We start from the raw sequence: 54,971 nt of genomic DNA, 5'->3' as shown, positions 1-54,971 counted from the left end.
AGAAGTCGGGAGCGAGGAACGGGTTGGCCAACTGCCGGGACACCACCGACTGCGGGACGACCCGGCGCTCGGGCACGGGCGCGACGGCGGGCACCTCGGGCTCCGGGGTCTCCTCGACGACCGGCTCCACGCCGCCGGCCCGCAGCATGTCCCGGGCCAGGGCCCGGGCGCCGTCGGAGACGACGGCGTCGTCGGCCAGCAGCGCGAGCAGGGCGGAGTCGCGGACGGCGGTGGTGGCGAGGATGGTCGCGATGCCGTCGAGCCGCTTGAGCTGCTCGGTGCGGCGGGCGTCGCCGATCGTGTCGTCGGCCCGGACCCGGGCCCGCTCCTCGCGCAGCATGAGCGCGATGGCCTGGAACTTGGTGCGCACGTCGGCGGTCACGCGGTGCCGCTGGGCGGCCGCCTCGACCTCGCGGACGGCGCGCGCCAGCACCGACACGACGTCGGCGGGCTGGCGGTCGCGCCGCTGGTTGCGCGGGGCCGCGCGGCGCGCGCCGCTGGGGCGCTGCCCGGGTCGGGCCACGTACTCCTCCTTCGAACTGCCCGGCGGCGGCTGCGGCGGCATGCCGCGACCGTCCTCCGGACGGGACGGACGACGTCCCGGAACGGCTCCCCGGGGACCGGCGGGTCCCGGAGGGACCCGGCGCGGTGCCGGTGCGGCGGGCCCACGGACGATGCCCGGATCGGGAGAGCCGTACGCACCATCATGGCGCACGACACGGACGACACGACCCCCCGTGCCACCCGGCAGGAGGGGTCGTGTCGTCCGAGCGCCTCTCGGCGGTGCCTCAGCGGGCGCGCTGCCGCAGGTCGTAGAGCTTGCGCCACTCGTGCTTGGAGCGAATCTGCGTGTCCACGTCGGGCGACAGCGCGCGCAGGGCGCCGACCGTGGCGTCCTCCCGGGCGATGTGCTCGAACGGGTCGAGACCGAAGAACCGGGTGGTGTTCTGCCAGAGGATCTGGTGCATCTCGTCGTCGGGGACGCCGGCGCCCGCCATCTCGGCGTGCACGAACTCCGGGGCGTTGGGCCAGATGGCGTCGGAGTGGGGGTAGTCGCACTCCCAGGCGATGATGTCCACCCCGATGTCGTGCCGGACCTTGAGTGCGGTCGGGTCCGTGACGTAGCAGGCCAGCGAGTGCTCCTTGAAGATCTCGCTGGGGAGCTTGCCGCCGAAGTCGTGGCCCAGCCAGCGTTGGTTGGTGTAGTGCCGGTCGCAGCGGTCCAGGTAGAACGGGATCCAGCCGATGCCGGCCTCGGACCAGGCGATCTTCAGGTCCGGGTACTTCGTCATCGCGCCCCCCCACAGCAGGTCCTGCGCGGCGAACGTGGAGACCTGGGTGGCCAGGATGATGAAGTTGTCCAGCGGCGCCCCGGGTGCCCCGTTGATCGCGCCGAACCCCTGACCGATGTGCAGGCAGACGACGACCTCCAGCTCGGAGACCTTCTCGAAGAACGGGCCCCAGTACTCCAGGTCGTGGTAGCTGGGCAGGCCCTGGATGTGCGGCAGCTCGGGCATGGTGACGGCCCTGACGCCCTTGGCGGCCACGCGCTCCACCTCGGCGACCAGCGCCACCGGGTCCCAGACCGGCATGATCGCGCACGGGATCATCCGGCCGGGGTACGCGGCACACCACTCGTCGACGTGCCAGTCGTTGTAGGCCTTGAGCATGATCAGAGCGAGGTCCTTGTCCTTCGCCTCCTGGAAGTAGCGCGCGCTGAACCCGGCGAACGACGGGAAGCACATCGAGGCGAGGATGCCGTTGCGGTTCATGTCCTCGATGCGCGCGTGGACGTCGTAGGCGCCGGGCCGCATCTCGGCGAAGGTCGCGGGGTTGAGGCCCCACTCCTCGTTCGGCCAGCCGACCACGGCGTTGAGCCCGATCGTGCCCATCGAGTTGCCCTGGAACCACCACTTCTCGTAGCCGTTCTCGTCCACGATCGACTTCGGCGCCTGGTCCTTCCAGCGCTCCGGCACGTGGTTGGCGAACATGTCGGGCGGCTCGACCACGTGGTCGTCGATGCTGATCATGATCATGTCCTCGACGTCCATGACCCGTCCTCTCCCGCGATGTAGTCAACTGACGACTTGGACGGTAGAACCGGTCGCGCGGACAAGTCAACAGATGACTACATCGAGCGGCGGCGGACTACGCTGACCGCTCCGGCAGGACGACGACGGGCGGAGGTCCGGTGACCGAGGACGACCAGGCGGGGCCGGCGGACGGGCCGCGCCGCCGCGACGCGGCCGCGACCCGGGAGGCGCTGCTGTCCGCGGCGCGGTCCCTCATCGCCCGGAACGGCGTCGCCGCGGTCAGCACCCGGGACGTCGCGGCGGCGGCGGGCGCCAACCAGGCGCTGGTCTACCGCTACTTCGGCTCCAAGGAGGCCCTGCTCGTCGAGGCGCTGGCGCAGACCGAGCCGGACAGCACCATCGCCGACACCCCGCTGCCCGACCTGCCGCACACTCTGCTGCGCCGCGCCCTGGACCCCGACGCCCCCGCCGAGACCCGGGCGAGCAGCATGGCCACGCTCGTCGCCGGTGCCGGCCAGGAGCTGGTCCGCACCATCGCCCGCGACCGCATCCACGCCGGCTTCACCACCCAGCTGGCCGGTCGGCTGGGCGGGGCGGACGCCGAGCTGCGTGCCGAGCTGGTGGCCGCCCTCCTGGCCGGCGTCGCCTCCCTGCGCGACCAGATCGGCACCCGTGCCATCGCCGGCGCCGATCTGGACCTGCTGGCCGGCTACGTGGACCGCATGGTGGCCCCGCTGCTGGTTGACTCGACCCATGGTCGAGCCAGTACCTGAGCCGGAGCCGTTGATCGATCCGACCGAGCCGGTGCCCGACGACCCCGGCGAGCTCCTCCCCGACGCGCCGGAGCCGCTCCCGCCGCCGCCGATCGAGGCGACGCCGGAGGACCCCGGTGGCGACCCGGGCGGGGTGCCCGAGCCCGCCTGACCGGCCGGTCGCTCAGCCGCGGCGGACCGAGGTCACGTCGCGCACCCCGTCGACGGGGTGGCCGGCGTCGCACGTGAGGGTCAGGTGCACCCGGGCGCCGCAGTCGCGGTGGTCGATCTCGAGCGGTGCATCGCCGTCGGCGAGGTACCGGTCACCCCACTCCATGAGGGAGACCAGGGTCGGGAAGAGGTCGATCCCCTTGCGGGTCAGCCGGTACTCGTGGCGCTGCCGCTCGCCCTCGGCCTGGTACGGCACCCGCCGGAGGATGCCCTGGTCGACGAGGCCGGCCAACCGGTCGGTCAGCACCGCCTTGGGGGCGCCGAGGATCCGCTGGAAGTCGGCGAACCGGCGCACTCCGAGGAAGGCCTCGCGCAGCACCAGCAGCGTCCACTTCTCCCCGACGACGGCCAGCGTCCCGGCGACGGAGCACCGGGACCGGTCCAGCAGCAGTTCGCTCACGACGAGAGCATAGACACCCTGAGTTCGCTTGACGAACCTCCTCCAGAGGAGCAGAGTTCAGGTCACGAACTCAGGAGGCTCCGATGCACCTGCCCGTGGCGACCCGCCCCATCCGGGACGACGACCTCCTGCGCCTGGTCCGGCTCTGGCCACGCCTGTCACCGGAGACCCGCTACCGCCGCTTCCACGCCCCGGTGCAGACGTTGCCGCCGGCCGCGGTCCGCCGGCTCGTGCACGTCGACCACGACACCCGGGAGGCCGTCGTCGCCCTCGTCGCCGACGAGGTGGTCGGCGTCGCCCGGTACGACCGCTCCCCCACCGACCGCGGCTCCGCCGAGCTGGCCGTCGTGGTGGAGGACGACTGGCAGGGACTCGGCCTCGGCCGCCAGCTGATGCGCGAGGTCGTCGCCCTCGCCGCCGTCCGCGGTGTGCGCCGGCTGACGGCCGACGTCCAGGAGGACAACGTCCCGGCGCTGCGGCTGGTCGCCCGGCTCCTGCCCACCGCGTCCGTCGAGTGCGAGGACGGCATCTGCGCCGTCGACGGCTCGATCGGCACCCCCCGACCGGCCCTCGTGACCGGCTGACCCCTCGAGAGGACCCACCATGTCCAGATTCCGTACCGCGTTCGCCCGCGCCCGCGCCGACCGCGCCCACCTGCGCGCCGAGCGCGCCGTCCAGCAGGCGCTCACCGGCGCCCCCACCGTCGAGACGGCCCACGAGCTGGCCGCCATCTCCGCCCGGCGCTGAGCCCCGGCCGGCCGGCGGACCGGGTCAGCGGCTCCGGTACAGCCGGGTGGTGATGGGGAGGAACACCGCGGCCAGCGCCGCGGCCACCACCAGCGAGACGACGATCGCCACGCCGTCCGGCTCGCCGTCCATCAGCGACCGCGACGCCGTGGCCAGGACCGAGATCGGGTTCACGTCGACGAACGCCTCGAGCGGTCCCGGCAGCGTCGCGGGGTCGACGAAGACGTTGGAGAGGAAGGTGAGCGGGAAGATCGCCATGAAGCCGGCGTTCATGACCGCGTTGGGCGAGCGCATCAGCAGGCCGAGGACCGAGAAGACCCACGACAGGCCGAACGAGAAGACGACGACCAGCGCCAGCGCGGCGATCGCGCCGACCGCGCCGCCGTCGGGCCGGAAGCCCAGCGCGACGCCGACGACGATGATCACCGTGCCGGCGACCACGTAGCGGACGCTGTCGCCGAGGAGCGACCCGAGCAGGGGCGCCGGCCGCCAGATGGGCAGCGAGCGGAACCGGTCGACGACGCCCTTGGTGAGGTCGGTGTTCAGCGAGACGCCGGAGTAGACGGTCGTGAACAGCACCGACATCACGAGCATGCCGGGGAGCGTGTAGTCCAGGTAGGCGCTGGTCGAGCCCGCGATGGCACCGCCGAAGAGGTAGGTGAACATCAGCAGGAACATCACCGGGGTGACCGTGGCGTCGAGCAGCTGCTCGGGCACGTGCTTGACCTTGAGCATGCCCCGCCAGCCGAAGGTCAGCGCCGCCGAGAGCGGGCCCGGCCGCTGCGGCCGCGGGGTCGAGGAGATGGCCCGCCGGACGGCGGCGGTGTCGGTGCCCGGGGCGCTGGTCGTCGCGGTCATGCCACGTCCTCCTGGAGGGTCTCGTCGTCGGCGGTACGGCCGGTCAGGGCGAGGAAGACCTCGTCGAGGCTCGGCTGGTCGAGGGTGAAGTGCGCCAGCGGGATGCCGGCCCGGGCCAGCTCGGCGACGCCGACCGCCGCCCGCTCGGCGTCGGCCGGGACCGACAGCGCCGCCGGATCCGGGTCCAGGACCACCGCTCCGACGGCGCGCTCCAGGAGCTCGGCCGCCTCCGCCCGGCGCGCGCCGTCGAGCAGCCGGATCCGGAGTGCGCCGGTGCCGACGGAGGCCTTGAGGTGCCCGAGGGTCCCCTCCGCGATGACCCGGCCCCGGTCGATGACGGCGATGCCGTCGGCGAGCTGGTCGGCCTCCTCGAGGTACTGCGTGCAGAGCAGGATCGTCGTCCCCTCCGCGACCAGCGCCCGGGCGATCTCCCAGACCTGGTTGCGCGAGCGCGGGTCGAGCCCGGTGGTCGGCTCGTCGAGGAACATCAGCCGCGGCGTGACGACGATGCTGGCGGCGATGTCCAGCCGCCGGCGCATGCCGCCCGAGTAGTGCTTGACCAGCCGGCCGGCGGCCTCGGCGATGTCGAACGCCTCGAGCAGCTCGTCGGCGCGGGTGCGGGCCGCGGCCCGCGAGTAGCCGAGCAGCCGGCCGAGCAGCACGAGGTTCTCCCGGCCGGTGAGCTCCTCGTCGACCGAGGCCAGCTGACCGGTGAGGCTGACCAGCTCCCGGACCGTGTCGGCCTCGGCGACGACGTCGTGGCCCAGGACGCTGGCGCTCCCCGAGTCCGGGGCGATCAGCGTCGCCAGCATGCGGATCGTCGTGGTCTTGCCTGCGCCGTTCGGCCCGAGCACGCCGTAGATGGCCCCCGCGGGCACGGCGAGGTCCACCCCGTCGACGGCGCGGGTGGCGCCGTAGGACTTGCGGAGGCCGCTCGCCTCGATCGCGAGCGTCGTGCCTGTGGCCATCGGGACCTCGCCTGGACTCGTCGGAGCACGTCTGGGAGTGAGGACCGAATCTGCGCCCCGGACTCACCGGGTGGCGAGTCGTTTTCTCCTCGACGGCGAGGATCGGGCCTCGAGCCGACTCGAGGTCAAGCCCCCTGCAGCCAGGCGAGGAGCACGGGTCCCGAGGCGCTCCGGGCATGGATCGGGCGGTCCCGGCGTTGCCCTGTGCAACTGTTACCGGCGCACGCGCGGCGAGCGCTCCCTGCCGGTCCGCCCATGATCCCCGAGGACGTCCCCCTGTCTGCGAGTTCCCCCCAGTCCCCCACCGCCCGCCGCCGGGAGCGCTCCGCCGCCGACCGGCCCCTGTCCCCGCACCGCGCCGCGGCCCGCGAGGAGCGGCTGGCCCAGCAGACCTGGGTCGAGGGCGCCGCGCCGACGCTGCCGGTGCGCGAGGTGCGGCCGGAGCACGTCGTCTTCCACCTGGGGCCGACCAACTCCGGCAAGACCTACGAGTCGCTGCAGGCCCTGGCCGCCGCCGGCTCCGGCGTCTACGCCGCACCGCTGCGCCAGCTGGCCCACGAGGCCTACGAGAAGCTGTCCGCCGTCCTGCCGGCCGGCACCGTCGGGCTGTCCACCGGCGAGGAGGAGATCGAGCCGTTCGCGCCGATCGTCTGCTGCACCGTGGAGAAGGCCCCCATGCGCGGTCGGCTGCTGGTGCTCGACGAGTCGCACTGGATCGCCGACCCCGAGCGGGGCCACCACTGGGCCCGCCTGGTGCTCACCGGCGAGTACCAGGAGATGCACCTGATCTCCGCCGCCGAGGCCTACCTGCTGCTCAAGCCGCTGGTCGACGACGCCGAACAGGTCACCGTCGTCAACCACAAGCGGCTGTCCCGGCTCGACGTGCTGCGCGCCCCGGTGAAGCCCGCGACCGTGCGGCCGCAGACCCTGGTCGTCGCCTTCTCCCGCAAGAACGTCTACGCCGTCGCCGCCGAGCTCGACCAGCACCGCCCCGGCAAGGTCGGCGTCCTCTACGGCGCGCTGCCCCCGATGACCCGCCGCGAGGTCATCGAGCGCTTCACCACCGGCGAGTTCGAGGTCCTGGTGACCACCGACGTCATCGGCCACGGCATCAACGTCCCGGCCACGACGGTGCTGTTCGCCGAGACGACGAAGTTCGACGGCGAGCAGGTGCGCCCGCTGCGCAGCTGGGAGACCGCCCAGATCGCCGGCCGCGCCGGCCGCTACGGCCTGACCGGGCACGGCTCGGTCGGGGTGCTGACCGGCGTCCAGGGGCTGCGGCCGAGCGTGGGCCTGCTGGAGACCGGTGCCGCCGTCGCCCGCGGCGACGCGATGAGCGACCTCCCCAAGCGGGCACCGCGGCTGCGTCCGGAGCTCGAGGACCTCGGCGCGTCCGAGGCCGTCGACCTGCCCGAGGCGCTGACCCGCTGGATGGCGTGGGCCCGCGCCGCGACCCGCGACGAGGCCATGACCGCCGACGACGTCACCAGCCTGGTGCTGCGGGTGCACGCCCTGCTGCCCCTGCTGCGCGGGCCGCTCGGCGCGGTCGGCGACCTGCAGACCGTGTGGCGGCTGGTCAACCTGGCCATCGACTACAACCCGCCCCGGCGCACCCGCTGGCTGGTGCTGGCCAAGGCGGCGCTGCAGCACGCCGCCGGGCAGCGGGTGGACCCGGAGACGATCCTCCCCGACGTGCCGCGCGGCGGCTCCGTCGAGGACTACGAGCAGGCCGCCGCGGCCGCCCGTGACGCGCAGACCCTGCTCCGGCAGTTCCCCGGCGTCGCCGGCCTGGACAGCGACGACGCCGCCTGGGTCGAGGAGGAGTGCGCCGAGATGATCAGCGAGCTGCTCCCCGACGCCATCGCGCTGGGCCGGTCCGGGAAGTGCGCCGCCTGCGGCACCGCGATCGCCCCCTGGTTCACCACCTGCCGCCCGTGCAGCGCCCCCGCCGGGCGCGGCGGCGGAGCGCGGGACCGCCGTCCCGCCGGCAGCGGCCGCCGGGTCGCCGGCCGTGCCGCGGGACGGGCCCTGGGAGGCCGGCAGGGCGGTCCGCGCGGCCGCTCCCGCCGCGGCTGACCCGCCCCTGTAGCGCCTGTCACAGGCCCCCTGTGGGGCACACCACAGAAGTTTGCACCCAGTGCACCCGGTGGCGGCCGCCACAGGACCGGCGCGCAGACTCGGGGCCGTTCCACTCGTCCGACCCCGGAGTCCCGCTCGTGAGACTGACCCGCTCCTCCCTCGTCCTGGCCGTCGTCGGCGTGCTGTTGATCGTCGCCGCCGCGGTGGTCCGGTTCGTCGTCGTCCCGACCGTCACCAAGCTGCCGGAGGACCTCGACGTCACGCTCCGGTTCGAGGGCACCTACAACGGCATCAACCCGGCCGCACTCTCCGGCGGCGACGTCGCACTGCTCGCGCAGGACGTGCCCATCGAGGCGACCCGGCGCGTCCAGGCCGAGTCGTCCGACGGCGACACCGAGATCGTGTCCCGCACCGACACCCGCACGGTCGGCGACGGCGAGGCCTCGGTGACCGAGGTGCGCTTCAACGTCGACCGCGAGACCGCCGAGGCGCAGCCGGCTCCCGACGGCGCCGAGGACGTCACCTCGGCCGAGGGGCTGGTGTTCACCCTCCCCGTCGACCCCTCCACCGAGGAGGGCACGTACGAGTACTGGGACCAGTACACGCTGCAGTCCGCCCCCGTGACCTTCGAGGGCGAGGAGACCTTCGGCGGCCGCGACGTGTACCGCTACGAGTCCGTGGCCGACGGCGAGCTCGCCGACCCGGCGGCCCTGGGCCTGCCCGCCGCGCTGCCCAAGGCGCTCGCCGGGCTCGCGCCCGGCCTCGCCGAGTCGGTGGACCCGGAGCTGACGGCGAACCTGGACGCGGTGCTCGCGACCCTGCCCGACGAGGTGCCGATCGACTGGACGTCGCGGACGACGACCTACGTCGACGCCGACCGGGAACTCGGCGCCACCATCGCCGGCGGCAGCACCCAGGTGATCACCGGGACCCTGGACTTCGGCGGCTACCCCGTCGTCGTCGAGTTCGCGACGATCGACATCTACTCCACCGACGACTCGATCGACGAGCGCGGCAGCGAGGTGGGCGACCAGTCCGGCCTGCTGAACCTGGTCGGCACGGTCCTGCCGATCGTCGCCCTGGTCCTCGGCCTGCTCCTCCTCGCGCTGGCCGCGGTCCTCGCCGTCCGGGCGGCCCGCCGCACCGGCGGGCGCCCCGCCCACCAGGCCTGACCCCGCCGCCGGCCCCGGGCACGCCCCGGGGCCGGCGGTCAGGTGGTCGGGCCGTGGCGACGCTCCGAGCGCGCCTGCAGCAGCGCCTCGAGCTCGGGCCGGTCGGCCCGCCCGCCCCGCAGCGCCGCCACCAGGGCGACCACCAGCGCGAGGGCCAGCACGAGCAGCACGACCCCGGCGACGGCCTCCCAGCCGAACAGCGGCGAGACGGTCATCTCGCCGGGCGGCGGGGGCGGGACATCGGCCATGGACCCGATCGTGCCCGCCCCCGGAGCCGCCGCCCATCCCCCGACAGCGGCCGTTCCACGGCGAACCGCATCACGCAGCGCGACCGCCGGCGGCCGCCCGCCCCCGAACGGGTGCGCCCGCCCCGCCCGCCGGGTGGTCCCTCCCCGGACAACCGCCCCCTCCGCCCGGCCCGCCGTAGCGTCGCCGTCTCCGGACGACCGCGGAAGGAGGCGGAGATGACCCTCGAGCTCGAGGCGACCGCCGACGGGCGCCCACGCCCGAACGTCGCCGGCGACCTGGCCGACGTCCTCGACGCCGCGCCGATGTTCAGCCGCGCCGTCGGCGGCTACGACCGCTTCCAGGTCGACACCTACGTCCGCTGGGCCGAGGACGAGCTCGCCACGGCCGACCGCGAGCGCGAGCACCTCATGACCCTGCACCTGCGCACGCAGGCCGAGCTCGACGAAGCCCGGCAGCGGCTCTCGCACTCCGCGGGCGGCGACGAGCTCCTGCAGCTCTCGCACCGGATCGGCACGATGCTCGCCGCCGCGGCGGACCAGGCCGAGGGCATCCGCGCCGAGGCCCGCGCCGACCGTGCCGCCACCGCCGCCGCGGCCCGGCGCGCCCTCGCGCGGGCCGAGCACGTGCTGGCCGACGCCGAGGCGACCGGCCGCCGACTGGTGGACCGGGCCACCGCCGCCGCCACCGGCGTGACGGCCGACGCCGCCCGCGCCCTCGCCGACGCCGACGCGGTCCGGTCGGCGGCGCGCGCCGAGGCGGCGGCCTGCCGCGCGGAGCTGCGGCTGCTGGCCGAGCGCGCGGCCGCCGACGCCGACGCCGTCCGCCGGCGCGCCGGCGAGGACGCGGCCGCCGCGCTGCGCCAGGCGCGCCAGGAGGTGGTCGGGCTGCTCGGGACCGCACGGGACCAGCGCCGGCGGGCCGACGACGCGGCCGCCGCGGTGCGCGACCGGCTGGACCGGGAGGCGGCCGGGCGCCGCGCCGGCCTCCTGGCGGAGATCGCCGGGCTCGAGCAGCGGCGGGCCGCGCTCCGCGCCGAGCTTCCGGCCCCGTCGGTGGCGTCCCCTCCCCCCGGCGGTCCGGCGGCGGCCCTGCGCCGGGTCGCCGAGCGCGTCCGGGGCCGCCGCGCCTCGCTGCACGCCTCCTGACCGACACGCCGACGGGTGCCCAGGTTCCGACAACCGGACGGAGCCGTTTCGTGGGATCTCGGGGATGCGACGCCCGATCTCGTTTCCGTAACGTCACGGACAGCAGCCAGGGCGTACCCCTCCGTCACACACGGAGACCGCGCCACGCACCGTCCCGAGGAGCTTCCCGTGCCTTCCTTCTCCCGTTCCCACCTCAGCCTGATCACCGACGGTGACGGGTACGACGCCGGCTACGGCGCCGACCAGCAGGCCCCCACCGCGTGGACCTTCGCCCCGGCCTACGACGAGTACGCCTTCGAGGCCTACACGCCGCTCGCGGTCGACGAGATGCCCGCCTCCGCGTGGGCCGACGCCGACGCCGGCGAGGAGCCGTGGCGGATGGACGCCCTGTGCGCCGAGACCGACCCCGAGGCGTTCTTCCCGGAGAAGGGCGGTTCGACCCGCGAGGCCAAGCGCGTGTGCACCGGCTGCACCGTCCGCGCCGAGTGCCTGGAGTTCGCCCTCGCCAACGACGAGCGGTTCGGCATCTGGGGCGGCCTGTCCGAGCGCGAGCGCCGACGCCTGCGCCTGCAGCGCCGCGAGCTCACCGCCTGAGCCGTCCCGACCGCGTCAGCGGTCGACGACGTTGCGGAGCTCGCGTCCGGCGAGCAGCGCCGCGACGTTGGCGGCCACCAGCTCGTCGGCACCCACCGGCCGGCCACCGGCCGCGTGCGGCGTGAGGAGCAGGTTCGGCGCGTCCCACAGCGGCGAGTCCGCCGGCAGCGGCTCGGTCGCGGTGACGTCCAGCGCGGCACCGGCGAGCCGGCCCGCCGCCAGGGCCGCGACGAGCGCCGCCTCGTCGACGGTCGAGCCCCGGCCGACGTTGACCACGTGGGCGTGCGCGGGCAGGGCCGCCAGCCGGTCGGCGTCCAGTGCCGACCGCGTCGCCGGGGTCGACGGCAGCACCATCACCAGCACGTCGGTGCGCCGCAGCTCGTCGTCCAGCCGGTCCTCGGCGACGACGACGCAGCCCGCCCGCTGCCCGGCGCTGCGGGCCACCCCGCGCACCGAGGCGCCCAGCGAGCGCAGCACCGGCGCCAGCGTCGAGGCGATCGCCCCGAACCCCCAGATCAGGACCCGCGCCCCGAGCAGCGTGGTCACCGCGCCCTCGGGGTGCAGCGGCTGCAGGCCGCCCAACTCCCGGTCCCACCGGTGCTCGGCCTGCGCCCGCGCCGCGGCCGGCAGCCGGCGCACCAGGGACAGGACGAGCGCGAGGGCGTGCTCGGTCACCGTCGGGCTGTGCAGCCCCGCGCCGGAGGTGATCACCACGCCCGGAGGGAAGCCGGCCGCGAGCACGGCGTCCGGGCCTGCCGCCAGCGACTGCACCCACCGCAGCCGCGGCATCCGGTCGGCCACGGCGGCGAGGGAGGCCACCGGACTCCCCCACACGACCAGCGCCTCGGCGTCGAGGTGCTCGTCGGGTACCGGCGCCGCGGCCGCGTAGGTCACCGCGGTCACGCCCTCGGGCAGCTCCGGGGCCAGGGGCAGCGAGTCGGGCAGCAGCAGCTTCACGGGGTCCCCTCGGGTGGTGTCGTCCGCCGGGGCCGGACGGCGACGAGGGCGACGTCGTCGTCGGAGGAGCCGTCGAGCAGCCGGTCGAGCAGGTCGTCGCACAGGTCCTCGAGATCGAGGTCGGCCCGGTCGGCGAGCGCGGCCCGCAGCCGGTCCAGGCCGTGGTCCAGGTCGCGGTCGCGGCGCTCGACCAGCCCGTCGGTGTAGAGGACGAGGAGACCGCCGGGGGCCAAGGTGGTCTCGTACTGCCGCCGCGGGGCCGTGTCGTCGACCCCCAGGAGCAGGTCGCTGCGCCGGCCGGTCAGCGCGGACACGCCGCCGTCGGCGCCGACCAGCATCGGCGGCGGGTGACCGGCGTTGGACCACCGGACCCGGATGGCGCCCGGCTCCTCCTCGTCCGGCTCGAGCTGGACGACGACCGCGGTCGCCGTGGTCGGCCCCATGCGCAGGGAGGCCATCGCCTCGTCGACGCGCTGCAGCACCTCGGCCGGACCGCCGCCGGTCGTGACGGCGATCGCCCGCAGCATGGCCCGCAGCTGACCCATCGCGGCCGCGGCCTCCGTGTTGTGCCCGAGGACGTCGCCGATCGTCACGATCGTGCTCCCGCCCGGCTGCGGGAACGCGTCGTACCAGTCGCCGCCGACCTGGGCCGCCGCGGTCGCCGGCGTGTAGCGCACCTCGATCTCCAGGTGGGCGTTGTGCTCGGGAGCGGTGAGCAGGGACCGCTGCAGCCCCTCGGCCAGCTGGCGCTGCTGGCGGTAGAGCCGCGCGTTGTCCAACGCGAGCCCGGCGCGGCCCGCGATGTCCTCGGCCGTGGCGAGCTGCTCGGCGGTCAGGCTGCCCCGCTCGGATCCGGTGAAGAGGCTGAGCAGGCCGACCGTCCGGTCGCGCCCGCGCAGCGGCAGGACGGCGAAGGACTCCGGTGCCAGCCGGCGCAGCAGCTCGTGGGACAGGCCGGGGGCCAGCACCTCCAGGATCCGGTCCGTGGCGTCGGCCCCGAGCACCACCGGACGGCCGGTGCCCAGCGCCCGGGCGACGAACGACGCCTCGGTCAGGGCGGGGATGCGCTCGCGGGCGTACTCGGCGACGACCGGCTGCAGCTCGGGGTCGGCGTGGTGCCAGCCGACGTCGCGCAGCCCGCGCCGGGGACCGGACTGCCAGTCCTCCCCCACCAGCGTCACCAGGCACCAGTCGGCCAGTGCGGGGACGACCAGCTGGGCCAGCCGGGCCACCGCCTCCTCCGCGTCCAGGGTGCCGGTCAACCGCGCGGTGACCGAGGCGAGCAGCTCCAGCCGCTGCTGCTGGCGGATCCGCTCCGTGACGTCGAGGAAGTACAGCGACAGCCCGTCGGCCCGCGGGACCGCCCGCACCTCCACCCAGACGTCGAGCGGGTGCGGGTAGTACGCGTCGAAGGCCACGGGCTCGCCGGTGGCCACGGCGCGGCGGAACCGGGTCTCGAACTCCGAGCCGACGGTGGCCGGGAACGCCTCCCAGACGGTGCGGCCGAGCACCTCCGAGCGCTCCCGGCCACCGATCCGCTCGGCGGAGGCGTTGACGTGCGTCATCACCCAGTCGCGGTCCAGCGCGATGAACGCCACGGCCAGCCCCTCGAGGAACTGCGCGGCCCGCTGCATCGGCTCCCGCTGCGCGGTGCTGTCGGAGGCGACGCCGACCAGCCGGGGTCCGCCCCCGTCGTCGAGGACCCGGCCGCGGGCGTTGACCCACCGGTGCGTCCCGTCGGCCAGGACGATCCGGTACTCCGCGTCGTAGTCCCCGGCCGTGTCGAGGGCGGTCCGGACCCGGGCGACCACGTCCCGGACGTCCTCGGGGTGCACGTGGGCGTACACGTCCTCGGGCCGGCCGGTGAACGACGCCCGGTCCATGCCCGAGAGCTCGAGGAGCCGGTCGTCGACGGTCAGCACCCCCGTGCCGAGGTCCAGCTCGAACGTGCCGACCCCGGCGGCGTCGGCGGCGAGGTCCCACCGGGTCCGGTGCGCGTGGGAGTCGGCGGCCACCGCGGAGAGCTTGAGCTCGGAGACGACGGCGTGCGCCAGCTGCTCGAGGACCCGGACGTCGGCGGCCGACCAGTCCCGCGGCGCCACGTCGAAGACGCACAGAGCGCCCAGCGGCCGCCCGGCCGGATCCGTGAGCGGCACCCCGAGGTAGGACCCGACGACGCCGGAGGTCACCGGCGGCAGGCCCGAGACGCGGTCGTCGCTCGATGCCTCGGCGACGACGAGCGGTCCCCCGAGGTCGGCGGTCACCGTGCAGAGGGAGTCCTCGAGCGGTCCCCGGCTGCCGACGGCGTCGCGGGCCACCCCGGCGCCCCCGGCGACGGTCTGCACGTCGGTGAGCAGCGACACCTGGGCCGATCCGGCCCCGAGCAGCCCGGCCGCGAGGTCGGCGAGCCGGTTCAGGGCGTCGGTGCGGCCGGAGCCGGTCCAGGTCCGGTTGCTCCCGGATGCCGGGACGCCCTGTGCCACGACCGCCGATGCTAGTGCGGGTCCACCCGGGAGCTCAGCGCGTCACCGGCCACGCCACACCGGTGGGCGCTTCTCGGCGAAGGCGGTCGAGCCCTCGCGGGCGTCCTCGCTGGTGAAGACGGCGTCCGTGAGCTCCGCCTGCCGGTCCCAGCCCTCGTCCCAGCGCCAGTCGGCGGTCCCCCGGGCCACCGCCTTGGTCGCCGCGACCGCGAGCGGGCCGTTGGCGGCGACCGTCGCGGCGAGCTCCAGCGCCGCGTCCAGCGCCCCGCCGGACGGGGTGACCCGGTTGACCAGGCCCATCTCCGCCGCCCGCCCGGCGGTCACCGGCTGACCGGTCAGCAGCAGCTCCATGGCCAGCGCGTACGGGATGCGCCGCGGGAGCCCGAGGGCGGCACCGCCGATGGCCACCAGCGAGCGGGTGACCTCCGGGACGCCGAGCCGGGCGTCCTCGGCGGCGACGACCAGGTCGCAGGCCAGCACCAGCTCGAAGCCCCCGGCGAGCGCCCAGCCCTCGACCGCCCCGATCAGCGGCTTGCGCGGCGGGGTCCTGGTGATGCCGCACAGGCCGCGGCCCTCGATCGTCGGGCGCTCCCCCCGCAGGAAGGCCTTGAGGTCCATGCCGGCGGAGAAGGTGCCGCCGGCGCCGGTGAGCACGCCGACCCGCAGGTCGTCGGAGGCGTCCAGCTCGTCGGCGGCCGCGGCGACCGCGCGGGCGACCCGCGCATCGAGCGCGTTCTTCGCCCGCGGCCGGTTCAGCGTGATGACCAGCACGCCGTCCCGCCGGTCCACCAGCACCACGTCGTCCTGCGCCGAGTCCTGCGCCACGTCGTCCTGCGCCGAGTCCTGCGCCACGTCGTCCTGCGCCGAGTCCTGCGCCACGTCGTCCTGCGCCGAGTCCTGCGCCACATCATCTGCGCGATCGTCCATCCACCGATCCTGTCAGTCCCCCGCCGGGTCAGCCGACCAGCGGCCGCAGGTTCTCCGTCCAGACGTCCCAGCCGACCCGCACCACGAGGGCGCAGACGACGACGAGGAACGCGATCCGGATGAACCGGCTGCCGCGGGCGGTCGCCGTCCGGGACCCCAGGTAGCCGCCGAGCACGTTGGCCGCCCCCATCAGCAGCCCCAGCCCCCAGAAGACCGACCCGTGCGGCACGAAGACCAGCAGCGCCCCGAGGTTGGTCGCGACGTTCACGATCTTGGCCTTGGCGCTGGCGTTGAGGAAGTCGTAGCCGAGCAGCGAGACCATGGCGAACACGAGGAAGGAGCCGGTGCCGGGCCCGAGGACGCCGTCGTAGAAGCCGATGACGGCGCCGATCCCGACCGCCGTCCCGTGGTGGCGGCGGCCGCTGTGCCGCAGCGCCGTCACCTCGCCGAGGGACGGGCGCAGCAGCGTGAACAGCCCGATGCCGACCAGGGCCACCACGATGACCGGCTTGATCACCTCGGCGGGCAGCAGCGCCGCGACCGAGGCCCCGGCCGCGCTGCTCAGCAGGGCCACGCCGGCCATGGGGAGGGCGGTGCGCAGGTCGGGGCGCACCCGGCGGCCGTAGGTCACCGCGCTGGTCGTGGTGCCGAAGACCGAGGACAGCTTGTTGGTGGCCAGTGCCTGCACCGGGCTGATCCCCGGCACGAGCAGCAGCGCCGGCAGCTGGAGCAGCCCACCCCCGCCGACGACGGCGTCGATCCAGCCCGCGGCGAACGCGGCGATCAGCAGGAGGGCCAGGGTGGCGGCCGTCAGGCCGGCGGGGACGAACGCTGCGCCGAGGGCGTCCGTCATCCCACCTCCTAGCGGTAGTTCACGTGCACGTGGTCGAAGTGGTTGGCGGTCGCGCTGCCCCGGTCGGACATGGTCGACCACGAGCCGCCGGGGGACTGCAGGATCCGCTGCTCGTAGATGAGGTAGTCCACGCCGAGCTCGTCCCAGTGCGCCACGTGGTAGGCGACGATGGCGTTCCCGAGCGACCGGTTCGACATCACCATGTAGTCCAGCGCGTTGCCCGACGGGTGCCCGCCGGGATCCGCGGCGCTGGGGCGGGTCCCGCCCAGGGTGATGGAGCCGGCGCCGGCCACGTTGCTGACCACCGCGTTCGCCGCGGCCTGCACCCGCGCCGAGACCGGCCCGGCGCTGTTGCTGATCCGGGCCACCGCGCTGGCGGCCGTGCCGCCGGCCACGGCGACGCCCCCGCCGCCGCCGCCGGACACCTCCGCCTCCGCGGCTGCCTCCGCCTCCGCCTCGGCGGCGGCCGCGGCGGCCCGGGCAGCGGCCTCCGCCTCGGCCTGCGCAGCGGCGGCAGCGGCGGCCTCGGCCTCGGCGCGCTGCCGGTCGAGCGTGGCCTGATCGGCGTCGGCCTGGGCCTGCTGGGCCGAGGCCTCCGCGGCCTCGCGGCTGCCGCGGCTGGCGGCCAGCTGGGACAGCGGCTGCAGGTCCGGCTCTGCCGGGACCGGGCTGGTCTGCGCGGTGATGCCGAGCGCCTGGGCGACGCTCACCGACGCCGCGACCTCCGCCTCGGCCTGGGCCGCCGGCTCGACGCCGACCCAGACGTTCACGAGGACGGCGCCGGCGGCGGCCACCCCCAGGTAGACGCCGGGGCCCCGGCGCGGCGCCGTCGACCGGCGGGCCGACCGGGACCGGGCGGGCGGGGCCTCGGCGAGCGGCGCGGTCGGCGGTGCGGGGTCGGTGGAGGCAGGACTGGGCAGGGCGGCGGTGCGGTGGTGCATGGAGGGGTGGCTGCTTCTTCCGTCGGCCGCCTACCGAGTTAGCTGACGGGTTCGGGCGGGAAGCAGCCCTACCGGCTCCGGACGGGGTCCGGAACGGGATTCACCCCAGTACTGCGGTGGGTCCCCGGCTCGCTCGCGAGGATCACTCGCGGGCGACTCGGCGGCGTCCGCCGGGCTCCCCGGATGGAGAGGTGAGGACCGGCCGGACGCGGCAACGGTAGACGCGTTATCGAGTCGTGACAATGCGGACGGTTCGTCTCTGGGGACCTCCCCGGCGTGTCCACCGCACCGGCCGACGACGTCCGTGCAGGCGAGCCGGAGGCGCGGACACGCAGCTGTGCTGATCACCACACTCCCGGGCCCCGCACAGACGTTCTGGACGTCTTCCACGCGGAGATTGGCCACATTCTCCCGCACGGAGGCGTGCAGGAGAAGGCCGGAACGGGTGACGGGGGGCCCACTGCCGTCAACCGGCCCCGGCGACATCGGTAAGTTGCCGACCCAAGCGGGCCCCAGCGCGCACGTCGGGTGGCGCGGTGGAGGCATGTCCCGCAGAGGAGAGGGTGAGTCGTGGCATCCGTTGACGCCGTGCTCGACGCAGCAGGGGTGAAGAACAGTCGCGTCCGCGACTTCGTCCGCCAGTGGGCCGAGCACACGGGGGCCGCCCGGGTCGAGGTGGTCAACGCCTCCGACGACGCCCGGCTGATCCAGGAGTCGCTCGAGGCCGGTGAGCTGCTGCCTGCCGGCGAGGGCCGCTACTACTCCCGCAGTCACCCCAAGGACACCGCGCGCTCCGAGGAGCGCACCGTCGTCGCGACGAGCAACCCCGACGACAAGGGCGAGTACAACAACTGGCGCCCGGCGTCGGAGATGCGCCCGATGCTCGAGGAGCGGATGAAGGGCAAGTCCGCGGGCAAGACGATGTACGTCGTCCCCTACGTGATGGCCCCGCCCGGGTCCCCGCTGGAGTCCTACGCGACCGGCGTCGAGCTGACCGACACGCGCACCGTCGTCCTGCACATGAACCGCATGGCCCGCGTCGGCGTCGAGTACGTCAACGACCTCGAGGACCAGGACAGCTTCGTCCGCGGCGTGCACGTCACCGGCGACCTGGACAACCTGGGCCAGGGCACCGCCGAGGACCAGCGCTACTTCGTCACCGTCGCCGACGAGCGGACGATCCTGCACTACGGCTCGTCCTACGGCGGCAACGCGCTGCTGGGCAAGATCGCGCACGGTCTGCGCCAGGCGACGTACGACGGCTGGGCCTCGGGCAAGTTCCTCGCCGAGCAGTTCCTGCTCCTCGGCATCACCGACAAGCAGACCGGCCGCACCTACCACGTCTGCGGTGGCATGCCGAGCGCGTCGGGCAAGACGAACCTGGCCATGATCCTGGCGCCCGACGCCCTCGGTGACCGCTACCAGGTGCACTTCTACGGCGACGACATCGCCTGGCTGTGGGTCGACGACGAGGACGGCCGCGTCTACGCGATCAACCCCGAGTACGGGGCCTTCGGCGTCGCCAAGGACACCAACGAGGTCACCAACCCCACCGCCGTCGAGGCCATCGCCCGGGGCACCGGGACGATCTTCACCAACGTCGCCTACAACGAGCAGACCCAGGACGTCTGGTGGGAGGGCAAGAGCAAGAACCCGCCGGCCGACGTCACCGGGTGGCGCGACTGGAAGGGCGAGCTGATCTCGGAGCGCTCCGAGGAGGAGAAGGACGCCCCCTGGGCGCACCCGAACAGCCGCTTCACCACCACGCTGGCCAACATCCCGAACATCGCCCCGGACTACGAGAACCCGAAGGGCGTGCCGGTCGACGCGATCATCTTCGGCGGGCGCACCCGTGACCGGGAGCCGCTCGTCCGCGCGATCACCGACCTCGCCGAGGGCGTCTACGACGGCCTCACCCTGGGCGCGGAGGCGACCTTCGCCGCCGAGGGCACCGAGGGCGTGCTGCGCTACGACCCGATGTCGATGCGGCCGTTCATGGCCTACCCCGAGGGTGCCTACGCCGCGCACTGGCTCAAGGTCATCGGTGCCGCGAAGGACCAGCCGATCTTCGCCCACGTGAACTGGTTCCAGCGGGGCGAGGACGGCCGCTTCCTGTGGCCGGGCTACCGGGACAACCTCCGTCCGCTGCTGTGGCTGATGCAGCTGCGCAACGGCGAGGTCACCGGACGCCGGACCCCGGTCGGCATCGTGCCGCTCAAGGAGGAGCTCCAGCTCGAGGGCATGGACGACCTCCGCGAGGACGACCTGGAGACGATCCTGTCGATCGACACGCACCGCTGGCAGCAGGAGATGGCGCACCGCGAGCAGCACCTCTCGCTGTTCCGTGACCTGCCGCAGGAGATCTGGGACGCGCACCGCCGCGTCGCCGCAGCGCTGGACGAGCAGGCCTGACCCCGCGCTGAACACCCCCGGGACCCCCGCAGCCGCCCCGGCTGCGGGGGTCCCGTGCGTTCAGCCCGCCTCGGCCCAGGAGCGGACGACGGCGACGTCGAGCGGGAAGTCCACGCCGAACGAGCCGAAGAGCAGCCGTCCCGCCTCGGCCGCGGACCGCCGGACCTCCTCGACCACCGCCGGCGCCAGCGCCTCGGGTGTGTGCACGACGACCTCGTCGTGCAGGAAGAAGACCAGGTGCGGCCGCTGCTCCAGCCGCCCCTCCCCCAGCCGCCAGAGCCGGTTGCGCAGGTCGGCCAGCCAGCACAGCGCCCACTCGGCGCCGGTGCCCTGGACGACGAAGTTGCGGGTGAACCGGCCCCAGGCGCGGCGCTCGCGGTCCCGCTGGTCCCGCGGCCCGGTCTGCTCGGGGGCCTCGCCGAGGTCCGCCTGCGCTGCGCCCACGCGCCGGTCGGCATCGGCGAGCCCCGACCGAGCAGGGTGTGCACCACCTCGCCGCGCTCCCCCGCCCGCGCGGCCTCCTCCACCAGACCGATGGCCCGCGGGTAGCGCCGCGCCAGCCGGGGCAGCATCCGCCCGCTCTCGCCGCGGGTGCCGCCGTACATCGCGCCGAGGATGCCGAGCTTCGCCTCGGCACGCGTGCCCACCGCCCCGCCGGCCACCATGCCCGCGTAGAGGTCCGCGGCCCGGGCCGCCTCGGCCATCGCCGTGTCCCCGCTCATCCCGGCCAGCACCCGCGGTTCCAGCTGGGCGACGTCGGCGACCACGAGCCGCCAGCCGTCGTCGGCGACGGCGGCCGGGCGCACCAGCGTGGGCACCGACAGCGCGCCGCCGCCGGACGACGCCCACCGCCCGGTGACCACGCCCCCGGGCAGGAACGTGGGCCGGAACCGGCCGTCGCGGACCCAGGTCTCCAGCCACGTCCAGCCGTTGGCCGCCAGCAGCCGGGCCAGCCGCTTGTACTCCAGGACGGCGGGGACCGCGGGGTGCTCCAGCCGCTCGAGGGTCCAGGACCGGGTGTCGGCCACCGGCAGCCCGGCGAGCTGCAGGGCACGGAGCAGCTCCGTCGGCGAGTCGGGGTTGAGCTGCGGTGCGGCCAGCCCGGCGCGGATCTCCCCGGCCAGCCGCTCCAGGACGGCGGGGCGGGCGCCGCCGCCCGGCCGGGGGCCCAGCAGGTCCTCCAGCAGCCGCTCGTGGACGTCGGTGCGCCACGGGAGCCCGGCGGCGGTCATCTCGGCCGCGACGAGCGCACCGGAGGACTCCGCGGCCAGGAGGAGTGACAGCCGGGCGCGCTGCGTCGAGGCCTCCAGTGCCGCGCGCTGCCGTGCGTCCTCCGCGGCCGGGTCCAGCGCGTCGGCGGGGTCGTCGAGGGGGAAGAGCGCGGCGTCGGCGTCCCCGGCCGGCGCGAGGGCGTCCCAGCCCGGGGTGTCGTCGCCGGTGAGCAGCGCCTGGTCGGCGAAGGGCGAGCGGCGCAGCAGGGCGTGGCTCAGCCGCAGGTCGGTGCAGCGCTCGACGCGGACCCCGGCCGCGAGCAGCGCCGGGTACCAGCGGGTGGTGTCGTCCCACACCCAGCGGACGCCCTCGGCCTCCTGGTCTCGGACGTACCGGGGGACCTGGTCCCCAGCGAGGCGGACGGTCGCGTCGCCGTCGGACGGGTCCCGCGCCTCGACGATCCCGCCGGCCGAGCGGCGGAGCAGGACGCGGCGCACCCCCGCAGTCTCGCCCAGAGCCGGCGCAGACCCGATCCGGCGAACATCCGCGTCGAACGGCGGGGCCTCCGCGGGTGCCGGGGTAGCGTCGGGGCCGAACCCGAGGGGGCCTCCCATGGCGGAACACCGCGGACTCTGTGCCGACGCCCATCTGGGCTGCCCCTGCCGGGGCGACGCGACCCGGCACGAGGAGCGCGCCCAGGAGATCAGTGAGGCACGAGCGCAGTCGGCCGATGCGGTCGAGTGCCCCGAGTGCGGCGGTCCGACGACGCCGCTGGCGATCGCCTCGTGGGGCAACTGCCGCGCCTGCCGGACGGCGCAGTCGAGGCAGACGCACCCGCTGCGCTGGTGAACCCGACCCCTCGGAGGGACCGGTTCTGCGGCGGGGCGTCGACCAGGCGCGATGGATCCCCTACAGTGGGCGTCGGTCGCTGTCGTACCTCTGCTTCGTTCTCGGACGTCCGCAGTCGTCTCTGTGCCTGACGTTCCTCTCGGTCCTGCCGGTCGGTGCGGCGACCCCGACCCGGTGCTCTGCCAGGTCGGACACCTCCAGCACGGAATGAGAACAGCATGGCTACCGGAACTGTGAAGTGGTTCAACGCGGAGAAGGGCTTCGGCTTCATCGCCCAGGACGGCGGCGGCGCCGACGTCTTCTGCCACTACTCCGCCATCACCGGCACCGGCTACAAGTCCCTCGACGAGGGCCAGCAGGTCGAGTTCGACGTCACGCAGGGCCAGAAGGGCCCGCAGGCCGAGAACGTCCGCGCCGTCTGATCTGACGACGCACGGAAGGGCCACGGCGCACAGCGCCGTGGCCCTTCTGGCGTTCCGGGGGTCCGTCAGCCGCGGAGCAGCGACCGCAGACCGCGGGTCACGCACCGGGTGAGGTGGGTGCCCAGGAGCACCAGGTCACCCCACTCCGCGGGCCGGGGCCCGGCAGGGGCAGCGGCGACGGGGCGCGGGATCTCCTCGGCGGGAGGCGCCGGCGGGGCCGGCGGCACGAACAGGTCCAGCGCCGACCGCCGCTGCGGGGCGCGCAGCGAGTCGAACGACGGGATGGGCGGCGAGGCCGGACCGTCGTCCTCGATGGAGCCGGACTCCCGATCGCTCACCTGTCGGCACTCCCCTCGTCGTCCCCGAGGGACCGTCCAGCGTTCCGTCGACCCTAACCCCGGCCCCGCCGGCCCGCCCCGGGCCCCTAGGCTCACGGCGTGGAGGTCTGGTTCAACCCCTCGTGCTCGAAGTGCCGTACCGCCAGGGCCCAGCTGGATGACGCGGGCGTCGACCACCGGCTGCGCCGCTACCTGGACGAGCCGCCGACCGAGGACGAGCTGCGCGCCGTCCTCGCCGCGCTCGGGCTGCAGCCGTGGGACATCACGCGGATGGCCGAGCCCCGTGCGAAGGAGCTCGGGCTCAAGGACGCGCCACGGGACGCCGACGCCTGGATCCGGGTGCTCGTGGAGAACCCGAAGCTCATCCAGCGCCCGATCGTGCTCGGCGACGACGGCCGGGCCTGGGTGGCCCGCGACGACCGGACGCTCACCGAGGTCCTCGCCGCCGCCCGCGGCTGAGCGGAGTCGCTGAATGACGGTTTCCGTCACCCAGCGACTCCGTTCAGGAGAACCGGGGGTCGGGGGGCAGCCGGGGGTTGAGCAGGTGCGCCACCAACGCCGTCCAGCCGGTCTGGTGGGAGGCGCCCAGGCCCTCGCCGGTGTCGCCGTCGAAGAACTCGCTGAACGTCGGGTGGTCCTGCCACAGCGGTGACCCGGTGGCCTCGATGCGCTTGCCGTCCGCGGGGCGCTGACCGTCGACCGGCCGGAACAGCGCGGTGAGGCTGCCGTCGATGAGGTCGGCGGCCTCCACCAGCGTGCGGCGCTGGCCGGAGCCGGTGGGGATCTCGATGGTGAACGAGTCGCCGTAGAAGCGGCCCAGGGTGCGCAGCTTGTCGGCCAGGAGCACGTTGACCGGGAACCAGACGGGCCCGCGCCAGTTGGAGTTGCCGCCGAACAGCTTGGTCCGCGACTCCCCCGGCTCGTACTCGATGGAGACGTCGCGGCCGCCGACCTGGGCGAACACCTGCCCGGTCGCCTTGGACAGCGACCGGATGCCGAACGGCGACAGGAACTCGTTCGTGTCGAACATCCGGGTGAGGATCCGCTCGAGGCGCTCGCGGTCGACCAGCGACAGGATCATCTTCCGGCCCTCGGGCGCCGAACGGCTCAGCAGCGGGCCCATGAGCTCCGGGCGCCGGCGCTGCAGCCAGCGCAGCTGGTTGGCCACGTCGGGGCACTCGGATTGGATCCACGAGGGCACCTCCGTGGCCCCGAGGATCGGCAGCAGCCCGACCATCGACCGGACCCGCAGCGGCTCGGCGGTGCCGTCGGGGGCGACGAGGACGTCGTAGAAGAAGCCGTCCTCCTCGTTCCACAGCGACTCCTCGTGCGAGCCGAACTCGTTCATCGCCTGGGCGATGGAGAGGAAGTGCTCGAGGAACTTGGTCGCGGTGGAGTCCCACGCCTGGTCGAACCGGGACAGCTCGAGCGCGATCTTGAACATCTGCTGGCAGTAGAACGCCATCCAGCTGGTGGCGTCGGACTGCTCCAGCCGGTAGCCCGGGGGCAGCGGCGCGGAGCGGTCGAACAGCGCGATGTTGTCCATGCCGAGGAAGCCGCCCTCGAACAGGCCCGAGCCGGTGGCGTCCTTGCGGTTGACCCACCACGAGAAGTTCAGCAGCAGCTTGGTGAAGACCCGGATGAGGAACTGCCGGTCCCGGTAGCCGTCGATCCGGTAGACGTGCCAGGCCGCCCAGGCGTGCACCGGCGGGTTGACGTCACCGAAGGCCCACTCGTAGGCCGGGAGCTGGCCGTTGGGGTGCATCGCCCACTCCCGGCACATGAGGACCAGCTGCTCCTTGGCGAAGTCCGGGTCCACGTGCGCGAGCGGGATGCAGTGGAAGGCGGTGTCCCACGCGGCGAACCACGGGTACTCCCACTCGTCGGGCATCGAGATGACGTCGGCCAGCGCGAGGTGCCGCCAGCCGGAGTTGCGCCGGCCGCGCTTGCGCCGGGACTCCGGGGCGGGCGACTCCGAGTCGCCGTCCAGCCACTGGGAGACGTCGAAGCGGTACAGCTGCTTGGTCCACAGCAGGCCGGCGTAGGCCCGGCGGGCGACGTGCCGGTCCTCGTCGGACAGGCCCGGGTGGATCACCGTGCCGTAGAACTCGTCGGCCTCGGCCCGGCGGGTGGCGCAGACGGCGTCGAACTCCTCGCCGAAGACGGCGTCGTCGGGGTCGGCCTGGCGCAGCCGCAGCCGGACGCTGACCGTCTCCCCCGGGGCGACGGCGTCCCACTGGTACCAGAACGCGGCCTTCGTGCCGGTGCCCGCGGGGTTGACCGCCTTGCGGTCGCCGTCGACGACCCGGCGGCCGATGCCGTCCTTGGGGTACCTGCTGCTGTTGCGCGCGGCCCCGAAGAGGGCGACGGCGTTGGTCTCGTTGTCGCAGTGCAGCACCGTCGGCGACCCCTCGGCCGCGAGCACGTAGCGCCCCAGGTAGCCGTGCTCGGCCTCGACGGCCTCCAGCCCGGACACCGTCAGCGTGGGCGCCAGCAGCTGGGTGATCACGCCCTGGCGCTTGTCGCCGCCCCAGGACCACGTGTTGCGGAACCAGACCTGCGGGAGCAGGTGCAGCGGCGCGGCCTCGGGGCCGTGGTTGGTGGCGGAGACGACGATGCAGACGTCCTCCGGCCCGGCCTTGGCGTAGGAGACCTGGACGTCGAAGAAGCGGTCCTCGTCCAGGACGCCGGTGTCGGCGAGCTCGTACTCGCGCTCGAGCCGGCTGCGGCGGGCGTTCTCCTCGCGCAGCTGGGCGTAGGGGTACTCGGCCTGCGGATAGCGGTAGAGCCACTGCATCCAGGAGTGCGTGGGGGTGCCGTCGACGGCCCACCAGTACTCCTTGGCGTCCTCGCCGTGGTTGCCCTCTTCGTTGGTGAGGCCGAACAGCCGCTCCTTGAGGATCGGGTCCTTGCCGTTCCACAGCGCGATCGAGAAGTTCAGGAAACCGAAGCGGTCGCAGATGCCGCCGAGGCCGTCCTCGCCCCACCGGTAGGCGCGGGCGTGGGCGTGGTCGAACGGGAAGGAGGCCCAGGCGTCGCCGTCCTCGGAGTAGTCCTCGCGGACGGTCCCCCACTGGCGGCCGGCCAGGTAGGGGCCCCACGTGCGCCACGGCGCGGACATGCTGCCCGCCTCGGCCAACCGGGCGTGCTCGGCGGTGCGCGGACCGGGATCGTCCGGCGACTGGGCGTCCTGGGGACCCGGCGCGACGTCGCGCGGGTCGGGGACGCCGTGTGCTGCGGCGGTCACGGAGCCACAGTGCCACGGGGACGTTGCCGTTCCGTGACGCGTGGGGTGCCGTCCGTGTCACGTGGGGTCGACGGGACCAGCGTCACTGACGGGACGGCACCGCCCCGGCTGCCGGATCGAAGCGGGCCACCTCGGCCAGCGCCTCCCCCAGGTACTCGACCATCCCGGCGGCCCGCTGCGCCCCGTACTCGGCGGTGGCGTGCGTGGCATCGCCGACGACGCCGGCCGGGCCGAAGTCGTCCGAGGACCAGCCGAAGGAGACCGAGCCGCCGAACCGGACGTGCCGGTAGCCGTCGAGGTGCTCGGGCACCCAGCGGCCGGCCTTCGTCATGTCCACGAGCTCCGGCCGCAGGTGCAGCACCAGCGACGTCTCGTCCATGCCGCCGTGCACGCCCATCCCGAGCTCCCCCGCGGGGCTGGTGCCGCCCTGGTCGGCCGGCGGCCGGGGGTGCAGCACGAACGTGCGCAGCCCGGTCTCCAGCCGGATGTCGCGCGCGGCGACCTGCAGGAGCGCGGAGTTGCCGCCGTGCCCGTTGAGGAAGGCCAGCCGGCGGGCTGGCGTGCGGGCGATGCTGCGACCGAGGTCGTGCAGGACGGCGGTCAGCGTGGCCGCCGACAGCCAGAAGGTGCCCGAGGACCAGGCGTGCTCGTTGGACTTCGTGTAGGCCAGCGGCGGCAGCAGCCACAGGTCGAGTTCCTCGCCGAACCGCTCGACCGCCCGCTCGGCCATGGCCTGGGCGATGAGCAGGTCCGTGCCCACCGGCAGGTGGGGGCCGTGCTGCTCGATCGCGCCGGTCGGGAGGACCAGGACGCTGTCCGGGCCGAGAGCCGCGTCGAGAGCCGGGGCGGAGAGGTCGGTGAGCAGGCGGGCGGGCATGGGCCGCACGCTAGGGACGCCGCGTTGCCGGCGGATGTCGCGCGCGGGACGCCGCGTCACCTCCCCGGAACACCGGGCTGCGAGCCTCCGCCGGTGCTGATCGTGCGGAACGCCGAGGTGGTCTGGACCGGGACCGGCGAGGAGCTGACCGGGGTCGACGTGGTCTGCGGGGACGACGGCCGGATCGCTCCCACCGCGGGTGCCGGCGAGGTGCTCGACGCGGCCGGCTGCGTGGTCACCCCGGGGCTGGTGAACGCCCACCACCACCTGCTGCAGACGGCGTTCCGGACGCTGCCGGGCACCCGTGGCGTCCCCATGGCGCGGTGGCTGCCGACCATGGCCGCCGCCTATACCGCCGTCGGGGTGGACGACGAGCTCGCCGCCGTCGCCGCGTCCGCCGGGCTGGCCGAGGCGCTGCTGTGCGGCGTCACCACCGTGGCCGACCACCACCTGACCTGGCCGCGCGGGAGCGCCGACGCGGACGTGGCGATCGCCCGCGCGACGGCCGGTGCCGCCCGCGAGCTCGGCGCCCGGCTGGTGTTCGTCCGGGGCAGCGCCGGCGACGACCCCGAGCAGGCCGCCGCCTCGGCCGACGCGATCGCCGTCGCCCTCGTGCCGCCCGGCGGGGTGACCGCCGACGGGGTGCTGCAGGTCGCCGTCGGTCCGGCCGGCGTGCACAGCGACGGGCCGGAGACCTTCGCGCTGCTGGCCGAGATGGCCACCCGGCACGGGTTGCGCCGCCGCACCCAGGCCAACGAGCAGGTCGACGTGGACGTCGCCGCGGAGCGCTACGGGCGGCGGCCGGTCGACCTGCTCGAGGAGTGGGGGTGGCTCGCACCGGACGTGACGCTGGCGCACCTGTGCGCGGTGACCTCCGACGAGATCGCGCGGCTGGCCGCCGCCGGCGTGACCGCGACCCACGCACCGGGCTGCGACCTGCCGATGGGCTGGGGCGTGGCGCCGATGGCCGCGCTCGCCGACGCCGGGGTCGCGGTCGGCCTGGGGACCAGCGGCGGCGGCTCGAACGACGCCGGGCACCTGCTGGCCGACGCCCGGCTGGCGATGCAGGTCGCGCCGCTGGCCGGCCGGCCGGTGGCCGCCCGCGAGGTGCTCACCTGGGCGACCGCCGGCTCCGCGGACGGCCTGGGCCGCCCGGACCTCGGCCGGCTGGTCCCGGGGGCGTGGGCCGACCTCGTGTGCTGGGACGTCGACGGCGTCGCCGACGCGGGCGTGGCCGATCCGGTGGCCGGGCTGCTGTGGGCGCGCCCGGGACGGCGTCCGCGGCACGTGGTCGTGGGTGGACGGGTCGTCGTCCGCGACGGGGAGCTGGTCGCCGTCCCCGAGGGCGACGTCGCGGGCCGGCTGCGCACGCTGCTGACGAGCCGGGAACGCCGTCGTCACCGCGCGGCAACGTGAGGCGGTCAGGGTCGGGGGCGTGACCCTGCTCCTCGTGCGCGACGCCGTCCTGCTGACCATGGACCCCGACCGGCCCGATCCGTTCCGCGGCTGGATCACCGTCGGCGACGACGGGCGGATCGCGGCGATCGAGCCGGGCGAGCCACCGGCCGACCTGGTCGCCGACGAGGTGCTCGACGCCGCCGGGAAGCTGATCGGACCGGGCTTCGTGTCGGCGCACAGCCACCTGTTCACCTCGGCGTCCCGGGGGCTGGGCATGGACCAGTCGCTCTACGGCTGGATCCAGGCGATGACCCGGTACACCGACGCGGCCGACGCCGAGGACGTCTACTGGCTGACCCGGCACGGCGCCCAGGACTTCCTGCGCAACGGCATCACCAGCGCCTACGACTTCACCTCCGCCGGGCTGCCCTTCACCGCCGGCAGCGGCGACGACTCAGCCCGCTACGAGGCCGCCCTGCCCGACACCGCGTTCACCCACGCCCAGCTGCGCGGCAAGGCCGACGCCGGGCTGCGGCACGTGCACAGCGTCATGCTCGGCCAGGGCGGGGTCTCCCCCGCCGACGCGCTGGCCCAGCTCGACGAGGTGGTCGACGCCGCCCGGGACGTCGACCCGGCGCTGCACCTGGGCGTGGCGCTGAGCGGCACCGTGCAGTGGGCCGACGACCCCGGCGCCGCCGAGGTCGAGGTGGCGGCGATGCGCCGGCACGGGCTGCTGAACCAGCCGCACTTCCTGGAGACGGCGCAGGACGTGGAGCTCCAGCAGTCGAAGTTCGCCTGGTACGCCGACGCCGGCGCGCTCGGCCCGGACCTGGTGTTCGGCCACTTCATCCAGACCTCCGACGAGATCATCGCCGCCGCCGCGGCCGCGGGCTGCGGGATGAGCTGGCAGCCGATGAGCAACGGCCGGCTCGCGTCCGGCGTCGCGCGGATCCCGGAGATCCGGGCGGCAGGCATGCGGGTCGGGATGGGGCTGGACGACCAGTCCTGCACCGACGTGAGCGACCCGTTCTCCAACATGCGGACGGCGCTGGCGCTGGTGCGGGCGACGTACCGGGACCCGTCGGCGCTACCGGTCCGCGACGTGCTGGAGATGCACACGCGGGGCTCGGCGGAGGTCCTCGGCGTCGACGACCGGGTGGGCACGCTGCGGGTCGGCCGGTTCGCCGACTTCCTCGTCGTCGACCCGCGCGACCCCGACACCGGCCCTGTCTGGGACGCCTACGGCACCTACGTGCTGGCGTGCTCGCTGCGGAACCTGCACCAGGTGTGGGTGGGCGGGCGGCTGGCCGCCGACGGCACCCGGCTGTGCGACCCGGAGGCGACGACGGTGGTGGACCAGGTGCACGACCGCCTCGCCCGCCTGGTCACCCAGGTGGACGGGGACCAGGTGTTCCCGCCGTTCGGCCGCGGGTAGGGCAGCGCTCCGGCCGTCCACGGGGACGGTCCCAGCGAGGAGGCAGCGTGGCCGAGAAGAGCGGCAAGGGCAGCGACGCGGCGAAGAAGGCGAACGCCAAGGCCGAGAAGGAGGGCAAGAAGAACCCCCGGACGAGCTCGGCCGCCCAGAGCGAGCTCGGCAAGAAGGGCGGCAAGAAGAAGAGCAAGAAGTCCTGACCGGGCTCCTCGCGGCCGGTGGCGGAGGAGCTCAGGACCCCGACGGTGTGCGCGCCGGTGCGGCGGGAGGCGCCTGCGGTGCACCGCGGCGCACGACGTCGGGGCCGTGGCGCCGGTGCGGGGCTACCAGCGGGAGTTCTGCTGCCGCTTGGCGATGACGACCAGGACCACGAGGACCAGGACGAGCGGCGCCCAGCCCGGCAGCGAGAAGCCCGAGAGCAGCAGGCTCGCGACGAAGATCAGCAGCTGGAACGCGAGCCAGAAGCCGACGAGCAGGATCACCCAGAACAGCACCGGCCGCTCGTACTGCAGGCGCTTCAGGTAGTCCAGCATCGTGTCTCCTCGGTCGCGCGCGCGACGCCCCGTCGGGTGCCGCGTCCCATTGAACGCCCCACGGACCGGGGGGGCGTTCCCCGCAGCGCCGGTCCCTCGCCAGATCGGGTCAGGACGCGGCTGCGCCGGCAGCCCGCGGAGGGGCTGCCGGCGCAGTCGGTGCGGTCGGGTCAGACGTCGGCGCCGATCGACATGTCGATGAACTGGTTGGTGACGACGTCCTCGGGGGTGAGCCCCTCGGCCGGCGGCGTTCCCTGCTCGGTGAAGATCGGCGTCGTCTGCTCGATCAGGGTCTGCATGCGCTCCATGTCGAAGTCGCCGTGGGTGTCGTTCTCCCCGTTGCCCGAGATCCCGAGCTCGGCCATCGTCTCGGCCGCGTAGTCGGCGACGCCCTCGCTGTACTGCCAGCCGGTGTCGTACTCCTCGACCAGCGAGACGATCAGCTCGTTCGCGCCGGACGGGTCGGCCAGGTAGTCGACGTCGGCCTGCTGCATGAGCGGCACCAGCTCGGTGAGGCAGTCGCTCAGCGGCTCCAACTGGTCGGCGCGCACCGACAGCGACGAGGCGTAGACCTGGAAGCCGGCGTCGTGGATCAGCTGGTACTCGACCGGCTTGCCCCAGGCGTCGACCTCGTTCTCGTAGATGTAGGGCTCGGCGCTGGCGTAGCCCTGCTGGGCGTCGGCGCCCTCCGCGGCCACGAACGCCGCCGGGCTGCCGTCGTAGCTGCCGTCGAGCTGGTCCTCGCGGAGCAGGCCGGCGCCCACGAGGTAGTCCATGTAGGCCGAGCCCTCGAAGTAGCGCACGGTGGCGTCGGTGTCGGCCAGATCGCCGATCTCGTCGACGTCCGGGTAGGTCTCGGGGTCCCACATGATCATCTGCGGGGACTTCTCCAGCTGGGCGAGGACGCCGACCGTCGGCTGGTCGGCCGACACCTGGATCCCCTCGTCGGTGTCGACGTAGCCGAGGGTGATCGAGTCGTCGGAGTACATCTGCGCACTGACCGGCTGGAAGCCGATCGCCGGCCCGCCGGCCCGGACCTCGACCATGACGCCGGTGCTGTCACCGGCGCTGTCGACGAGGGTCGCGCTGACCGTCTTCGCCCCGGCGTCGATGGAGACGTCGTCGCCGAGGAGCTGGTAGACCCCGCCGTGCTCGGCCTCGGGGTTCCAGTCGGTCTGGATGACGACGGTCTCGGGACAGCCGGCCGCGGCCAGGTCGGTGCTGCCGATCTCACCGGTGGGACCGGCGGCGTCGGCCGAGCCGCCGTCGTCGTCCTCGCCGCAGGCGGAGAGGACGAGAGCGAGGCTCGCGGCAGCGGCGAGGCCGATGGAGGTACGGGTCCGGCGCACGGGTCTCCTTGAGGGGTGGGGTGGGACGGCGTCCCCGGGACCGGGGCGCCGTACAGAGGGGGCGGGGAGGGCTTCAGGCCGCGTCGCGGCCGGCGTCGTACCAGCGGCCGACGGCGAGCTTCCCGAGGCAGCCGAAGAGCAGGAAGACGGCGATGCCGAGCCCGGCGGCGACGATGATCGTGGCGAACAGCTCGGGGCCCTGGATCCGGTTGCGGAAGTTGTCGAGCACGATGCCCAGGCCGGCCTCGCCCTGCTTGAAGAAGACGTCCCCGACGATCGCGCCGACCACCGACAGGCCGGCGGAGATGCGGAAGCCGGCGAAGATGGCCGGCATCGCGGCGGGGAACTGCAGCTTCACCAGCCGGGTGAACCGGCTCGCGCCGTGCAGGTCGAACAGCTCGTGCTGGCCGCGCTCGACCGACTGCAGGCCGAAGAGCGTGTTGGACACGATCGGGAACAGCGCGATCAGCACGCAGACGATGACGCGGGCCGGGAACCCGTAGCCGAACCAGAACGCGATCAGCGGGACCAGCGCCAGGATCGGGATGCACTGCAGCGCGACGGCGTAGGGGAACAGCGACCGCTCGGCGACCTTCGCCTGGCTCATGACGATCGCCCAGAGCATCCCGATCACGATGGCGATCGCCAGGCCGGTGAAGGTGACCTGGACGGTGTTGCCGAGCGCGACCCCGATCTTCTCCATCGCGACCGGGTCGCCGAAGCCCTCGGTGATGACGTCCTGCGGCGGCGGCATGAGGAACCGGCGCCGCTCGCTGAGCACCAGGTAGGTGATCGCGTACCAGAGCCCGATCAGGGCGGCGAGGACGGCGAGCGGCGCGGCGACGTTGAGCCACCGGCCGCCGCGCCGCCGACGGCGGACCAGCGGCGCGGTCCCGGCGGCGACCAGTTCCTCCGGCGCGGCTGCCTTCCCGGACGCGTGCGCCTCGGTGCCCTGCTCGGTGGCCGTCACGGTGTTCCCCTCGACTCGGGCCGGGTGGTCGGTGCGGAACGTCGTCATCGGTGCCCCTCCCGCAGCGCGTGCGAGACCTCGCCGGCCAGCGCGGCGAACTCGGGGGTGAATCGCAGGTCGGGCGTGCGGTCGGTCCCGAACGGGACGTCGAACGAGGCCACGATGTGCCCCGGCCGGCCGCTCATCACCAGCACGCGGGTGGACATGTAGACCGCCTCGCTCACCGAGTGCGTGATGAACAGGGCGCCGAACCGCTTGGTCCGGAACATGCTCAGCAGCTCGTCGTTCAGCCGCTCGCGGGTGATCTCGTCGAGCGCGCCGAAGGGCTCGTCGAAGAGGAACAGGTCCGGGTCGAGGGTCAGCGACCGCGCCAGCGAGGCGCGCATCCGCATCCCGCCGGACAGCTCGCGCGGCAGCTTCTTCTCGTGGCCGGTGAGGCCGACGAGGTCGATGGCGTCCCGGGAGGCCTGGTTCAGCGACGGCTTCCCCATGCCGTGCAGCTCACCGAGGAGCTGCACGTTCTTGAGCACGCTGCGCCAGGGCAGCAGCGTCGCGTCCTGGAAGACGTAGCCGATCCGCTGCGCGTCCACCTGCACCTGGCCCGACGTCGCCGGGGACAGGTCCGAGGCGATCCGCAGCAGGGTGCTCTTCCCGCAGCCCGAGGGGCCGACGACGGTCACGAACTCCCCGCGGGAGATGTCGAGGTCGACGCCCTCGAGCGCAACGGTGCCGTCGGGGAAGGTCTTGGCGACGTCGCGGAAGTGCAGGACGCGGGTGTCGGTCGCGGTCGTCGGCCTGCTCGTCACTGGTGCGCTCACGGGCGGCTCCGGAGGTCGGGGACCGGGGGTGTCCGGTCCGGCGAGCGGGTCGACCTCACCTTCCGTGGCGGCTGTTTCGTCGGTGTGTTCCGGCGGTGAACGCCGCTCGCGGAGCATCACGACCTGGACACGAGCCCTGCCGGCAACGACCGCACCACCGCCGTCGTCGCCAGGACGCGCTCGCCGGAGAGCACCACCCGGGCCGTGCCGGCACCGGCGACGGCGGCGTCGAGGCTCTCGGCCGCGATCGCGACGAACTCCGCGGCGGCCCCCTCGGCGACGGCGGGCACCGGCAGGCCCATGCACCGGCGGGCGCCGGCGCTGACGGCCAGCCACGCCTCCCGGGTCGACAGGTGGCCGGCGGCCACCAGCAGCGAGGCGGCCTCGCAGGCGTCGGCGCGGCCCATCGGGTTGAAGGGGTCGCGCAGGTTGTCCCCGCCGCCGCCGACGGTCGCCCCGGCGTCCAGCAGCGCGCGGACGGCGGTCAGCCCGCGCGGCGGGGCCACGGCGACGTCCCGCCCCTGCAGGTAGAGGTTGGTCTGCGGCAGCGCGACGACGCCGATGCCGGCGCGGGCCACCGCGCGGGCGGTCGAGCGGGCCACCTCCAGGGGGTGGACGCCGAGGCTGACGCAGTGCCCCGCGGTCACGCCGCGGTCGAAGCCGGTGGCGGTGACCCGCCGGGCGAGGTCGAGCAGCCCCTGCGCCGTCGGGTCGAGTGTCTCGTCGGTGTGCAGGTCCAGTGGCAGCCCCGCCCGCACGGCCGCGTCGAACGACAGGGACTGGCCGGCGTCCCGGTCGGCCCACAGGTGCGGCGCGCCGCCGACGACGTCGGCCCCCAGGTCGATCGCCTCGGCCAGCAGCCGCGGCGCGGCGTCGGCCTCCGCGGCGCTGAACGGGGCGGAGACCAGGGCGACCACCTGAATGCGGACGAGGTCTGCGAGGGCGTCGCGGACCTGGACCAGCGCGCGCAGGTGGCGGGTGCCGGCGTGCACGCCGACGTCGGCGTGGGTGCGGATGGCCGTCGTCCCGTTGGCCAGGTACTCGTACGCCGCGCGGGTGGCCCGCTCGACCAGGTCCTCGTGCGTGAAGTCGGCGGCGATCGCCCGGATCGCCTCGATCGCCCCGGCCAGGTCACCGGTGCGGTTGGGCACCCGGTGGCTGGTGAGCGCCTTGTCGAGGTGGGCGTGCGGCTCGGCGGGGGCCGGCAGCAGCCAGTGCCCGGTGAGGTCGAGGGTCTCCTCCCCCGGCTCCGCGGCCAACGAGGGGGCGACCGCGGCGACCCGCGCACCCTCGACGCGGACGTCGACCCGGCGGCCGTCCAGGTCGGTGGCGCCGGTCAGCAGCACGGTCACAGGTCCAGCACCAGCCGCGGGCCGGCGGCGCGGGAGACGCACACCATCATCACGGCTCCGTCGGCCTGCTCAGCCGGGGTGAGGACGGAGTCGCGGTGCTCCACCTGGCCCTCCAGGACCGGTGTCTCGCACGTTCCGCAGGTCCCGACCCGGCAGGACGAGAGGACGACGACCCCGGCCTCGGCCACCGCGTCGAGCACGGACCGACCCGGCTCGACGGTCACCGTGGTGCCGGACAGGGCCAGCTCGACCTCGAACGGGTCGGGCCACACCGGGTCACCGAACTCCTTGGCCTCGAACCGCTCCAGGTGCAGCGCGGACGGCGGCCAGCCCGACATGGCGTCGGTGACCGCGTCGATCAGCCGGCCCGGGCCGCACACGTAGACGGCGGTGTCGTCCCGCGGCTCGCCGAGCAGGGCCGCGACGTCGAGGCGGCGGCCCTCGTCGGCGGCGTGCACCCGCACCCGGTCGGGGTGCGCGGCGGCCAGGTCGGCGGCGAAGGCGAGGGTGCGGCGCGAGCGGCCGGCGAGGTCCAGGGTCCAGTCGGCGCCGGCCGCGGCGGCCTCGGCCACCATCGCGCGCAGCGGGGTGATGCCTATGCCCCCGGCGACGAACCGGTACCGGGTGCCGGGGGTGACCTCGAAGGGGAAGTGGTTGCGCGGCCCGCGCACCCGCAGCGTCTGCCCGACTCCCACCTCGTCGTGCAGCGCCACCGACCCGCCCGCGCCCTTCTCCTCACGGAGGACGGCGATCCGCCACCGGGAGCGGTCGGCCCGGTCACCGCACAGCGAGTACTGCCGCTCCAGCCCCGGGCGCAGCACCACGTCGATGTGCGAGCCCGGTGTCCAGGCGGGCAGGTCGCGGCCGTTGTGGCCGACCAGGTCCAGGGCGACCACGCCGTCGGCCAGTTCGGTGCGGGCGTCGACGATGAGGTCCCGTTCGACGTCGGAGAAGAAGCTCACGGCGGGGATGGCACCAGGCCCGCGTGCCGAACGTGTCCCACGGAGGTGACACGGGCGTAACCGCGGGCCGTTCCACTGGGACGGTGACCCTCTCGACCGCTCCGCCGCCCACCGCCCTCGCCGCCCTGGATGCCGAACTCGTCGCCCTGCTCGGCGCCCGCAACGTCTCCGGCGACCTGCGCGCCCGGGAGCGGGCCTCGGTGGACGGCGCCCGGATGAGCCCGATCATCACCGAGCTGCTGCCGCTGGGCGTGGCCGACCTGGTGGCCTGGCCGACCACGGCCGAGGACGTCGGCCGGGTGGTCGCCGCCGCGGTACGGCACGGCGTCCCGGTCACCCCGCGCGGCAAGGGCACCGGCAACTACGGGCAGGCGATCCCGATGGCCGGCGGGCTCGTGCTGGACCTGTCGCGCGCGCGGGCGGTGGTCGAGGTCGGCGACGGGTGGATCACGGCCGAGGCCGGGACGCCGATGGTGACCCTCGAGCGGGCGGCCGCCGAGACCGGCCAGCAGCTGTGGATGTACCCCTCGACCGCGCAGTCCTCGCTCGGCGGGTTCCTCGGCGGCGGGTCCGGCGGCACCGGCACCATCGCGCACGGCTCCAACGACATGGGGTTCGTGCTCGCCCTCGACGTGGTCCACGCGACCGGGTCGGCCGAGCTGGTGCACGTAGAGGGCGACGAGGCGCAGCGGTTCGTGCACAACTACGGGACCGCCGGGATCATCGCGCGGGCCACCGTCCGGCTGGAGCCGCTGCAGGAGTGGCGCGGGCTCTACGCGAGCTTCCCCGACTTCCGCGGCGCGCTCTCGGTGCTGCGCGAGCTCGGGCGGCTGGAGCCGCTCCCCCGGCTGGTCTCCGCCGACACCCCGGAGATCACCGCGACGCTGCCGGCCGACCCGGCGTTCCCGGCCGGCCGGTCGAGCCTGCGGATGATCGCCGACGTCCGCAGCGTCGAGGCGGCCACCGCAGTGATCGAGGGCGCCGGCGGACGGATCGAGGACGTCCGCGACGGCGCCCAGGTGGTGCTCACGCTCAGCATGCTCAGCTACAACCACCCCATCGAATGGCTGCAGAAGAGCCGGCCGGGGGTGTACTTCCACGTCGAGGTCTCCGGCGACGCGCTGGTCGAGCGGATCGACGACGTGCACGCGGTCTACGAGGGCGGGCTGCTGCACGTCGAGGCGGGGCACACGGTGCCGATCGGGATGCTGGCCGGCGTGTACCGCAGCCCCGAGCAGGTGCGCGACGGCATCCGGGCCCTCAACGCCCTCGGCGTGGGGGTGCACGACCCGCACCAGTGGAACGTCGACTTCGAGCTGGGCCGCACGATCGAGACCGCCCGCACCACCGACCCCCTGGGGCTGCTCAACCCCGGCAAGCTCAACCCTGACTACGACGGCCCCACCAAGGGCGCCATCCGGTGAGCGACGCCGGCCACGCAGACCCGGTCCACGACGACGCCCCTCCCCCGCCCGACCCGTTCGCCCTCGCCCGCGCCTGGCTGCCTCCCGACGACGACCCCGAGCGCCCTCGGGTCACGCTGTCGACGCTCGGTACCGACGGCTACCCCGACGCCCGGACCGTGCTGCTCAGCGCGTTCGACGAGACCGGGTTCGCCTTCCACACCGCACGGAGCAGCCGCAAGGTCGCCGAGCTGGCTGCGGTACCGCGGGCGAGCATCGTCGTCCTGTGGCCCGACTTCTCGCGCCAGCTGCTCGTGCGCGGCGACGTCGTCCCCGACGGCGACGCCGCCGCGGCGGCCGCCTGGGTGGCGCGGCCGGAGTACCTCCGGCGACTGGCGTGGCTGAACACCGAGGAGCTCGCCGGCCTGCCGCAGGCGGAGCGGGTGGCGCGGTGGGCCGCCTTCAGCGCGCCCGAGCGCTCCGCGGACTCCTGGGTGGGGTTCCGGCTGGTGCCGCGGGAGGTGACCTTCTGGGCCGCCGCCGCGGACACGGCCAGCCGCCGGCTGCAGTACCTGCGCACCGCCGACGGCTGGTCGTGCCGCCCGCTGCCGGGCTGAGCCGCCCTACCTCCCGTAGTTGGCGCGGATGCGCTCCACGAGGAAGTCCCCGGCGGTGATCGGCGGGTAGGCGGCGCTCTCGATGACGACGTCGTCGTTGGCCTGCGCGAAGAAGGCGATGCTGTAGCGCGGTCCGAGGTCGTCGCCGGGGCCGGGCGCCGTGACCCGGTGGAAGTTCGACGGCAGGACGTCGTCGCTCCAGCGGGTCAGCATGTCGCCGATGTTGCAGGTGATCGCGTCGTCCGAGGGCTCGATCGGCGTCCACGCCTCGCCGTCGGCCTCCGCGCCGGGGAGCACCTGCAGACCGCCCTGGCCGGCCCGCTGGAACAGCAGCGTCAGGCAGTCGAAGTCGGTGTGCGCGCCGGCCCGCCAGAGGTCGGTGCGGGCGGCGACCTCCGGGGCGACGGCGAAGTAGTGCAGCAGCCGCAGGGCGCTGCGGTAGCCGGGAGCAGCGGGGTCGTGTGCCCGCGCGAAGAAGTCCTCGGCGAAGCCCAGCCGCAGGGCGAAGCAGGACAGCACGTCCATCGCCACCTGCCAGCAGCGCGCCTCGAAGGCCAGCATCGTGTCCCGGAAGCCCGCCAGCTCCTCGTCGGTGGGCCAGCGCCCGGCCATGTGCGGGCGGGTCAGCTGGAAGGACTCCTTCTCGTCGGGCGTGCCGATCGAGGGGCGGACCTGGGACTTGGACTCCCAGCCGGCGTTGAGCGCCTTGACCAGCGGGCGGCGCGCCTTGACCTCCTCCGGCAGCGCGAAGAAGGCCTCGGCGGCGGCGAAGGCGCCGTCGATCTGCGCCTGCGGGATGCCGTGGTCGACGACCTGGAAGAAGCCGATGTCGGTCGCGGCGGCCCACAGCTCGTCGGCGATCTCGGCCCGGCGGCCGGGCAGGTCGGCGAGGCTGATCCGGCGGACCTCGCGGGCGCTGGTCACGGTGCCCCGGGCGCCCATGCGGGCCTCGCGGTCGAGCTCGGTCAGGTGGCTGGTCATGGGGTCCTCCGGGTGGTGCGGGTGGAGGACCCATGCCAGCAGCGGCGTGTTACGCCACCGTTCCCGTCGCGTGCACATGCCGGCACCGGAGGAGACCCGGAGGCGTCACACCTCCGGATCTCCTCCGCCGGGTCAGCGGCCCAGGTGCAGCGAGCGGGTGCGGACGATCTCGGCGGCCATCGCGGCCTCGCCGAGGGCGTTCGGGTGGACGATCACGGGGTTGGTACCGGTCAGCACCGGCTCGACCCACCGGACGCCGAGCGGCTGGCAGGCGTCGTGCCCCTCCGACGGCCCGCTCATGTCGACGTAGGTCACGCCGGTCTGCCGCGCGGCGGCGCGGATGGTGTCGTTGAGCGTCGTCTGCAGGCTGTGCAGGTAGGGGACGTCGCCGACGGCGACCGGCATGACCGGGAAGCAGCCGCCCGTGGCCGGCAGGATCGACGGGTAGCCCAGGATCGCGACGCGGGCGTTGGGTGCCGCCTCCGTGACCGCGGTGAGCGCGGCGACCAGCGAGGGGCCCGTCACGTTCCGCACGGTGTCCTCGAAGGACGTGCCGTACTGCTGCTGGCAGGGGTTGCCCTGGCCGAGGGTGAGCAGGCCCGCGGCGCCGCAGCGCAGGATCGAGTTGATGAAGACGCCGCTGTCGTTGCCGCCGATGGTCATCGTGACCAGGTCGGTGTCCTCGCTCAGCGCGTCCAGCTGCGGGGCGACGCCCGGGTACTGCTCGGTGGTGAAGTGCGTGGTGTCCGCGCCGCCGCAGGTCACGTCGGTGAGGTTCGCGCCCAGCTGGGCGGCCAGGACGTGCGGGTAGTTCCGCGTCGAGCGCAGGCACTGTGGCGCCGCGGTCGGGTCGGGTGGGAGGACGCCGGACGCGGCGCTGTAGGAGTCGCCGAGGGCGACGTAGTCCAGCGGCGGTGGCGGTGGCCGGTGACCCGGCGTCGCCGAGGCAGGGGCGGCGAGGCCGAGGACGACCGCGACGGCGGCGAGGACGGTGAGCACGAGACGGCGCACGGGGCTACTCCAGTGGAGCCGGGGGCATGTCCCCCCGTACAACGCGCCAGACCCCGGGAGGTGACGGCGGTCTCGCAACGGGTAGGGGTGCCGTCATGGATGCGATCTCGTTCGGCAAGGCCGGTCTGCAGGGATGGCGCGGGAAGGTCGCCGACGCGGTCGCCGCCCCCGTCGCCCGCCGCTCCGGTCTGGACGACGACCAGGTCCGGGCCGCGATCGGCGCGGTGTTCTTCGTGCTCTCGCTGGTCTACGTCGTCCAGACCGTGCGGTCGGTCGCCGCGCGGGGCTGAGGGGTCAGCGGCGGCGCGAGCCGGAGAGCGCCCCGGTGAGCCGGACGTGCAGCCGCTCGACGAACCCGTCCAGCGGCGCGGGACGGGCGCCGGCCGGCAGGGGTGCGGCCGGCAGGGCCACCCACAGCAGCGCGTAGACGAGGAACCCGGCGCCGGTCAGCGCCAGGACGAGGAAGCCGACCCGCCACAGGACGACGTCGATGCCGGTCGCGTCGGCCAGGCCGCGGCTGACGCCCCCGAGCATGGTGTCGGTGCGGCTGCGCTGCAGGGCGGGACGGACGGGCGGGGCTGGGTTCGGGGCGAGCGTCTCGGTCATGCGGACGAGCCTGTCCGGTAGGCCGGCCGCTGCCCATCCGGGAACGCCCGGATCCGACCCCCGTTCCGCGGTGGGGGCGGTCCCGGGGCTCGGGGAGACTGGCGGCGTGGCTCCCCGACGCTGTCCCTGCGGCACCGGCCTGACCTACGCGGAGTGCTGCGGCCGCCTGCACGAGGGGACGGCGTCCGCGGCGACCGCCGAGCAGCTGATGCGCTCGCGGTACAGCGCCTTCGTCGTCGGCCACCCGGCGTACCTGCTGGGGACCTGGCACCCCCGCACCCGGCCGGCCTCCCTCGACCTCGACCCGGCGGTGCGCTGGACCGGCCTCGAGGTGCTGTCCACGACGGGCGGCTCGATGCTCGCGGTGGAGGGCACGGTCGAGTTCCGGGCCTCGTACCGGGGCGGGGCGCAGCACGAGGACAGCCGCTTCGTCCGCGAGGACGGCCGCTGGTACTACCTGGACGGCGTCTCCCGGAGCTGACCGCTCAGTCGGTACCGGGCGTCGCGCTGCGGATGCTGACCCCGCCGAAGACGGCCACCGCCCGGAGCCGGACGACGGGGCCGGAGCGACCGGCGGCGGAGGCGACGTTCGCGCTGCGCCCGCCGAAGACGGCGAACCCGCTCATCTCCACGGTCGTGCCCTCCGGCACCACGACGTCCACGCCGCCGAAGACAGCGGTGGCGCGCAGGTGCAGGACCTGCGGCAGGGGCTCGGCCTCGCGGTAGTCCAGGACGACGCCGCCGAACACGGCCACCGCGGTCTGCCGCGCGGCCGGCCGCCAGCGGCCGCGCCGCTCGGCGCCGCCGAACACCGCCACGACCGGAGGCGCGGTGGCCGCCGGGGCCGCCGGGACCGCCGGGACGCCGGGCACCGGCCCGAGGGGCACGACCGGGGTGCTGCCCACCCGGGGGAGGTCCGCGGTCAGCACCGTCAGGTCGTGCAGCGTCCGCGCCGCGTAGGCGGCATCGGTGCGGGCCCGCAGCTCGTCGGGGTCGAGGCGCCCCTCCGCCGCCGCGACCTCCAGGCGCTCGACGACGGCGTGCCGCTCGCGGTCGGAGGCACGCATCCCCTGGTCCGCCGGTTCGTCCTCAGCACTGCTCGCCATGCGACCGACCGTAGCCGCGCAGCCCGACGGGAACCGCCTCCGCGCGTGTCGCCCGGCGTCCGGGGGAACCCCTCGCCCATGGCGGAGGCTCCCGACGGCGTGCGCCGGCACGGCAGCGAGGCGACCGGGCCGCACCGGCTGACGGCGCGCGAGTGGCGGCGGGTCCTGCGGCGGACCGTCCGCCACGTCCTCTCCGACCGGTTGCAGGTCCTGAGCGCCGGGATCTCGTTCTTCGCCATCCTGTCGATCGCGCCGGTGCTGGTCACCGCGCTGTCGCTGTACGGCGCGCTGAACACCCCCGAGCAGGCGCTCGCACAGCTCTCCGGTCTCCTCGAGTCGCTGCCCGCCGAGCTCGAGCCCCTGGTCACCGAGCAGCTGAGGACGATCACCACCGCCTCCGGCCAGGTGCTGACGTTCCGCGGCGTCACCGGCCTGCTGTTCGCGCTCTGGACGGCGACGACGGCCGCCACCTACCTGGTCGACGCCCTGACGCTGGCCTACCACGAGGACGAGACGCGGAGCTTCCTGCGCCGCAGTGCCATCGGCGTGGCCGTCGTCCTCGGGATCGCGCTGCTCGTGGGCGCGGTCATCGCCGGCGGGAGTCTCCTCGGGCGGGCCCTCGACGGGGGGCCGGGTCCCCTCCGGACCGCCGTCCGCCTCCTGGTCTGGCCGGCGCTGGCGGGTGTCATGGCGTCCGGGCTCGCCGTCCTCTACCGCTTCGTCCCGGACCGGCACGACGCCCGCTGGCGGTGGATCACCCCGGGCGCCGGCCTGGCGACGCTGCTCTGGCTGGCCACCTCGATCGCCCTGTTCGCCTACGTGCAGAGCCTCGGGAACTACGAGTCGACGTACGGCTCCCTCGCCGGCGTGGCGATCAGCATGTTCTGGCTGTGGCTCAGCGTCCTGCTCGTGATCGTCGGCGCGGCGGTCAACGCCGAGGCGGAGAAGGAGACCGTCCGCGACTCGACCGTCGGCCCGGAACGGCCGATCGGCGAGCGCGGCGCCGTGGTCGCCGACAGCGCTCCGCCCTATCCCGACGAGCGCTGACCGGCGTCGGTACCCGCTGGGAGGATGACGGCGTGCTGGTCGCCGAGGTCGTCGCCGCGTCGGCCGCCGTCGCGGCCACCCGCTCCCGCACCGCCAAGACGGCGGCGCTCGCCACGCTGCTGCGGGCGGCGGCGCCGGACGAGGTGGAGCCGGTCGCCGCGTGGCTGTCCGGGGAGCCGCGGCAGGGGCGACTCGGCCTGGGCTGGCGCACGCTCACGAAGGCCGCGCACGCGGCTGTCCCCGAGCCGGAGCTGACCGTCGCCACGGTCGACGCCGCCCTCACCGAGCTGGCCGGCACCTCCGGCGCGGGCTCGGTGGCCCGGCGGGACGCCGTCCTCGCCGGGCTGCTCGGCGCGGCGACCGCCGAGGAGCAGCGGTTCCTGATCCGCCTGCTCACCGGCGAGCTGCGGCAGGGGGCCCTGGAGGGGCTGCTGCTGGAGGCGGTCGCGGTCGCCGCGGAGGTCCCGGCCGCCGCCGTCCGGCGGGCGGCGATGCTCGCCGGCAGCGTCCCCGCCACCGCCGCCACCGCGCTGACCGGTGGGCTCGACGCGCTGGAGGCGGAGACGCTGCGGGTCGGCCGCCCGGTGCGGCCGATGCTCGCCAGCCCCGGCTCGTCGCTGGACGCCGCCCTGGCCGACCTGGGCACCGACGTCACGGTCGAGCACAAGCTCGACGGCGCCCGGATCCAGGTGCACCGCGACGGCGACGCGGTCCGGGTGTGGACCCGCACGCTGCGCGAGGTCACCGACGGGGTGCCGGAGCTGGTCGAGCGGATCCGCGCGCTGCCGTGCCGCACCGCCGTCCTCGACGGCGAGACCCTCGCCCTGGACGACGACGGCCGGCCGCGCGCCTTCCAGGACACGATGAGCCGGTTCGGGAGCGACTCGCCGGACCCCGAGGTGGTCCTCTCGCCGTTCCTCTTCGACGTGCTGCACCTCGACGGCCGGGACCTGCTGGACGAGCCGCTCTCGGTCCGGCTCGACGCGCTGGCGGAGCTGCTGGCCGACGAGCAGCACGCGCCGCTGCGCATGCCGGGGGTCCGCTCCCCCACCCCCGAGCAGGCGGCCGGCGTGCTGGAGGCGGCGCTGGGGGCCGGGCACGAGGGCGTCGTCGTCAAGGCGCTGGACGCCCCGTACGCCGCCGGCCGGCGCGGCCGGGCGTGGCAGAAGGTCAAGCCGGTGCACACCCTCGACCTCGTGGTGATCGGCGCGGAGTGGGGCTACGGCCGGCGCACCGGCTTCTTGTCGAACATCCACCTGGCCGCGCGCGACTCCGACGGCGGGGAGCCCGTCATGGTCGGCAAGACGTTCAAGGGCATGACCGACGAGCTGCTGGCCTGGCAGACGGCGACCTTCCCGGAGTACGCCGTCGAGCGGCCCGACTGGGGTGTGCGGCTGCGCCCGGAGCTGGTCGTCGAGGTCGCCGTCGACGGCGCCCAGCGCAGCACCCGGTACCGCGGCGGCGTCGCCCTGCGCTTCGCGCGGGTGCTCCGCTACCGCCCCGACAAGACCGCGGCCGAAGCCGACACCGTCGAGGCGGTCCGGGCGCTGCTCGCGGGGAGCTGACGGCTTCCCGCGAGCGGTGCGTCGGCTGCGCACCGGACGGGTAGCCCCCCGGACGCACGGGGGACGAACCGACAGGAGCACTCCATGGACCTCGGCGGACTCGGCGACAAGGCCAAGAAGGCGATGAGCGACGAGAAGACCAGCGACTCGGTCCTCGAACGCGGCGAGCAGTTCGCCGACGACAGGACCGGCGGGAAGTTCGACGCGCAAACCGACAAGGCCGGCGACCTGGCCGACCAGCGTCTCGGCGAGAAGGACGCCGGGAACGCCTGATCCCTTCGCCGTCGGGCACCATGGCGGGCACCGGACCAGAGGGAAGGTGCCCGCCATGGCCGTCCAGCTGAACCACACCATCGTCTCGGCGAGCGACCGGTGGGCGTCCGCCCGGTTCCTGGCCGAGCTGCTGGGCCGGCCGGCGCCCACGTCGTTCGGCCCGTTCGCGGTCGTCGAGCTGGACAACGGCGTCTCCCTCGACTTCTCCGAGGACGGGCCGGTCACCCCGCGGCACTACGCGTTCCTGGTCTCCGAGGAGGAGTTCGACGCGATCTTCGGCCGCATCCGCGCGCGCGGGCTGGCCTACTGGGCCGATCCGGGCCGCCGTCGCCCGGGCGAGATCAACACCCACGACGGCGGGCGCGGCGTCTACTGGACCGATCCCGACGGGCACTTCCTCGAGATCATCACCCGGCCCTACGGGGGCTGACCCCGGCGATCGCCGCGGCGGGCTCAGAGGTCGGCCACCTGCAGGGCCACCTCGGTGCCGAGCAGCTCGATCCCCCGCAGCAGGTCGGCGTGCGCCAGCCGCGGGTTGGTCATCTGGATCGACACCCGCTCGACGCCGCCGAGCTGCTCCGAGACCCGCCGCAGCTTGGTCGCCACCGTGTCCGGGTCGCCCATGAAGAAGGCGCCGTCCGGGCCGCTCGTGGCGTCGAACTGCCGCCGGGTCGGGGGCGCGAAGCCCCGCTCGGCCGAGACCTTGGTGAACATCTCGTGCCAGCCGGGGTAGATCGTGTCGGCGGCCTGCTGCGTGCTCTCGGCGACGAAGCCGAACACGTGCAGCCCGACCCGCATGCGCTCCGGCGGGTGCCCGGCGTGCTCCCCGGCCCGGCGGTAGAGGTCGACGAGCGGGGCGAACTGGCGGGGCTCACCGCCGATGATCGCGATCATGAGCGGCAGGCCGAGCAGCCCGGCCCGCACGAACGACTCCGGGGTGCCGCCGACGCCGACCCAGATCGGCAGCGGGTCCTGGAGCGGCCGCGGGTAGACCCCCTGACCGGTCAGCGGCGGACGGTGCTTGCCCGACCAGGTGACGTGCTCGGACTCGCGGATCCGCAGCAGCAGGTCCAGCTTCTCCTCGAACAGCTCGTCGTAGTCGGCCAGCGACAGGCCGAACAGCGGGAACGCCTCGGTGAACGAGCCGCGGCCGACCACCAGGTCGATCCGGCCCTTCGAGATCAGGTCGAGCGTGGCGAACTGCTGGAACACCCGCACCGGGTCCGCGGCGCTCAGGACGGCGACGGCGCTCCCCAGCCGGATCCGCTCGGTGCGCGCCGCGGCAGCGGCGAGGATGACCGGCGGCGCGGAGTCGTAGTACTCCGGCCGGTGGTGCTCACCGATGCCGAAGGAGTACAGGCCGACCCGGTCGGCGGTCTCGATCTCCTCGAGCAGGTCGGCCAGGCGCTCCTCGGGGCCGACCTGCCGCCCGGTCGCCGGATCGGTCACCGCGGCCACGAAGCTGTCGATCCCCAGGTGCATGTTGAGCAGTCAACCACCGCCTGCGGGGCCCCGCCGGGGCCACGTGCGAGCATCGGCGCTCGTGCGACGACCCGGCAGCGAGCCACCCGCCGGCGGGCAGACGCCGATGCCGCGCGAGGTGCGCGTCCTCTCCGTCGTCGCCTTCGTCGTGGCGCTGGGCTTCGGCGTCGTGGCCCCGGCGATCCCGCTCTTCGCCCGCGACTTCGGCGTCGGCACCACCGCGGTGGGGCTGGCGGTGAGCTCGTTCGCGTTCTTCCGGTTCGTGTCCGCCTTCAGCGGCGGGACGCTGGTCGAGCGGTTCGGCGAGCGGACGGTCCTGGCGACCGGCCTGACCGTCGTCGCCGTCACGACGGGCCTGGCGGGGCTCGCCGGGTCGTTCCCGGTCTTCCTGGTGCTGCGGTCCATCGGCGGCGTCGGCAGCGCGATGTTCACCGTCTCCGCGCTCGCGCTGCTGCTGCGGGTCTCGCCGCCCTCGCACCGCGGGCGGGCGGCCGCGACCTACCAGGGCGGCTTCATCCTCGGCGGCATCGCGGGTCCGGCGGCCGGTGGCGTGCTGGCCGAGCTCTCCCCGCGGCTGCCCTTCTTCCTCTACGCCGTCTCGCTGCTCGTGGCCGGAGCGGTGGCCCTCGCGCTGCTGCGGTCGCCCGCCGGCGAGCCGGGCGCCGGGGTGGAGGCCGCTACCCCCGACCTGGACGCCGGCCCGGTGCCGCTGGGCTCCGCGCTGCGGTCGCGGGCGTACGTCGCGGCGCTGGTCGCCAACCTCGGCGTCGGCTGGACGCTGTTCGGCGTCCGCAACTCGCTCGTGCCGCTGTACGTGACCGAGGAGCTCGGCCGCAGCGTCGCCTGGGCCGGGGCCGGCCTGCTGGCCGGGTCGGCCGCGCAGGCGCTCGGGCTGCTCCGGTCGGGCCGGCTCGCCGACACGTGGGGACGGCGCCCCGCCCTGGTGCTGGGGTCGGCGATCGGCACGGTGGCGATGGGGCTGCTGGTCCTGCCCCCGGCGACCGGGATCTTCCTGCTGTCGATGGCCGCCTACGGCCTCGCCGCCTCGCTGCTGGCCAGCGTGCCGGCCGCGCTGGTCGGCGACGTCAGCCCCGCGCGGGGCGGGCGGGTGGTCGCGGTGTTCCAGATGTCGGCCGACCTCGGCGGGGTGGCCGGTCCGCTGGTGGCCGGCTGGCTCACCGACGTCGCCTCGTACCAGGTGGCGTTCGCCGTCACCACCGCGATCGGCGCCGCCGGACTGGTCGCTGCTCTGCGGCTTCCTCGTCGCTGACCTGCAGGAATCGTCGTACCCCGGGCCTAGCGTGCGGTCATGGAGATCGGGACCGCGCCGCCGCCGCGGGTGTCCGGTGTGCCGGTTCCGGTGCTGCCGGGCGAGGTCGTGTCGGCGGCGTTGGCGGACCTGGATCTGGCGGCCGAGATCTGGTCGACCGACGCGCACATGGCCCGGGAGCACGCGATGCAGGCGGCGGTGATCGCCGAGCTGGCCCGCCGCCGCGCGGTGTCGCGGGATGCGGACCCTGGTGCCGGCGGCGGGCCGGGACCGGACACGCGGGCGGTGCGGCCGGTGGCCCTGGCCGACGTGTCGGATGACTTCGTGACCGAGCTGGCCGTGATCCGCGGCTGCTCGGACGGCGAGGCGTCGAAGCTGGCGGCCGAGGCGCTGCTGCTGACCGGGAAGCTGGCGGCGACCTGGTCGGAGCTGTGGGCCGGGCGGATCACCATCCGCAAGGCACGGATCCTGCTCGACCTGCTCGGTGATGCCTCCGACGCGGTGGCGGCGTACGTGCAGGAGCGCGTGCTGCCCGCCGCCGAGACCTGCGACCCGTCCCGCCTGGCCGACCGCGCCCGCTACCACCTGTACCGGGCCGACGCCGCCGCGCGCGACCGCCGCCGCCGTGAAGCCGAACGCAGGGCCGACATCCACGTCGAGCGGACCGCCGACGGGCTGGGCCGGCTGGTCATCGACGACCCCCTGCCGTTGGTGCACGCCGCCCGCGATGCACTCGGCCAGCACGCCCGCTGGCTGCGCGCCGACGGCGACGAGCGACCGATCGGTGTGCTGCGGTCGGCGACGGCGTTCGACCTGATCCTGCGCCCCTGGGACACCTCCCGGCCGCCGGTCACCGCGCAGCTGGTCATCCACGCCGCCATCGGCACCCTGCGCGGCGACGCCGGCGCCCCGCCCGCGGAGCTGGACGGGCAGGTGATCACGGCCGCCCAGTGCCGTCAGGTCCTCGCCGAGCTCGACCTGCTCGACCTGGCGGACCCACCGGCGGGCGGATCGGTGCTGATCTCCCTGGACGACCCGGCCACGGCCCGGACGGTCGCCGTGGCCACCCGCGCCGAGCTGGCTCGCGCGGCCGGGACCGGCCGCCGCGTCCGCCGCCGCGGAGCCGATCGCGGCCTCACCGACGGGCCCGGGCTCCGCCCGCCACCGCCCACCACGGCCTACCGGCCCACCGCCGCCCAGCGCCGCCTCGTGACCACCCGGGACCGGACCTGCCGCATGCCCGGCTGCCGACGGCGTACCGGCTCCTGCGACATCGACCACGTCACCGCACACGCCGACGGCGGACCCACCACCTGCACCAACCTCTGCTGCCTGTGCCGGCGTCACCACCGCATCAAGACCTTCGCCCGGGGCTGGGCCTTCACCCTGCTGCCCGACGGCCGACTCGTCGTCCGCACCCCCTCCGGGGTCACCCGCACCACCCGGCCGCCGGGCTGGGCGCACGACCCCGAACCCGACCCACCCTGGCTCGACGAGACCGCCCCACCCGACCCCCAGCAGCAGTGAGCGGGCGGGCCGGTCAGCGCAGGTGCTCGCCCTCGGCCAGTGCCTCCTCGACCGACGTCGTCGCGATCGCCGTCCCGCCGTCGCCGGGACCGTGCGCCCCCTCGCGGGTGGGGAGGTCGAGGGCGGAGCCGCCGTCCTCCGCGTCGGACGTCTGGCCGGGGTCGTTCCCGCTCATCTGCTCCTCCTCGTCACACCGCCGCCGAAGCGGGCGCCGGATCCGTGGTCGTCGCGCTCGTCGTCGGGCCGGGGTCGACCGGAGCCGGCTCGCTCGGCGTCCCGGGAACCGGGGTGCTCGGCTCGGCCGGGGTGGTGGGCTCCGTCGGCGTGGTCGGCTCCGTGGGCGTGGTCGGCTCGGTCGGGGCGGTGGTCCCCGGGTCCGAGGGGACGGGCTCCGTCGACGTCGGCGGCAGGGAGGTCTCCACCGGAGGAGCGCTGTCCGATGGCGCCGGGACGTCGTCGGTCACCGCCGCGGTCGGCTGCTCCTCGACGACCGGAGGAGCCGGCTCCTCCTCGACGGCGACCGGCGGGAGCTCCTCGGCCGTCTCCGGAGCGGGGGTCTCGACGGGCGGGACGGCCACGGTCACCCGGACCTCGTCGCCCTCCTCCAGCCGGGTACCCGCCGGGCTCACGGCCAGCACCGTGTCCGGGGCTCGATCGCTCACCTGGTCGACGCGCAGCACCTCGAGGCCCAGTTCGGTCAGGTCGGCCGACACCACGTCGAAGGGCCGGCCCACGTGGTCGTCGGCGGCCAGCACGATGGCGGTGTCCGCCGCGGCGCTCGGGCCCGGGTCCGCGCCGTCCGCCCCGCCGTAGCTGACGGCGAGCACCGCGAACGCGCCGATCGCCACGAACAGCACGACGAGCGGGAGCAGCACCGCCATCGGCCGCCGCCGGGCCGGAGGCGCGGCCACGGGCGCCCGGACGGCGCCGGACGGCCTCCGGACGCCGACCGGCCGGGTGTCGGAGATGCGCGGCCCGCCCGGCGTCGGCGCCATCGTCTCCTCGACGGCGGAGAGGAACGCGGCACCGTCGGGGATCCGCTCCCCCGGGTCCTTGGCCAGCGCCGAGTCGATCAGCTCCCGCACCTCGCCGGGCAGGTCGGCCGGCAGCGGCTGCGGGTCCTCCACGACGTGCTTCAGCGCCACCGTGACGGGGTTCGTCCCCTCGAACGCCGCGTGACCGGTCAGGGACTCGTAGCCCACCAGGCCGAGCGCGTACACGTCGCTGGCCGGGGTCGCCGGCTCGCCCTTGGCCTGCTCCGGCGACATGTACTGCGCGGTGCCCACGACCTGGCCGGTGCCGGTCAGCGGCACGCTGTCGGCCGACCGCGCGATCCCGAAGTCGGTGAGCTTCACCGCGCCGTCGGGGCGGACCAGGATGTTCGCCGGCTTCACGTCCCGGTGCACGAGCCCCCGGCGGTGCGCCTCCGCCAGACCGGCGGCGGTCTGCTGCAGCACGCTCAGCGCGTCCCCCGGCTCCATCGGGCCGTCCACCGCGAGCCGGGTCGACAGCGGCGCGCCCTCCACCAGCTCCATGACCAGGTAGGCCAGGTGCTCCCCGGCCTCGTCCTGCGACGCCTCGCCGTAGTCCAGCACCGCCGCGATGTTCGGGTGGCTCAGCGCCGCGGCGTGCCGCGCCTCGCCGCGGAAGCGCGCCACGAAGGTCGGATCGTCGGCGTACTCGCTGCGCAGCACCTTCACGGCGACGGTCCGCTTCAGGACGACGTCCCGACCGCGCCACACCTCGCCCATGCCCCCGGTGGCGATGCGTTCCAGCAGCTCGTACCGGCCCCCCAGGAGCCGCCGTTCCCCCTCGACGCTCACCTCTCTGGAGTCCCCCGAACGGGTGACCCTCACACCCGGATCCGAGGACCGCTCCGAGCCCGGGGTCAGCCGGAGGTCGTCGGCACCCGGCCGCTGAGCTTGCGCCAGAGCCACCCGGAGGCGACCCGCTGGCCGCTGACCAGGTACTCCGGGACCGCGTCGTCCATCAGCGTCGCCTCCAGCGCCCGCCGCTCCGCCGGCCGGCCCGCGAGCAGCAACTCGTCCCCTGGCCCCAGCACGACGTCGTCCGCCGGGGCGAGCAGGTGCTCCTCCCCCTGCTTGAGCACCAGCGGGACGACCGCCAGCCGTCGCTCGCGGTCCACCGGGCTGCGCAGGAGGTCGCCCAGGCGCAACCGGCCACTGCTCAGCCACCCGCCCAGGGACGGCGCCTCGGTCTCGTCCAGGCGCACCTTCCACAGCGGGTCGAGGTGGTGGCCGCACTGCTCCACGAGCCGGGCGGTGACCTCCGCGGCCCACGCGTCGTCCCGCTCGAGCAGCCCGCGCAGGAACCGCCAGAGCAGCGGCGTCGACAGCTGGGCGTAGGCCTCGTGCGCGACGACCGCGGTGGGCACCAGGAGGGCGTCGACGTCCATCGCGGCGAACAGCGGGTCGCTGGCCGGGCTGTTCTGCCGGGCCGCCACGAACACCCCGGGCGCCACCCGCCGGGCCTCGGCGACCAGCGACATGTTGGTGATGTCGTCGTCGGTCCCGGCCACGAACCCGACCGCGCCGACCAGCCCCGCGGCCACGAGGACGTCGGGGTCGGAGGCGTCGCCCGTGACCGTCGGCGACTCCTCGCCGTCGAGGGGCTCCGGGTCGATCGTCGCCACCTCCAGGCCCTCGGCGCGCAGGTCCCCGCTGAAGTGCCGGCCGAAAGCGCCGTACCCGGCGACCACCCAGCGTCCGGGCGCCGGCGCCTCGCGCCGTTCGGGCAGCGCCGCTCCCGGCCCGCTCTCCAGCCAGGTCGTCAGCTGGTAGGACGACGGGGCGCGCAGGGCCAGCCGCAGCCGGTCGCCGAACCGGTCGAACGGGTTGATCACCGTGGGCGACCCGAACGCGGACATCCGCTCGGCCACCACCGCCGACGTCGTCCGCGCCACCACGGGCAGCTCGGGCCGCAGCAGCGCCGCGCTCATCGCGACCGCGAGGTTGGCCTGGTCGTCGTTGGTCAGCGCGACGACCCCCTCGCACCACGGGTGGTCCAGGCCCGCGATGACCAGGGCGTGCAGGTCGCGGGCGTCACCGACCAGCCCCGGGACGTCGGCGTGCGAGGTGTTCAGCTCCAGGACGTCGATGCGTGACTCGTCCAGGTCGATCACGGTGAACCGGCGGCCCAGCGCGTCGAACGCCTCGCCGAGCATCTCCCCGGTCTGCCCGTAGCCGGCCATCAGCAGGAAGGGCTCGCGCAGCCGGGCGACCTTGCGGGTGACGTGCCCGCGGGTCAGCGCCCGCCGGAACGCCCGGTCCTGCAGCAGGGTCAGCACGGCACCGATGGCGTAGGCCCACCCGACCACGGTCAGGTAGATCGCGCCGGTGACCCACATCCGCTGCGCGTAGGTGAACGCGTTCGGCAGCTCGCCGAAACCGATCGTGGTGGCGGTGTAGCTCATGAAGTAGAAGGCGTCGAAGACGCTCATCCGCGCCGGGTTCCCCTCGGCGTCCTGCCCGGGGACCAGGCTCAGCCCGAGCACGCTGATCGCGAAGACCAGGATCAGCGTGATCAGCGGCGCCCGCAGCCGCCGCAGGACGACGAACACCGCCCCCGACTCCGCCGCCCGCGGCACCACCCGCTGGCGGCCCCGCATCCGCCGCGGGGGCGGCGTCCTCGAGCCGGCGAACTGCCGCCAGAAGGCCCGGAGCACCCCGCCCACGCCGGCCGCCGTCAGCGTCTCTGGAAGGACACGGTCTCCACGACCAGGAGCACCAGGGACACGACGTTGGCCAGCAGGGCGCCGCCGGAGAGGGACACCACGCTGGAGGTCGCCTCCGCGTCGAGGCCCGCGCTGCTGACGTGCTCGGCGTACACGTAGACGACCGTCGCCGCGATCAGCTGCAGGTCGGCGACCAGGCTCGTCGCCAGGTGCACGGCACCGATCTGCGTGCGGTCGCCGAACTTGAGCACCGTGGCGATGAGGTTGACGACCACCGCGGCGTACAGCTCCCACGGGTTGTGGACGGCCGGGTCGTCGATGTCGCCGATGAAGAAGCCGAAGTTCAGCGTGGCGGCGAGCAGCACGAAGAAGCCGAAGACGACCTTCTCGAGGTTCATCCGCTCGCGCCTCCCTCCTGACCCGGACCGCGGCGACCGTAACGCCACCGCGCCGACGCCGCCGGTCGGACGTCCCTTCCGCCCGGGCACGCGCCAGGCCACGCTGTCGGGGCATGGACACCGACGCAGTCTGGGTCGAGGACATGCCGGCCAGCTACGACCGGCTGCTCGGCCCCGCGCTCTTCGCCCCGTTCGGCCGTGAGCTCGCCGACCGAGCCGTCGCGCTCCGGCCGGCCCGGGTCCTGGAGGTCGCGGCCGGCACCGGGATCGTCACCCGCGCCCTCTGCACCGCCCTCCCGGAGGCGCGGCTGCTGGCCACCGACCTCAACCCGGCCATGGCCGCCCGGGGGGCCGCCGGGGTCCCGGAGGCGCGCTGGGCCGTCGCCGACGCCCTCGCGCTGCCGGTCGCCGACGGGCGCGCTGACCTGGTCGTCTGCTCGTTCGGCGCGATGTTCTTCCCCGACCGGCCGGCGGCCTTCGCCGAGACCGGGCGCGTGCTGGCACCCGGCGGCACGGCGCTGTTCACGATCTGGGACGTCGTCGACCGGTCCACGCTCCCGGCGGCCCTGCACCGGGCCGTGGCCGCCGTCGTGCCCGACGACCCGCCGGACTTCGTCGCGCGGGTGCCGCACGGCTACGCCGATCCCGAGCGGATCGCCGGCGACCTCGCCGCCGGCGGTCTCGACGCCCGGCTGGAGACCGTCCGGCTCGCGGGCGAGACGCCCTCGGTCGCGGCGCTCGCGGAGGGCTTCGTCCGCGGCACGCCGCTGCGCGCGGCGCTCGGCCGCCACGGGGAGCTGCCCGACATGGTGCGAGCCGTCGCCGGGCGGATGACCGCCGAGCTGGGCGAGGGCGCCGTCCGCGGGGAGCTCACCGCCCACGTCGTCACCGCGCGGGCCGCCTGAGCCGCTGGCAGGAATTCGACGCATCCCGGCAGACCAGCCACTGGGCGGCACCCGTGCGGCTCGGCATGCTGCCTGCGTGCAGACAGTCCTGGACCACCGCAGCGCCCTGGCCGCCGAGCAGGACGCCTTCGCCGCGCTCGCCGCCGACGCCCCCGCGGACCTGCCCGTGCCGGCCTGCGGCAGCTGGACGGCGGAGGTGCTGGTCCGCCACCTGGCCGCGGTCCACCGGTGGGCGGCGCTGGCCATCCGGACCGACGCCGACGCCGACCTCCCCGACATGCGCCCGCCGTGGCGGGCCACCACGGCCGCGGACTACGGCACCGCCGCCGGCGAGCTCCGCACGGCCCTCGCCGATCCGGCCCGGCCCTGCGTCACCCTCGACGGCCCCGGCACCGCGGCCTGGTGGGCGCGGCGGCAGGTGCACGAGACGCTCGTCCACCGGCTCGACCTCACCGCGGCGCTCGGGGTGCCGGCACCCGTCGACCCGGCGGTGGCCGCCGACTGCGTCGCCGAGGTGGTCGACACGATGCAGCCCCGCCAGGTCCGGCTCGGCCGGATGGCGCCGCCGACCGGCGGCCTGCGGCTCACCGCCCCGTCGGGCAGCTGGTCGCTGGGGCCCGCCCCGGTCGCCGAGGTCGCCGGCGCGGAGGTCGACCTCGCGCTGCTGCTGTGGCGCCGGATGCCCCTGGACGACGAGCGCCTCGCGGTGACCGGCGACCGTGCCGCCGCGGCGGCCCTGCTGGCCGAGCCGGTGGTCCCGTGAGGACGGCGTACCCGCTGCGCTCGGTGGCCGTCGTCGCGCTGCCCGGGGTGTCGCCGTTCGAGCTGGCCGTGCTCTGCGAGGTCTTCGGCATCGACCGCACGGGTGACGGCCTGCCCGGCTACGACTTCGCCGTCGTCGGCGAGCGCCCCGGCCGGGTGCCGATGAAGACGGGGCTCGCCGTCGACGTCCCGCACGGCCTGGACCGGGCCGCGGAGGCCGACGTCGTCGCCGTCGGGGCCCGGCCGGTGGACCAGCCCACGCCCGAGGCGGTGCTGCGCCTGCTGCGGGAGACCGTCGAGCGCGGCGCCCGCGTCCTGTCGATCTGCACCGCCGCCTTCGTGCTCGGCGAGGCGGGCCTGCTCGACGGCCGTCCCTGCACGACGCACTGGATGTACGCCGCCGAGCTGGCCGCGCGCTACCCGCGGGCCCGGGTCGATCCCGACGTCCTCTACGTCGACGACGGCGCCGTGGTGACCAGCGCGGGCACCGCCGCCGGCATCGACGCCTGCCTGCACCTGGTCCGCTCGGCGCACGGGGCCGCCGTGGCGGCGCGGATCGCGCGGCGGATGGTCGTGCCGCCGCACCGCGACGGCGGGCAGGCCCAGTACGTCGCCACCCCGCTCCCGCGCGCCGCGGACGACGGCATCGCGGCCCTGCAGGAGTGGGCACTGGCCCACCTCGACGAGGAACTCTCGGTCGAGCGGCTGGCCCGCCGCGCGCTGGTCTCGCCGCGCACCCTGGCCCGGCGCTTCACCGAGTCCTG

58 protein-coding genes, 1 pseudogene and 1 riboswitch (2 of these 60 cut by a window edge) are annotated in these 54,971 nt (G+C 74.9%); of the genes and pseudogenes, 28 read left to right on the top strand and 31 right to left on the bottom strand.

Annotated elements, in window-relative coordinates; all coding sequences use genetic code 11:
* On the bottom strand, positions 1-565 hold the start of the coding sequence (locus tag DQ240_RS16895) for a DEAD/DEAH box helicase (protein ID WP_233498783.1). It extends 1,613 nt beyond the left edge of the window; 565 of the gene's 2,178 nt are visible here — the first part of the coding sequence; it begins with the start codon at positions 563-565; its stop codon lies off the left edge, out of view.
* 223 nt (positions 566-788) lie between these two features.
* Positions 789-2,051, bottom strand: a complete 1,263-nt coding sequence (locus tag DQ240_RS16890; protein WP_113840781.1) for an amidohydrolase family protein — start codon at positions 2,049-2,051, stop codon at positions 789-791.
* Positions 2,052-2,191: 140 nt separating this feature from the next.
* Here DQ240_RS16890 and DQ240_RS16885 point away from each other — a divergent pair, with 140 nt between their 5' ends.
* Entirely contained in the window at positions 2,192-2,806 is a 615-nt protein-coding gene (locus DQ240_RS16885) for a TetR/AcrR family transcriptional regulator (RefSeq protein ID WP_113840780.1), read from the top strand.
* A gap of 10 nt (positions 2,807-2,816) precedes the next feature.
* Positions 2,817-2,957, top strand: coding sequence for a hypothetical protein (locus DQ240_RS23695; RefSeq protein ID WP_199589366.1), 141 nt, complete (start codon positions 2,817-2,819; stop codon positions 2,955-2,957).
* A gap of 12 nt (positions 2,958-2,969) precedes the next feature.
* Here DQ240_RS23695 and DQ240_RS16880 read toward each other — a convergent pair whose 3' ends face one another.
* Positions 2,970-3,416: a helix-turn-helix domain-containing protein gene (locus DQ240_RS16880; protein ID WP_113840779.1), complete on the bottom strand. Its 447-nt coding sequence runs from the start codon at positions 3,414-3,416 to the stop codon at positions 2,970-2,972.
* Positions 3,417-3,499: 83 nt separating this feature from the next.
* Between DQ240_RS16880 and DQ240_RS16875 the strand changes: the two genes are divergently transcribed.
* The gene (locus DQ240_RS16875; protein ID WP_113840778.1) at positions 3,500-4,000 is read left to right on the top strand and encodes a GNAT family N-acetyltransferase; all 501 of its coding nucleotides are present in this window, start codon (positions 3,500-3,502) and stop codon (positions 3,998-4,000) included.
* Between the two features lie 19 nt (positions 4,001-4,019).
* A complete protein-coding gene (locus tag DQ240_RS23345) occupies positions 4,020-4,163 on the top strand; it encodes a hypothetical protein (RefSeq protein WP_158548756.1) in 144 nt (47 codons plus the stop codon).
* Positions 4,164-4,187: 24 nt separating this feature from the next.
* On the opposite strand, the gene DQ240_RS16870 is transcribed toward DQ240_RS23345, so the two are convergent.
* Entirely contained in the window at positions 4,188-5,021 is an 834-nt protein-coding gene (locus DQ240_RS16870; protein WP_113840777.1) for an ABC transporter permease, read from the bottom strand.
* Positions 5,018-5,989: an ATP-binding cassette domain-containing protein gene (locus DQ240_RS16865; protein WP_113840776.1), complete on the bottom strand. Its 972-nt coding sequence runs from the start codon at positions 5,987-5,989 to the stop codon at positions 5,018-5,020. Before DQ240_RS16865 ends, DQ240_RS16870 begins: the two co-directional genes overlap by 4 nt.
* Positions 5,990-6,244: 255 nt before the next feature.
* Between DQ240_RS16865 and DQ240_RS16860 the strand changes: the two genes are divergently transcribed.
* A complete protein-coding gene (locus DQ240_RS16860; RefSeq protein ID WP_113840775.1) occupies positions 6,245-8,065 on the top strand; it encodes a helicase-related protein in 1,821 nt (606 codons plus the stop codon).
* A 140-nt stretch (positions 8,066-8,205) separates the two neighbouring features.
* Positions 8,206-9,240 (top strand): porin PorA family protein, encoded by a 1,035-nt coding sequence (locus DQ240_RS16855; protein WP_158548754.1) that lies wholly within the window; start codon positions 8,206-8,208, stop codon positions 9,238-9,240.
* Positions 9,241-9,278: 38 nt separating this feature from the next.
* Here the strand turns inward: DQ240_RS16855 and DQ240_RS24445 are convergent, their stop codons facing one another.
* On the bottom strand, positions 9,279-9,488 hold the full coding sequence (locus DQ240_RS24445; protein ID WP_113840773.1) for a hypothetical protein: 210 nt from the start codon (positions 9,486-9,488) through the stop codon (positions 9,279-9,281).
* 216 nt (positions 9,489-9,704) lie between these two features.
* Here DQ240_RS24445 and DQ240_RS16845 point away from each other — a divergent pair, with 216 nt between their 5' ends.
* Together DQ240_RS16845 and DQ240_RS23690 are read left to right on the top strand one after the other, a co-directional pair.
* Entirely contained in the window at positions 9,705-10,634 is a 930-nt protein-coding gene (locus DQ240_RS16845; RefSeq protein WP_113840772.1) for a hypothetical protein, read from the top strand.
* A 327-nt stretch (positions 10,635-10,961) separates the two neighbouring features.
* The gene (locus DQ240_RS23690; RefSeq protein ID WP_233498785.1) at positions 10,962-11,228 is read left to right on the top strand and encodes a WhiB family transcriptional regulator; all 267 of its coding nucleotides are present in this window, start codon (positions 10,962-10,964) and stop codon (positions 11,226-11,228) included.
* Between the two features lie 15 nt (positions 11,229-11,243).
* Here the strand turns inward: DQ240_RS23690 and DQ240_RS16835 are convergent, their stop codons facing one another.
* From DQ240_RS16835 to DQ240_RS16815, 5 genes are read right to left on the bottom strand one after another with little or no spacing between them, the layout of a single operon-like run.
* Positions 11,244-12,185: an NAD(P)-dependent oxidoreductase gene (locus DQ240_RS16835; protein WP_113840770.1), complete on the bottom strand. Its 942-nt coding sequence runs from the start codon at positions 12,183-12,185 to the stop codon at positions 11,244-11,246.
* Positions 12,182-14,668: a SpoIIE family protein phosphatase gene (locus DQ240_RS16830; RefSeq protein ID WP_113840769.1), complete on the bottom strand. Its 2,487-nt coding sequence runs from the start codon at positions 14,666-14,668 to the stop codon at positions 12,182-12,184. The genes DQ240_RS16835 and DQ240_RS16830 overlap by 4 nt, the downstream gene beginning before the upstream one ends.
* 42 nt (positions 14,669-14,710) lie before the next feature.
* Positions 14,711-15,595, bottom strand: coding sequence for a crotonase/enoyl-CoA hydratase family protein (locus DQ240_RS16825; protein ID WP_113840768.1), 885 nt, complete (start codon positions 15,593-15,595; stop codon positions 14,711-14,713).
* A 28-nt stretch (positions 15,596-15,623) separates the two neighbouring features.
* On the bottom strand, positions 15,624-16,448 hold the full coding sequence (locus DQ240_RS16820) for a TSUP family transporter (protein ID WP_113840767.1): 825 nt from the start codon (positions 16,446-16,448) through the stop codon (positions 15,624-15,626).
* An 8-nt stretch (positions 16,449-16,456) separates the two neighbouring features.
* Positions 16,457-17,389 carry a hypothetical protein gene (locus DQ240_RS16815; RefSeq protein WP_113840766.1) on the bottom strand — a complete coding sequence of 311 codons (933 nt, stop codon included), beginning with the start codon at positions 17,387-17,389 and terminating at the stop codon, positions 16,457-16,459.
* Between the two features lie 11 nt (positions 17,390-17,400).
* Positions 17,401-17,562: riboswitch (cyclic di-AMP (ydaO/yuaA leader) on the bottom strand.
* A 397-nt stretch (positions 17,563-17,959) separates the two neighbouring features.
* Here DQ240_RS16815 and DQ240_RS16810 point away from each other — a divergent pair.
* Positions 17,960-19,801, top strand: coding sequence for a phosphoenolpyruvate carboxykinase (GTP) (locus tag DQ240_RS16810; protein ID WP_113840765.1), 1,842 nt, complete (start codon positions 17,960-17,962; stop codon positions 19,799-19,801).
* Between the two features lie 60 nt (positions 19,802-19,861).
* Here the strand turns inward: DQ240_RS16810 and DQ240_RS24070 are convergent, their stop codons facing one another.
* Together DQ240_RS24070 and DQ240_RS16805 are read right to left on the bottom strand one after the other, a co-directional pair.
* Positions 19,862-20,245 (bottom strand): hypothetical protein, encoded by a 384-nt coding sequence (locus DQ240_RS24070; protein ID WP_233498787.1) that lies wholly within the window; start codon positions 20,243-20,245, stop codon positions 19,862-19,864.
* 20 nt (positions 20,246-20,265) lie between these two features.
* A pseudogene (locus DQ240_RS16805) lies at positions 20,266-21,627 on the bottom strand (bifunctional 3'-5' exonuclease/DNA polymerase); the annotation flags it as partial.
* Between DQ240_RS16805 and DQ240_RS16800 the strand changes: the two are divergent.
* The gene (locus tag DQ240_RS16800) at positions 21,626-21,862 is read left to right on the top strand and encodes a hypothetical protein (protein WP_113840764.1); all 237 of its coding nucleotides are present in this window, start codon (positions 21,626-21,628) and stop codon (positions 21,860-21,862) included. The pseudogene DQ240_RS16805 and the gene DQ240_RS16800 sit on opposite strands and share 2 nt — an antisense overlap.
* 218 nt (positions 21,863-22,080) lie before the next feature.
* Complete coding sequence (locus DQ240_RS16795; RefSeq protein WP_113840763.1) at positions 22,081-22,284, top strand: cold-shock protein; 204 nt, start codon at positions 22,081-22,083, stop codon at positions 22,282-22,284.
* 65 nt (positions 22,285-22,349) lie between these two features.
* Here DQ240_RS16795 and DQ240_RS16790 read toward each other — a convergent pair whose 3' ends face one another.
* Positions 22,350-22,622: a hypothetical protein gene (locus DQ240_RS16790; RefSeq protein ID WP_113840762.1), complete on the bottom strand. Its 273-nt coding sequence runs from the start codon at positions 22,620-22,622 to the stop codon at positions 22,350-22,352.
* A gap of 99 nt (positions 22,623-22,721) precedes the next feature.
* Between DQ240_RS16790 and DQ240_RS16785 the strand changes: the two genes are divergently transcribed.
* Positions 22,722-23,081 (top strand): ArsC/Spx/MgsR family protein, encoded by a 360-nt coding sequence (locus DQ240_RS16785; protein WP_113840761.1) that lies wholly within the window; start codon positions 22,722-22,724, stop codon positions 23,079-23,081.
* A 43-nt stretch (positions 23,082-23,124) separates the two neighbouring features.
* On the opposite strand, the gene DQ240_RS16780 is transcribed toward DQ240_RS16785, so the two are convergent.
* Both DQ240_RS16780 and DQ240_RS16775 read right to left on the bottom strand, forming a co-directional pair.
* Positions 23,125-25,869, bottom strand: a complete 2,745-nt coding sequence (locus DQ240_RS16780) for a glucosidase (RefSeq protein WP_199589357.1) — start codon at positions 25,867-25,869, stop codon at positions 23,125-23,127.
* Positions 25,870-25,951: 82 nt separating this feature from the next.
* Positions 25,952-26,746 carry a creatininase family protein gene (locus DQ240_RS16775; RefSeq protein WP_113840760.1) on the bottom strand — a complete coding sequence of 265 codons (795 nt, stop codon included), beginning with the start codon at positions 26,744-26,746 and terminating at the stop codon, positions 25,952-25,954.
* A 93-nt stretch (positions 26,747-26,839) separates the two neighbouring features.
* Between DQ240_RS16775 and DQ240_RS16770 the strand changes: the two genes are divergently transcribed.
* Genes DQ240_RS16770 through DQ240_RS23340 form a run of 3 tightly spaced genes read left to right on the top strand, consistent with a single transcriptional unit; the run spans position 26,840 to position 29,776 of the window.
* Positions 26,840-28,162: an amidohydrolase family protein gene (locus DQ240_RS16770; protein ID WP_113840759.1), complete on the top strand. Its 1,323-nt coding sequence runs from the start codon at positions 26,840-26,842 to the stop codon at positions 28,160-28,162.
* Between the two features lie 19 nt (positions 28,163-28,181).
* Complete coding sequence (locus DQ240_RS16765) at positions 28,182-29,579, top strand: amidohydrolase family protein (protein WP_113840758.1); 1,398 nt, start codon at positions 28,182-28,184, stop codon at positions 29,577-29,579.
* A gap of 47 nt (positions 29,580-29,626) precedes the next feature.
* Positions 29,627-29,776 (top strand): hypothetical protein, encoded by a 150-nt coding sequence (locus DQ240_RS23340; RefSeq protein WP_158548752.1) that lies wholly within the window; start codon positions 29,627-29,629, stop codon positions 29,774-29,776.
* A gap of 123 nt (positions 29,777-29,899) precedes the next feature.
* Here the strand turns inward: DQ240_RS23340 and DQ240_RS16760 are convergent, their stop codons facing one another.
* The 6 genes from DQ240_RS16760 to DQ240_RS16735 form a co-directional block, all read right to left on the bottom strand.
* On the bottom strand, positions 29,900-30,109 hold the full coding sequence (locus tag DQ240_RS16760) for a hypothetical protein (protein ID WP_233498782.1): 210 nt from the start codon (positions 30,107-30,109) through the stop codon (positions 29,900-29,902).
* Between the two features lie 170 nt (positions 30,110-30,279).
* Positions 30,280-31,458, bottom strand: coding sequence for an ABC transporter substrate-binding protein (locus DQ240_RS16755; RefSeq protein WP_113840757.1), 1,179 nt, complete (start codon positions 31,456-31,458; stop codon positions 30,280-30,282).
* A gap of 73 nt (positions 31,459-31,531) precedes the next feature.
* Complete coding sequence (locus DQ240_RS16750) at positions 31,532-32,476, bottom strand: ABC transporter permease (protein WP_113840756.1); 945 nt, start codon at positions 32,474-32,476, stop codon at positions 31,532-31,534.
* Complete coding sequence (locus tag DQ240_RS16745) at positions 32,473-33,246, bottom strand: ABC transporter ATP-binding protein (RefSeq protein WP_233498781.1); 774 nt, start codon at positions 33,244-33,246, stop codon at positions 32,473-32,475. The genes DQ240_RS16750 and DQ240_RS16745 overlap by 4 nt, the downstream gene beginning before the upstream one ends.
* 116 nt (positions 33,247-33,362) lie before the next feature.
* The gene (locus tag DQ240_RS16740; protein ID WP_113840754.1) at positions 33,363-34,598 is read right to left on the bottom strand and encodes an amidohydrolase family protein; all 1,236 of its coding nucleotides are present in this window, start codon (positions 34,596-34,598) and stop codon (positions 33,363-33,365) included.
* Positions 34,595-35,560, bottom strand: coding sequence for a PDR/VanB family oxidoreductase (locus DQ240_RS16735; RefSeq protein WP_113840753.1), 966 nt, complete (start codon positions 35,558-35,560; stop codon positions 34,595-34,597). Before DQ240_RS16735 ends, DQ240_RS16740 begins: the two co-directional genes overlap by 4 nt.
* Before the next feature lie 83 nt (positions 35,561-35,643).
* Between DQ240_RS16735 and DQ240_RS16730 the strand changes: the two genes are divergently transcribed.
* On the top strand, positions 35,644-36,984 hold the full coding sequence (locus DQ240_RS16730) for an FAD-binding oxidoreductase (protein WP_113840752.1): 1,341 nt from the start codon (positions 35,644-35,646) through the stop codon (positions 36,982-36,984).
* Positions 36,981-37,580: a pyridoxamine 5'-phosphate oxidase family protein gene (locus DQ240_RS16725; RefSeq protein ID WP_113840751.1), complete on the top strand. Its 600-nt coding sequence runs from the start codon at positions 36,981-36,983 to the stop codon at positions 37,578-37,580. Before DQ240_RS16730 ends, DQ240_RS16725 begins: the two co-directional genes overlap by 4 nt.
* 6 nt (positions 37,581-37,586) lie before the next feature.
* On the opposite strand, the gene DQ240_RS16720 is transcribed toward DQ240_RS16725, so the two are convergent.
* Both DQ240_RS16720 and DQ240_RS16715 read right to left on the bottom strand, forming a co-directional pair.
* Positions 37,587-38,561 carry an isopenicillin N synthase family oxygenase gene (locus DQ240_RS16720; protein WP_113840750.1) on the bottom strand — a complete coding sequence of 325 codons (975 nt, stop codon included), beginning with the start codon at positions 38,559-38,561 and terminating at the stop codon, positions 37,587-37,589.
* A 132-nt stretch (positions 38,562-38,693) separates the two neighbouring features.
* The gene (locus tag DQ240_RS16715; protein WP_113840749.1) at positions 38,694-39,572 is read right to left on the bottom strand and encodes an SGNH/GDSL hydrolase family protein; all 879 of its coding nucleotides are present in this window, start codon (positions 39,570-39,572) and stop codon (positions 38,694-38,696) included.
* 95 nt (positions 39,573-39,667) lie between these two features.
* Between DQ240_RS16715 and DQ240_RS16710 the strand changes: the two genes are divergently transcribed.
* Positions 39,668-39,862, top strand: a complete 195-nt coding sequence (locus tag DQ240_RS16710; protein WP_113840748.1) for a hypothetical protein — start codon at positions 39,668-39,670, stop codon at positions 39,860-39,862.
* A gap of 4 nt (positions 39,863-39,866) precedes the next feature.
* Here the strand turns inward: DQ240_RS16710 and DQ240_RS16705 are convergent, their stop codons facing one another.
* A complete protein-coding gene (locus tag DQ240_RS16705) occupies positions 39,867-40,178 on the bottom strand; it encodes a PspC domain-containing protein (protein WP_113840747.1) in 312 nt (103 codons plus the stop codon).
* A gap of 106 nt (positions 40,179-40,284) precedes the next feature.
* Between DQ240_RS16705 and DQ240_RS16700 the strand changes: the two genes are divergently transcribed.
* The gene (locus DQ240_RS16700; RefSeq protein ID WP_233498780.1) at positions 40,285-40,659 is read left to right on the top strand and encodes a YchJ family protein; all 375 of its coding nucleotides are present in this window, start codon (positions 40,285-40,287) and stop codon (positions 40,657-40,659) included.
* A gap of 4 nt (positions 40,660-40,663) precedes the next feature.
* On the opposite strand, the gene DQ240_RS16695 is transcribed toward DQ240_RS16700, so the two are convergent.
* Positions 40,664-41,284 (bottom strand): DUF1707 domain-containing protein, encoded by a 621-nt coding sequence (locus tag DQ240_RS16695; protein WP_113840745.1) that lies wholly within the window; start codon positions 41,282-41,284, stop codon positions 40,664-40,666.
* Between the two features lie 78 nt (positions 41,285-41,362).
* On the opposite strand from DQ240_RS16695, the gene DQ240_RS16690 reads away from it, so the two are divergent.
* The 4 genes from DQ240_RS16690 (at position 41,363) to DQ240_RS16675 (ending at position 44,599) form a co-directional block, all read left to right on the top strand.
* Positions 41,363-42,331, top strand: a complete 969-nt coding sequence (locus tag DQ240_RS16690; protein WP_113840744.1) for a YihY/virulence factor BrkB family protein — start codon at positions 41,363-41,365, stop codon at positions 42,329-42,331.
* A gap of 32 nt (positions 42,332-42,363) precedes the next feature.
* Positions 42,364-43,896 carry an ATP-dependent DNA ligase gene (locus tag DQ240_RS16685; protein ID WP_113840743.1) on the top strand — a complete coding sequence of 511 codons (1,533 nt, stop codon included), beginning with the start codon at positions 42,364-42,366 and terminating at the stop codon, positions 43,894-43,896.
* Between the two features lie 84 nt (positions 43,897-43,980).
* Positions 43,981-44,169, top strand: coding sequence for an antitoxin (locus DQ240_RS16680; protein ID WP_113840742.1), 189 nt, complete (start codon positions 43,981-43,983; stop codon positions 44,167-44,169).
* 55 nt (positions 44,170-44,224) lie between these two features.
* Positions 44,225-44,599 (top strand): VOC family protein, encoded by a 375-nt coding sequence (locus DQ240_RS16675; protein WP_113840741.1) that lies wholly within the window; start codon positions 44,225-44,227, stop codon positions 44,597-44,599.
* Positions 44,600-44,622: 23 nt separating this feature from the next.
* Here the strand turns inward: DQ240_RS16675 and DQ240_RS16670 are convergent, their stop codons facing one another.
* Entirely contained in the window at positions 44,623-45,651 is a 1,029-nt protein-coding gene (locus DQ240_RS16670) for an LLM class flavin-dependent oxidoreductase (protein ID WP_113840740.1), read from the bottom strand.
* 61 nt (positions 45,652-45,712) lie between these two features.
* On the opposite strand from DQ240_RS16670, the gene DQ240_RS16665 reads away from it, so the two are divergent.
* Entirely contained in the window at positions 45,713-46,921 is a 1,209-nt protein-coding gene (locus tag DQ240_RS16665) for an MFS transporter (protein ID WP_233498779.1), read from the top strand.
* Between the two features lie 39 nt (positions 46,922-46,960).
* The gene (locus tag DQ240_RS16660) at positions 46,961-48,448 is read left to right on the top strand and encodes an HNH endonuclease signature motif containing protein (protein WP_113840738.1); all 1,488 of its coding nucleotides are present in this window, start codon (positions 46,961-46,963) and stop codon (positions 48,446-48,448) included.
* Positions 48,449-48,461: 13 nt separating this feature from the next.
* Here DQ240_RS16660 and DQ240_RS23335 read toward each other — a convergent pair whose 3' ends face one another.
* From DQ240_RS23335 to DQ240_RS16645, 4 genes are all read right to left on the bottom strand, one after another.
* Positions 48,462-48,623 carry a hypothetical protein gene (locus DQ240_RS23335; protein ID WP_158548750.1) on the bottom strand — a complete coding sequence of 54 codons (162 nt, stop codon included), beginning with the start codon at positions 48,621-48,623 and terminating at the stop codon, positions 48,462-48,464.
* 13 nt (positions 48,624-48,636) lie between these two features.
* Positions 48,637-50,271, bottom strand: coding sequence for a protein kinase (locus tag DQ240_RS16655; protein WP_113840737.1), 1,635 nt, complete (start codon positions 50,269-50,271; stop codon positions 48,637-48,639).
* 65 nt (positions 50,272-50,336) lie between these two features.
* Complete coding sequence (locus tag DQ240_RS16650; RefSeq protein WP_233498778.1) at positions 50,337-52,142, bottom strand: TrkA family potassium uptake protein; 1,806 nt, start codon at positions 52,140-52,142, stop codon at positions 50,337-50,339.
* A gap of 11 nt (positions 52,143-52,153) precedes the next feature.
* Positions 52,154-52,540 carry a DUF6394 family protein gene (locus tag DQ240_RS16645; RefSeq protein WP_113840736.1) on the bottom strand — a complete coding sequence of 129 codons (387 nt, stop codon included), beginning with the start codon at positions 52,538-52,540 and terminating at the stop codon, positions 52,154-52,156.
* A 113-nt stretch (positions 52,541-52,653) separates the two neighbouring features.
* Between DQ240_RS16645 and DQ240_RS16640 the strand changes: the two genes are divergently transcribed.
* The 3 genes from DQ240_RS16640 to DQ240_RS16630 all read left to right on the top strand — a co-directional run.
* Positions 52,654-53,445: a class I SAM-dependent methyltransferase gene (locus tag DQ240_RS16640; RefSeq protein ID WP_199589356.1), complete on the top strand. Its 792-nt coding sequence runs from the start codon at positions 52,654-52,656 to the stop codon at positions 53,443-53,445.
* Positions 53,446-53,521: 76 nt separating this feature from the next.
* Positions 53,522-54,208, top strand: coding sequence for a maleylpyruvate isomerase family mycothiol-dependent enzyme (locus DQ240_RS16635; protein WP_158548748.1), 687 nt, complete (start codon positions 53,522-53,524; stop codon positions 54,206-54,208).
* Positions 54,205-54,971 carry the 5' portion of a GlxA family transcriptional regulator gene (locus DQ240_RS16630; protein WP_233498777.1) on the top strand. Its footprint extends 211 nt past the window's final position, so only the first 767 of its 978 coding nucleotides appear in the window; the start codon lies at positions 54,205-54,207; its stop codon lies off the right edge, out of view. The genes DQ240_RS16635 and DQ240_RS16630 overlap by 4 nt, the downstream gene beginning before the upstream one ends.

This window comes from Blastococcus sp. TF02A-26, from assembly GCF_003319125.1.
Lineage (GTDB): Bacteria > Actinomycetota > Actinomycetes > Mycobacteriales > Geodermatophilaceae > Trujillonella.
The sequence above is the reverse complement of the archived record's forward strand: the minus strand, read 5'-3'. Positions and strand labels throughout refer to the sequence as shown.

Coding starts and splice junctions, on each gene's coding strand:
- DQ240_RS16890 (WP_113840781.1), bottom strand. CDS start 2,051: ATGGACGTCGAGGACATGATCATGATCAGCATCGACGACCACGTGGTC.
- DQ240_RS23335 (WP_158548750.1), bottom strand. CDS start 48,623: ATGAGCGGGAACGACCCCGGCCAGACGTCCGACGCGGAGGACGGCGGC.
- DQ240_RS16875 (WP_113840778.1), top strand. CDS start 3,500: ATGCACCTGCCCGTGGCGACCCGCCCCATCCGGGACGACGACCTCCTG.
- DQ240_RS16640 (WP_199589356.1), top strand. CDS start 52,654: ATGGACACCGACGCAGTCTGGGTCGAGGACATGCCGGCCAGCTACGAC.
- DQ240_RS16695 (WP_113840745.1), bottom strand. CDS start 41,284: ATGGCGAGCAGTGCTGAGGACGAACCGGCGGACCAGGGGATGCGTGCC.
- DQ240_RS16795 (WP_113840763.1), top strand. CDS start 22,081: ATGGCTACCGGAACTGTGAAGTGGTTCAACGCGGAGAAGGGCTTCGGC.
- DQ240_RS16720 (WP_113840750.1), bottom strand. CDS start 38,561: ATGACCAGCCACCTGACCGAGCTCGACCGCGAGGCCCGCATGGGCGCC.
- DQ240_RS16710 (WP_113840748.1), top strand. CDS start 39,668: ATGGATGCGATCTCGTTCGGCAAGGCCGGTCTGCAGGGATGGCGCGGG.
- DQ240_RS16845 (WP_113840772.1), top strand. CDS start 9,705: ATGACCCTCGAGCTCGAGGCGACCGCCGACGGGCGCCCACGCCCGAAC.
- DQ240_RS16760 (WP_233498782.1), bottom strand. CDS start 30,109: ATGCTGGACTACCTGAAGCGCCTGCAGTACGAGCGGCCGGTGCTGTTC.
- DQ240_RS16680 (WP_113840742.1), top strand. CDS start 43,981: ATGGACCTCGGCGGACTCGGCGACAAGGCCAAGAAGGCGATGAGCGAC.
- DQ240_RS16860 (WP_113840775.1), top strand. CDS start 6,245: ATGATCCCCGAGGACGTCCCCCTGTCTGCGAGTTCCCCCCAGTCCCCC.
- DQ240_RS16775 (WP_113840760.1), bottom strand. CDS start 26,746: ATGCCCGCCCGCCTGCTCACCGACCTCTCCGCCCCGGCTCTCGACGCG.
- DQ240_RS16825 (WP_113840768.1), bottom strand. CDS start 15,595: ATGGACGATCGCGCAGATGATGTGGCGCAGGACTCGGCGCAGGACGAC.
- DQ240_RS23690 (WP_233498785.1), top strand. CDS start 10,962: ATGCCCGCCTCCGCGTGGGCCGACGCCGACGCCGGCGAGGAGCCGTGG.
- DQ240_RS16800 (WP_113840764.1), top strand. CDS start 21,626: ATGGCGGAACACCGCGGACTCTGTGCCGACGCCCATCTGGGCTGCCCC.
- DQ240_RS16815 (WP_113840766.1), bottom strand. CDS start 17,389: ATGCACCACCGCACCGCCGCCCTGCCCAGTCCTGCCTCCACCGACCCC.
- DQ240_RS16865 (WP_113840776.1), bottom strand. CDS start 5,989: ATGGCCACAGGCACGACGCTCGCGATCGAGGCGAGCGGCCTCCGCAAG.
- DQ240_RS16660 (WP_113840738.1), top strand. CDS start 46,961: ATGGAGATCGGGACCGCGCCGCCGCCGCGGGTGTCCGGTGTGCCGGTT.
- DQ240_RS16820 (WP_113840767.1), bottom strand. CDS start 16,448: ATGACGGACGCCCTCGGCGCAGCGTTCGTCCCCGCCGGCCTGACGGCC.
- DQ240_RS16870 (WP_113840777.1), bottom strand. CDS start 5,021: ATGACCGCGACGACCAGCGCCCCGGGCACCGACACCGCCGCCGTCCGG.
- DQ240_RS16645 (WP_113840736.1), bottom strand. CDS start 52,540: ATGAACCTCGAGAAGGTCGTCTTCGGCTTCTTCGTGCTGCTCGCCGCC.
- DQ240_RS24445 (WP_113840773.1), bottom strand. CDS start 9,488: ATGGCCGATGTCCCGCCCCCGCCGCCCGGCGAGATGACCGTCTCGCCG.
- DQ240_RS16670 (WP_113840740.1), bottom strand. CDS start 45,651: ATGCACCTGGGGATCGACAGCTTCGTGGCCGCGGTGACCGATCCGGCG.
- DQ240_RS16690 (WP_113840744.1), top strand. CDS start 41,363: ATGGCGGAGGCTCCCGACGGCGTGCGCCGGCACGGCAGCGAGGCGACC.
- DQ240_RS23345 (WP_158548756.1), top strand. CDS start 4,020: ATGTCCAGATTCCGTACCGCGTTCGCCCGCGCCCGCGCCGACCGCGCC.
- DQ240_RS16705 (WP_113840747.1), bottom strand. CDS start 40,178: ATGACCGAGACGCTCGCCCCGAACCCAGCCCCGCCCGTCCGTCCCGCC.
- DQ240_RS16675 (WP_113840741.1), top strand. CDS start 44,225: ATGGCCGTCCAGCTGAACCACACCATCGTCTCGGCGAGCGACCGGTGG.
- DQ240_RS16750 (WP_113840756.1), bottom strand. CDS start 32,476: ATGACGACGTTCCGCACCGACCACCCGGCCCGAGTCGAGGGGAACACC.